Annotated in this window: 62 protein-coding genes and 5 pseudogenes (1 of these 67 cut by a window edge); 31 read left to right on the top strand and 36 right to left on the bottom strand. The window is 67.3% G+C overall.

The annotated features are described in order from the left end of the window. The 4 genes from ABZ833_RS41540 to ABZ833_RS41525 all read right to left on the bottom strand — a co-directional run. Positions 1-869: the 5' portion of a three-Cys-motif partner protein TcmP gene (locus ABZ833_RS41540; protein ID WP_361058475.1), read on the bottom strand. 238 nt of this gene lie to the left of the window's left edge; 869 of the gene's 1107 nt are visible here — the first part of the coding sequence; the start codon lies at positions 867-869; its stop codon lies off the left edge, out of view. A 305-nt stretch (positions 870-1174) separates the two neighbouring features. After that, on the bottom strand, positions 1175-2293 hold the full coding sequence (locus ABZ833_RS41535) for a pentapeptide repeat-containing protein (protein ID WP_361058473.1): 1119 nt from the start codon (positions 2291-2293) through the stop codon (positions 1175-1177). Positions 2294-2315: 22 nt separating this feature from the next. After that, the gene (locus ABZ833_RS41530) at positions 2316-2624 is read right to left on the bottom strand and encodes a hypothetical protein (RefSeq protein WP_361058471.1); all 309 of its coding nucleotides are present in this window, start codon (positions 2622-2624) and stop codon (positions 2316-2318) included. Continuing rightward, positions 2621-2920, bottom strand: coding sequence for a DUF6313 family protein (locus ABZ833_RS41525; RefSeq protein WP_361058469.1), 300 nt, complete (start codon positions 2918-2920; stop codon positions 2621-2623). The genes ABZ833_RS41530 and ABZ833_RS41525 overlap by 4 nt, the downstream gene beginning before the upstream one ends. A gap of 387 nt (positions 2921-3307) precedes the next feature. On the opposite strand from ABZ833_RS41525, the gene ABZ833_RS41520 reads away from it, so the two are divergent. The 3 genes from ABZ833_RS41520 (at position 3308) to ABZ833_RS41510 (ending at position 5621) form a co-directional block, all read left to right on the top strand. Next, a complete protein-coding gene (locus ABZ833_RS41520; RefSeq protein WP_361058467.1) occupies positions 3308-3448 on the top strand; it encodes a hypothetical protein in 141 nt (46 codons plus the stop codon). 101 nt (positions 3449-3549) lie between these two features. Beyond that, positions 3550-5226, top strand: a complete 1677-nt coding sequence (locus tag ABZ833_RS41515) for a hypothetical protein (protein WP_361058575.1) — start codon at positions 3550-3552, stop codon at positions 5224-5226. A gap of 188 nt (positions 5227-5414) precedes the next feature. Next, positions 5415-5621 carry a hypothetical protein gene (locus tag ABZ833_RS41510; protein WP_361058465.1) on the top strand — a complete coding sequence of 69 codons (207 nt, stop codon included), beginning with the start codon at positions 5415-5417 and terminating at the stop codon, positions 5619-5621. Positions 5622-5633: 12 nt separating this feature from the next. Here the strand turns inward: ABZ833_RS41510 and ABZ833_RS41505 are convergent, their stop codons facing one another. The 4 genes from ABZ833_RS41505 to ABZ833_RS41490 all read right to left on the bottom strand — a co-directional run bounded on the left by ABZ833_RS41505 (position 5634) and on the right by ABZ833_RS41490 (position 7527). Further along, complete coding sequence (locus ABZ833_RS41505; protein WP_361058463.1) at positions 5634-5936, bottom strand: hypothetical protein; 303 nt, start codon at positions 5934-5936, stop codon at positions 5634-5636. A gap of 19 nt (positions 5937-5955) precedes the next feature. Continuing rightward, positions 5956-6474 carry a hypothetical protein gene (locus tag ABZ833_RS41500; protein ID WP_361058462.1) on the bottom strand — a complete coding sequence of 173 codons (519 nt, stop codon included), beginning with the start codon at positions 6472-6474 and terminating at the stop codon, positions 5956-5958. A 167-nt stretch (positions 6475-6641) separates the two neighbouring features. Further along, positions 6642-6857 (bottom strand): hypothetical protein, encoded by a 216-nt coding sequence (locus tag ABZ833_RS41495; RefSeq protein ID WP_361058460.1) that lies wholly within the window; start codon positions 6855-6857, stop codon positions 6642-6644. Between the two features lie 220 nt (positions 6858-7077). Further along, positions 7078-7527 (bottom strand): hypothetical protein, encoded by a 450-nt coding sequence (locus ABZ833_RS41490; RefSeq protein ID WP_361058458.1) that lies wholly within the window; start codon positions 7525-7527, stop codon positions 7078-7080. Positions 7528-7564: 37 nt separating this feature from the next. Here ABZ833_RS41490 and ABZ833_RS41485 point away from each other — a divergent pair, with 37 nt between their 5' ends. Further along, on the top strand, positions 7565-7942 hold the full coding sequence (locus tag ABZ833_RS41485) for a hypothetical protein (RefSeq protein WP_361058456.1): 378 nt from the start codon (positions 7565-7567) through the stop codon (positions 7940-7942). Positions 7943-8506: 564 nt separating this feature from the next. Here the strand turns inward: ABZ833_RS41485 and ABZ833_RS41480 are convergent. The 3 genes and pseudogenes from ABZ833_RS41480 to ABZ833_RS41470 form a co-directional block, all read right to left on the bottom strand. Then, positions 8507-8752: pseudogene (locus ABZ833_RS41480) on the bottom strand (transposase); the annotation flags it as partial. Positions 8753-8876: 124 nt separating this feature from the next. Beyond that, positions 8877-9512 carry a DUF6461 domain-containing protein gene (locus tag ABZ833_RS41475; RefSeq protein ID WP_361058454.1) on the bottom strand — a complete coding sequence of 212 codons (636 nt, stop codon included), beginning with the start codon at positions 9510-9512 and terminating at the stop codon, positions 8877-8879. A gap of 84 nt (positions 9513-9596) precedes the next feature. Then, the gene (locus tag ABZ833_RS41470) at positions 9597-10538 is read right to left on the bottom strand and encodes a hypothetical protein (RefSeq protein ID WP_361058452.1); all 942 of its coding nucleotides are present in this window, start codon (positions 10536-10538) and stop codon (positions 9597-9599) included. Positions 10539-11369: 831 nt separating this feature from the next. Here ABZ833_RS41470 and ABZ833_RS41465 point away from each other — a divergent pair. After that, positions 11370-11905, top strand: a pseudogene (locus ABZ833_RS41465) (ATP-binding cassette domain-containing protein); the annotation flags it as partial. Positions 11906-12101: 196 nt separating this feature from the next. On the opposite strand, the gene ABZ833_RS41460 reads toward ABZ833_RS41465, so the two are convergent. From ABZ833_RS41460 to ABZ833_RS41425, 8 genes and pseudogenes are all read right to left on the bottom strand, one after another. Further along, positions 12102-12929, bottom strand: a complete 828-nt coding sequence (locus ABZ833_RS41460) for a hypothetical protein (protein ID WP_361058450.1) — start codon at positions 12927-12929, stop codon at positions 12102-12104. After that, positions 12926-13831 carry a helix-turn-helix domain-containing protein gene (locus tag ABZ833_RS41455; protein ID WP_361058573.1) on the bottom strand — a complete coding sequence of 302 codons (906 nt, stop codon included), beginning with the start codon at positions 13829-13831 and terminating at the stop codon, positions 12926-12928. The genes ABZ833_RS41460 and ABZ833_RS41455 overlap by 4 nt, the downstream gene beginning before the upstream one ends. Before the next feature lie 2 nt (positions 13832-13833). Continuing rightward, positions 13834-14049: a hypothetical protein gene (locus ABZ833_RS41450; RefSeq protein WP_361058448.1), complete on the bottom strand. Its 216-nt coding sequence runs from the start codon at positions 14047-14049 to the stop codon at positions 13834-13836. Between the two features lie 527 nt (positions 14050-14576). Beyond that, a complete protein-coding gene (locus ABZ833_RS41445; protein WP_361058446.1) occupies positions 14577-15392 on the bottom strand; it encodes a hypothetical protein in 816 nt (271 codons plus the stop codon). Between the two features lie 351 nt (positions 15393-15743). Further along, a pseudogene (locus ABZ833_RS41440) lies at positions 15744-15917 on the bottom strand (Tn3 family transposase); the annotation flags it as partial. Beyond that, positions 15917-16087, bottom strand: a pseudogene (locus tag ABZ833_RS41435) (DUF4158 domain-containing protein); the annotation flags it as partial. The pseudogenes ABZ833_RS41440 and ABZ833_RS41435, both read right to left, overlap by 1 nt. A gap of 1176 nt (positions 16088-17263) precedes the next feature. Next, positions 17264-17800, bottom strand: coding sequence for a hypothetical protein (locus ABZ833_RS41430; protein ID WP_361058444.1), 537 nt, complete (start codon positions 17798-17800; stop codon positions 17264-17266). Positions 17801-17808: 8 nt separating this feature from the next. Continuing rightward, complete coding sequence (locus ABZ833_RS41425) at positions 17809-18369, bottom strand: hypothetical protein (protein WP_361058571.1); 561 nt, start codon at positions 18367-18369, stop codon at positions 17809-17811. 176 nt (positions 18370-18545) lie between these two features. Here ABZ833_RS41425 and ABZ833_RS41420 point away from each other — a divergent pair, with 176 nt between their 5' ends. Then, entirely contained in the window at positions 18546-19112 is a 567-nt protein-coding gene (locus ABZ833_RS41420) for a hypothetical protein (RefSeq protein WP_361058442.1), read from the top strand. A 146-nt stretch (positions 19113-19258) separates the two neighbouring features. Next, positions 19259-19480 carry a hypothetical protein gene (locus ABZ833_RS41415; protein WP_361058440.1) on the top strand — a complete coding sequence of 74 codons (222 nt, stop codon included), beginning with the start codon at positions 19259-19261 and terminating at the stop codon, positions 19478-19480. Positions 19481-19560: 80 nt separating this feature from the next. On the opposite strand, the gene ABZ833_RS41410 is transcribed toward ABZ833_RS41415, so the two are convergent. After that, positions 19561-20217 (bottom strand): DUF4145 domain-containing protein, encoded by a 657-nt coding sequence (locus tag ABZ833_RS41410; RefSeq protein WP_361058438.1) that lies wholly within the window; start codon positions 20215-20217, stop codon positions 19561-19563. Between the two features lie 230 nt (positions 20218-20447). Here ABZ833_RS41410 and ABZ833_RS41405 point away from each other — a divergent pair, with 230 nt between their 5' ends. Continuing rightward, entirely contained in the window at positions 20448-20672 is a 225-nt protein-coding gene (locus tag ABZ833_RS41405; protein ID WP_361058436.1) for a DUF6207 family protein, read from the top strand. A 21-nt stretch (positions 20673-20693) separates the two neighbouring features. Here the strand turns inward: ABZ833_RS41405 and ABZ833_RS41400 are convergent, their stop codons facing one another. The 5 genes from ABZ833_RS41400 to ABZ833_RS41380 form a co-directional block, all read right to left on the bottom strand. After that, a complete protein-coding gene (locus tag ABZ833_RS41400; RefSeq protein ID WP_361058434.1) occupies positions 20694-21044 on the bottom strand; it encodes a hypothetical protein in 351 nt (116 codons plus the stop codon). 409 nt (positions 21045-21453) lie between these two features. Beyond that, positions 21454-22614 (bottom strand): helix-turn-helix domain-containing protein, encoded by a 1161-nt coding sequence (locus ABZ833_RS41395; RefSeq protein ID WP_361058432.1) that lies wholly within the window; start codon positions 22612-22614, stop codon positions 21454-21456. Positions 22615-23582: 968 nt separating this feature from the next. Further along, positions 23583-23762: a hypothetical protein gene (locus ABZ833_RS41390; protein WP_361058430.1), complete on the bottom strand. Its 180-nt coding sequence runs from the start codon at positions 23760-23762 to the stop codon at positions 23583-23585. Then, positions 23762-23986, bottom strand: a complete 225-nt coding sequence (locus tag ABZ833_RS41385; RefSeq protein ID WP_361058428.1) for a hypothetical protein — start codon at positions 23984-23986, stop codon at positions 23762-23764. The genes ABZ833_RS41390 and ABZ833_RS41385 overlap by 1 nt, the downstream gene beginning before the upstream one ends. Continuing rightward, entirely contained in the window at positions 23983-24183 is a 201-nt protein-coding gene (locus tag ABZ833_RS41380; RefSeq protein WP_361058426.1) for a hypothetical protein, read from the bottom strand. The genes ABZ833_RS41385 and ABZ833_RS41380 overlap by 4 nt, the downstream gene beginning before the upstream one ends. Before the next feature lie 255 nt (positions 24184-24438). Here ABZ833_RS41380 and ABZ833_RS41375 point away from each other — a divergent pair, with 255 nt between their 5' ends. Beyond that, positions 24439-24894 (top strand): hypothetical protein, encoded by a 456-nt coding sequence (locus ABZ833_RS41375; protein WP_361058424.1) that lies wholly within the window; start codon positions 24439-24441, stop codon positions 24892-24894. Between the two features lie 44 nt (positions 24895-24938). Continuing rightward, complete coding sequence (locus ABZ833_RS41370) at positions 24939-25280, top strand: hypothetical protein (RefSeq protein ID WP_361058584.1); 342 nt, start codon at positions 24939-24941, stop codon at positions 25278-25280. Positions 25281-25449: 169 nt separating this feature from the next. On the opposite strand, the gene ABZ833_RS41365 is transcribed toward ABZ833_RS41370, so the two are convergent. Next, complete coding sequence (locus tag ABZ833_RS41365; RefSeq protein WP_361058583.1) at positions 25450-25587, bottom strand: hypothetical protein; 138 nt, start codon at positions 25585-25587, stop codon at positions 25450-25452. A 422-nt stretch (positions 25588-26009) separates the two neighbouring features. Beyond that, positions 26010-26348: pseudogene (locus ABZ833_RS41360) on the bottom strand (ATP/GTP-binding protein); the annotation flags it as partial. Positions 26349-26597: 249 nt separating this feature from the next. Between ABZ833_RS41360 and ABZ833_RS41355 the strand changes: the two are divergent. Beyond that, positions 26598-26924 (top strand): hypothetical protein, encoded by a 327-nt coding sequence (locus tag ABZ833_RS41355; RefSeq protein WP_361058422.1) that lies wholly within the window; start codon positions 26598-26600, stop codon positions 26922-26924. 55 nt (positions 26925-26979) lie between these two features. On the opposite strand, the gene ABZ833_RS41350 is transcribed toward ABZ833_RS41355, so the two are convergent. From ABZ833_RS41350 to ABZ833_RS41335, 4 genes are all read right to left on the bottom strand, one after another. Next, positions 26980-27657, bottom strand: a complete 678-nt coding sequence (locus ABZ833_RS41350; protein WP_361058420.1) for a hypothetical protein — start codon at positions 27655-27657, stop codon at positions 26980-26982. After that, the gene (locus ABZ833_RS41345; RefSeq protein ID WP_361058418.1) at positions 27654-28022 is read right to left on the bottom strand and encodes a hypothetical protein; all 369 of its coding nucleotides are present in this window, start codon (positions 28020-28022) and stop codon (positions 27654-27656) included. The genes ABZ833_RS41350 and ABZ833_RS41345 overlap by 4 nt, the downstream gene beginning before the upstream one ends. Further along, entirely contained in the window at positions 28019-28444 is a 426-nt protein-coding gene (locus tag ABZ833_RS41340; protein ID WP_361058416.1) for a hypothetical protein, read from the bottom strand. The genes ABZ833_RS41345 and ABZ833_RS41340 overlap by 4 nt, the downstream gene beginning before the upstream one ends. Positions 28445-28606: 162 nt before the next feature. After that, positions 28607-28990: a hypothetical protein gene (locus tag ABZ833_RS41335; RefSeq protein WP_361058414.1), complete on the bottom strand. Its 384-nt coding sequence runs from the start codon at positions 28988-28990 to the stop codon at positions 28607-28609. Positions 28991-29343: 353 nt separating this feature from the next. Here ABZ833_RS41335 and ABZ833_RS41330 point away from each other — a divergent pair, with 353 nt between their 5' ends. From ABZ833_RS41330 to ABZ833_RS41300, 7 genes are all read left to right on the top strand, one after another. After that, entirely contained in the window at positions 29344-29511 is a 168-nt protein-coding gene (locus tag ABZ833_RS41330; RefSeq protein ID WP_361058412.1) for a hypothetical protein, read from the top strand. Continuing rightward, a complete protein-coding gene (locus ABZ833_RS41325; RefSeq protein ID WP_361058410.1) occupies positions 29508-29660 on the top strand; it encodes a hypothetical protein in 153 nt (50 codons plus the stop codon). The genes ABZ833_RS41330 and ABZ833_RS41325 overlap by 4 nt, the downstream gene beginning before the upstream one ends. A 675-nt stretch (positions 29661-30335) precedes the next feature. Next, the gene (locus ABZ833_RS41320; protein ID WP_361058408.1) at positions 30336-30983 is read left to right on the top strand and encodes an ankyrin repeat domain-containing protein; all 648 of its coding nucleotides are present in this window, start codon (positions 30336-30338) and stop codon (positions 30981-30983) included. A gap of 362 nt (positions 30984-31345) precedes the next feature. Further along, positions 31346-31576, top strand: coding sequence for a hypothetical protein (locus ABZ833_RS41315; protein WP_361058406.1), 231 nt, complete (start codon positions 31346-31348; stop codon positions 31574-31576). Next, positions 31566-31823, top strand: coding sequence for a hypothetical protein (locus tag ABZ833_RS41310; protein ID WP_361058404.1), 258 nt, complete (start codon positions 31566-31568; stop codon positions 31821-31823). Before ABZ833_RS41315 ends, ABZ833_RS41310 begins: the two co-directional genes overlap by 11 nt. Before the next feature lie 895 nt (positions 31824-32718). Beyond that, entirely contained in the window at positions 32719-33171 is a 453-nt protein-coding gene (locus ABZ833_RS41305) for a helix-turn-helix domain-containing protein (RefSeq protein WP_361058402.1), read from the top strand. Next, on the top strand, positions 33168-33479 hold the full coding sequence (locus ABZ833_RS41300; RefSeq protein ID WP_361058400.1) for a replication initiation protein, RepL2: 312 nt from the start codon (positions 33168-33170) through the stop codon (positions 33477-33479). The genes ABZ833_RS41305 and ABZ833_RS41300 overlap by 4 nt, the downstream gene beginning before the upstream one ends. A gap of 322 nt (positions 33480-33801) precedes the next feature. Here ABZ833_RS41300 and ABZ833_RS41295 read toward each other — a convergent pair whose 3' ends face one another. Continuing rightward, positions 33802-34824 (bottom strand): hypothetical protein, encoded by a 1023-nt coding sequence (locus ABZ833_RS41295; protein ID WP_361058398.1) that lies wholly within the window; start codon positions 34822-34824, stop codon positions 33802-33804. Positions 34825-36099: 1275 nt separating this feature from the next. Between ABZ833_RS41295 and ABZ833_RS41290 the strand changes: the two genes are divergently transcribed. Next, entirely contained in the window at positions 36100-36336 is a 237-nt protein-coding gene (locus ABZ833_RS41290; protein ID WP_361058396.1) for a hypothetical protein, read from the top strand. A 545-nt stretch (positions 36337-36881) separates the two neighbouring features. Beyond that, positions 36882-37835 (top strand): hypothetical protein, encoded by a 954-nt coding sequence (locus ABZ833_RS41285; protein WP_361058394.1) that lies wholly within the window; start codon positions 36882-36884, stop codon positions 37833-37835. Between the two features lie 299 nt (positions 37836-38134). On the opposite strand, the gene ABZ833_RS41280 is transcribed toward ABZ833_RS41285, so the two are convergent. Continuing rightward, positions 38135-38488 (bottom strand): hypothetical protein, encoded by a 354-nt coding sequence (locus ABZ833_RS41280; protein ID WP_361058392.1) that lies wholly within the window; start codon positions 38486-38488, stop codon positions 38135-38137. Between the two features lie 730 nt (positions 38489-39218). Between ABZ833_RS41280 and ABZ833_RS41275 the strand changes: the two genes are divergently transcribed. Then, on the top strand, positions 39219-42503 hold the full coding sequence (locus ABZ833_RS41275; RefSeq protein WP_361058390.1) for an RHS repeat-associated core domain-containing protein: 3285 nt from the start codon (positions 39219-39221) through the stop codon (positions 42501-42503). A gap of 823 nt (positions 42504-43326) precedes the next feature. On the opposite strand, the gene ABZ833_RS41270 is transcribed toward ABZ833_RS41275, so the two are convergent. Next, positions 43327-43647 (bottom strand): DUF4429 domain-containing protein, encoded by a 321-nt coding sequence (locus tag ABZ833_RS41270; RefSeq protein ID WP_361058388.1) that lies wholly within the window; start codon positions 43645-43647, stop codon positions 43327-43329. 204 nt (positions 43648-43851) lie between these two features. Here ABZ833_RS41270 and ABZ833_RS41265 point away from each other — a divergent pair, with 204 nt between their 5' ends. The 4 genes from ABZ833_RS41265 to ABZ833_RS41250 all read left to right on the top strand — a co-directional run bounded on the left by ABZ833_RS41265 (position 43852) and on the right by ABZ833_RS41250 (position 46566). Next, on the top strand, positions 43852-44187 hold the full coding sequence (locus ABZ833_RS41265; RefSeq protein ID WP_361058386.1) for a hypothetical protein: 336 nt from the start codon (positions 43852-43854) through the stop codon (positions 44185-44187). A gap of 338 nt (positions 44188-44525) precedes the next feature. Then, positions 44526-44747, top strand: coding sequence for a hypothetical protein (locus tag ABZ833_RS41260; RefSeq protein ID WP_361058384.1), 222 nt, complete (start codon positions 44526-44528; stop codon positions 44745-44747). A gap of 530 nt (positions 44748-45277) precedes the next feature. After that, positions 45278-46363 carry a replication-relaxation family protein gene (locus tag ABZ833_RS41255; RefSeq protein WP_361058382.1) on the top strand — a complete coding sequence of 362 codons (1086 nt, stop codon included), beginning with the start codon at positions 45278-45280 and terminating at the stop codon, positions 46361-46363. Positions 46364-46425: 62 nt separating this feature from the next. Further along, entirely contained in the window at positions 46426-46566 is a 141-nt protein-coding gene (locus ABZ833_RS41250; protein ID WP_361058380.1) for a hypothetical protein, read from the top strand. A gap of 12 nt (positions 46567-46578) precedes the next feature. On the opposite strand, the gene ABZ833_RS41245 is transcribed toward ABZ833_RS41250, so the two are convergent. Further along, positions 46579-47031, bottom strand: coding sequence for a hypothetical protein (locus ABZ833_RS41245; protein ID WP_361058378.1), 453 nt, complete (start codon positions 47029-47031; stop codon positions 46579-46581). An 87-nt stretch (positions 47032-47118) separates the two neighbouring features. Here ABZ833_RS41245 and ABZ833_RS41240 point away from each other — a divergent pair, with 87 nt between their 5' ends. From ABZ833_RS41240 to ABZ833_RS41215, 6 genes are all read left to right on the top strand, one after another. After that, entirely contained in the window at positions 47119-47982 is an 864-nt protein-coding gene (locus ABZ833_RS41240) for a hypothetical protein (protein WP_361058376.1), read from the top strand. 159 nt (positions 47983-48141) lie between these two features. Then, positions 48142-48432, top strand: a complete 291-nt coding sequence (locus ABZ833_RS41235; protein WP_361058374.1) for a hypothetical protein — start codon at positions 48142-48144, stop codon at positions 48430-48432. Between the two features lie 683 nt (positions 48433-49115). After that, positions 49116-50087 (top strand): hypothetical protein, encoded by a 972-nt coding sequence (locus tag ABZ833_RS41230; protein WP_361058372.1) that lies wholly within the window; start codon positions 49116-49118, stop codon positions 50085-50087. Further along, a complete protein-coding gene (locus ABZ833_RS41225) occupies positions 50084-50875 on the top strand; it encodes a hypothetical protein (protein WP_361058370.1) in 792 nt (263 codons plus the stop codon). Before ABZ833_RS41230 ends, ABZ833_RS41225 begins: the two co-directional genes overlap by 4 nt. Next, positions 50872-51423, top strand: coding sequence for a hypothetical protein (locus ABZ833_RS41220; RefSeq protein ID WP_361058368.1), 552 nt, complete (start codon positions 50872-50874; stop codon positions 51421-51423). Before ABZ833_RS41225 ends, ABZ833_RS41220 begins: the two co-directional genes overlap by 4 nt. A 623-nt stretch (positions 51424-52046) precedes the next feature. Next, positions 52047-53120, top strand: coding sequence for a DUF4238 domain-containing protein (locus ABZ833_RS41215; protein WP_361058366.1), 1074 nt, complete (start codon positions 52047-52049; stop codon positions 53118-53120). A 105-nt stretch (positions 53121-53225) separates the two neighbouring features. On the opposite strand, the gene ABZ833_RS41210 is transcribed toward ABZ833_RS41215, so the two are convergent. Beyond that, on the bottom strand, positions 53226-53741 hold the full coding sequence (locus tag ABZ833_RS41210; RefSeq protein ID WP_361058364.1) for a hypothetical protein: 516 nt from the start codon (positions 53739-53741) through the stop codon (positions 53226-53228). Positions 53742-54166 lie beyond the last annotated feature (425 nt).

The following is a 54166-nucleotide window of genomic DNA, read 5'->3' as shown; positions in this document are numbered from 1 at the left end:
CCGAGGGCGACAGCGTTGCGCACGCGGGGGTCCTTGAAGCTCATCCCGTCGCTCTTGTCGACGCTCCACATGGCTTCCTTCATGACCTCCACCCCCTTCTCGTGCCCGGTGCCGAAGACGAGGTACAGCGGCTGGCCGGTGTGGGGAACGACCTTGAACTGCAGGCGGAAGTTGAACCCGGCCCGGTGCAGGGCTTCTCGGTAGATCTCCAGCCAGGCCCGCCATTTCTTGTCGCTCTCCTCCACCTCAGCGGCGGGAGCCCAGAATGCGCGGCCGCCGAAGACGGCATCGAGAATGTCGGAGTTGAGATCCTCGCGACGGCTGAACCAGTTCGGGCCGAACGTAGCGATCACTTCGCTCGCCCGGTTGTGGGCGATGCGGCGCATCAGCTCCAGCGGCACGTTGACGCTGCCCCAACTGTCGAACACGCCCAGGATGGGCTGCCCCCAAGCGCCTAACTCGGTCAGGATCCGCTCGCTGTCCACACCGGCCTCGCCGCGGTGTACCTCCACCCGCACCGGCAGGTGTTCCAGCGGCCCGAAACGGTCATGGAGCTGTCCGAGCAGATACTCGTAGCGATCCCGGCGCTTTTCGATGAACACTAACTGGACCCGCTCACGGGACAGGTTCATCCGATCGACCGCCCCATGCGTCAGCAGTCGGTCCAGCGTGAACACCGGTGAGCCCTGTTCACCGCCCTCATAACGGCCCGGCCCCGCAAAGGCGTCTAAGAATGTGACCTTCGACCAGCTGCGCCCGGTCCCGGCGCTGGGCTGCAGCAAGATCGGCCACCATGCGTCGAAGTACCGTTTGTACAACCGGTGCTTAGCCTCGGTCGCTGCCTCCAGAGACCATAGAACGCCGCCCATCTGCCATCCCCCTCATGCAGCCACCCCACCTGACTGAACGTTGCAGGGATTGTCCGCTACGTGACCGAAGTGCACCAGAGCCCCTTTCGCCAACGAGCTGAGCGCGCATGGTCGGGAGAGGGTTTTCGGTGCGGGGTAGTGGTCGGCGATGCGTGTCCTGACTGGACACCAGCCTCGGATCGCGACGTTGACTGCTGGGGCTGGCTCTACTTGGTGGAGTGGGTGCTGGAGGCCATTGCCCGCCACTTCCGCAAGGGTGGCTTCGCCGAGCGGCCTCTGGCGAGGAAGCCGCGAAACCCAGCTCGTCACACCTGAGCTGTGCTCCTGTCCGGGTTGTGCCCGCCACGTACCTGGTAGACGCCCGGCTGCACCTCATCGGACTGCTCGGTGGCCACCGACACCAGGTTGGGGGGCCACCTTGTGAGGGAATCCCAAATCGCTCCTGCCGGCAGAAGCATGTCCTGCACACGTGTGAGCTGTGTGCCCTTCAGGTTCACTCCGGTCAAGTTCGTGCCGTACAGGTACGCCTCGGTCAAGTCCGCCTCGGTCAGGTCCGCGCCGGTCAGGTCCGCGCGGATCAAGTCCGCACTGGTCAGGTCCGCACTGGTGAGATTCGCTTCCCTCAGGCTCGCCTCCTGCAGGTCCGCGTACCTCAGGTTCGCTTCGGCCAGCAGTGCACTGCGCAGCTGCGAGCGGCGCAGGTAGGCCTCACTCAGGTCTGCGTGGTACAGGTCCACCCTGGTCAGGTTGGTGTGTTCCAGATCCGCCCTTGTCAGGTGCGCGTAGCGCAGGTTCGCACTGGTCAGGTCCGCGCGGGACAGGGTGGCGTGGCTCAGGTCCGAGCCGCTCAGGTCCGAGTCGATCAGGGTTGAGCGGGTCAGGTTCGCGTCGCGCAGGTTTGCCCCGGCCAGGCGCGCGCTGTCCAGGTTGGCGTAGTCCAGGATCGCCCTCTTCAGGTCCGTGCCGACCAGGTTCGCGGTGTGCAGGGTCGCGCAGTACAGGTTCGCCCCGGTCAGATTTGCGCTGCTCAAGTCCGTGCCGGGCAGGTTCGCGTAGTGAAGGTTCGCGCGGGTCAGGTTCGCCCCGGCCAGGCGCGCGCCGCCCAGGTCTGTGCCGGCCAGATTGGCGTCGCTCAGATCCGCGCCGGCCAGATTGGCGTCGCTCAGATCCGCGCCGGCCAGATTGGCGGCATGCAGACCCGCGCCGCTGAGATCCGCGTGGGTCAGCATGAGCTGGCGCGTGTCAGAGGACTGATCGCTGAGTTGAGCCGCTGGGAGGACCGGTTCCTGCGGCGTTTCGTCCGCATGCTCAGTGATGGCTGCCGCGGTTGCGGTGATGGCGTTACCGGTGGCGTCGGGGCAAGCGAGGTAGAGCAGCCCGCGCAGGCGGTCTGCGTGCTCGGCGCGTTGCGCGTCCGTCACCACGTCTCCAGGGTAGGCCGGTGGATTACAGCGGGGGTCGCTTTTGCTTGCGGCAGATGGGGCAGCGGTAGTTGCGCTGGGTGTTGACGGCGAGGAGGAAACCGATGGCTTCGTTTTCGGCCCGTCGCACGATGTCTGTGTCACCGAATTGCGGGGGTGCTGCCGGCCCCATGATGGACTCGATCAGGTAGGTGAAGTGCTTCTCCGCCCATTTCCAGTCCGGTTCAGGATTCGGCCCATCGCCGCGCCTTAAGGGGTGGCGAGCGCCGAAGGCGGTGACTGCGGCCTTGACGGTGTCGCTGCCCTGTTCGTACACCTCGTGAAGAGTGATCACTGGCCGCTCCCGGAGGGCGGGGGCGGGCCAGGAGGTTCGGACAAGCGGTGTAGTTCATCCAGGACGTCGCTCAGCTCGCGTGCATGGTGGGCTTGGATCTGCTCGGTGATGACGTATCCGGCGGCGGCTCCGATGATCGCGGGAACGGCGGCCCAGCCGGTCAGCGACAGTGGCCAGGCGCACCATTGCGGGCTGACGTCCGCGGGCGATGTGATGCCGGTCAGCACGGTGTATGCGTTGACCCAGCCGATCAGGAACCCGTTGAGTATGTACAGGGCACCACACGCCGTTAGCACGATGGCGCCCCGGCTGAGCAGCCAGTAGCCGAACCGGGGTAAGGCGTGGCGGTCGGCCCAGCGTGCCCGCAACCGTTGCCGTCGGCCAGGTGGCGGGGGCCCGCCGGGCGAGGGCTCAGGTGTAGAGGACACACCGCCCACAGTAGGGACTCGACATCCCCTCGGGCAGGTGAACGGACATCGGAGGTGCTGGTCACCGTTCACGTCGTCTGATGGTGTTCTGAACCCACACCGTGTCCGTCCCGCCGTTGGTCTGAGCCCGGCTGGTCCCTGGCGTCAGCGCAGGAGTTGGCTCGCGGCCCAGTGCGCGCATGCCGCAGGGCGGGATCGGAACCTCGAGGAGAAGCCCTGGACTGACACGAACGCGCCAGCGCCGACCACTAGCTGGTGGCCGACGACATCGACCGGTACGGCGAAACGTCGGCACGCTGCCTGTTCACCGGGGCGTTCGTCGCCCAGCTGCCCCCGGTGTGGATTTCACCATGCGAACTGGACCTCGGACGCTATCTGGATGCTGAACTAGGCTGATGGCACGATGAGTTGGACCAATCGGAGGGGTCTTTTTGCATCGTGACAGGCGGCAGATCCAGACGGCAGTGCTGGGCAGCGCGGACTCGGAGGAGCCGCTGATGCTGCCGTTGGAGGCGATCGAGCTGGACGCGTTTCGCCATCGGCACGAGCACCACACGTTCTGGTGCGGGCTGCTGCTGGGCGGCTGCGGCGGCCAGTTGACGACCAAGCTCTACACCGACCGGGTCTGCCACTTCGCCCATCACCCGGATCCGGACGGTCTGCCGCAGGTGTGCGGCCGCCACGCGAGGGGTGTGGCCAGCGCCGACCACCTGTACGTCAAGTCTGCGGCTGCCGCCTGGCTGCGCGGCCGGGGCGAGCAGCCGCGTTTCGACTACGCCCGGCCCGGCGGAGCGGCGATCGGCTCCGTGGTGGATATCCAGTGGCGCCGCGGCGGACTGCGCGTGCACCTGGATCAGGCAGTGACGCCGGAATGGGATGTGGGTACCGAGCCGGTCCTGGGCATGTCGGTGTCCGTGGACCGGGACACACTGATCCGCCGCTGGTACATCCACCGCATCCGCTTGGAAAGTGAAGGGACGGCCCGCCGGGTGCGCATCGGCACCGAGGCGTTCGCCCGGCCCACGGAGTGGTTCGCTCTGGACGAATGTGAGATGACGGAGCGCGGGCTCTCCACGCCGGCGGTCGAACGGATCATCCACGCCCACCGCACGCCGCCGCCGTCGCGGTGGACGACGGGCAAGGCCAAGAAAGCGCCGACTGCGCAGGTGCGTGCGCGGACCCTGATCCGTCGTCTTGCCGACGCCCGCAGGCTGGGATCGGTGGTGGTGGCGAGCCGGGTCTGCAGGGAGATAGCCGCGCTGAAGCTGACGGGGGTGGAGCAGGCCACCCAGGCCGAGCTGGCGGCCGCGGTGGAGGAGGCCGACCGCTGGCTGGAGGAGCAGGCCCGAGCGCGCCGCGCTCTCTTCTCCCGTCTGAACGATGCAGTGCACACGCAGAAGACCAAACAGGTCCGCGACCTCCTGGTCCGCGTCAACGCGACCGCCAGCCAGGGCCGCACGGAGGCTGAAGACGCCATCGTGGAGGCAGCCACCGACCACGTCGCCGCTCTCGTCCCCCGACGGCAGGCACAGGCCGCGCCGCGGCGCGAAACAGGCATCGGGTCGCGGGCCGCTCACCAGCGGGTCCGCAATATCCTCGACAACCTTCGCCGCCGTGACGTCCTGGTGATGACGGATGAGGTCCGCGACCTGGTGAAGGTTCTCCTCCAGGCGGCAGCCGAAGCCGGAACCCACGTGGCTGACAAAGAAGCGGGAGAAGTCGCCGGCTGGCAGGAGCGCGCAGGTCTCGCCACGTTCACCCCCGCTGGGGGAGTAGCCGCGGCGCGTGCGGCCGCCGCGCAGCGTATGAAGAACAAGCAGGAAGCCGCCGGGGAAAGGCCGAAGCAGAAGCGGTCACGGCCCGACCGGGTGGCACGCCGCTTCTGGATCCAGAACAAGTGCCCGCGCTGCCACGCTGGAAGGGGGAAGAACTGCGTCAACGACACCCGCTCCGGCACCGGTGAGGTACGGAAGGTGCCTCACGCTGAACGGGTGAAGCCGATCGTGGAGGAACGCAAGGGAAACGTCGGCAAGCGTCGGTTGCGGGCGACGGACATCACCTGCCCCGACTGCCGCAGGCCCCCCGGCTCCCCATGCGCGTCACCGAACGGCGGCGCGCACCGTTCCCGCGTAGAGCGGGCACAAGCACGCAACACGAAGAATGCCAGGCCGTGACACGGCAGCACCTTCGACCTGCAAACTCCCTGGCCGTGTGGGCCGCGCCTGGCGAACCCCCGCTGTCGTACGCGCCGTAAGGCGGACCCGTCCTTACCGTCCCTGACAGCGGCGGGAGCCCGCCCCACGACGCCATCCCCGGTGAACGCGAGGGCACCGCGCGCCAGTGGACCCAGGTGCGCAACGGCGTGGACGGCGTGATGGACCTGGTCCTGGAGCTCGCTGCCGACGAGGACCAAGCGCACCCGCGGACCAGGGAAGAAGCCGCGACCTGCCTGCTCAGCCAGCACTGCCCGCCCCACACCGACCCGACCTACAACGGTGTCCTGGAGCCGCTGTTCCGGCTGGCGGAGGAAGTGCCCTACGACATCAACCGGATCATCAGTCAGAGCTGAGGCCACGCCGGTTCAGGCCCGCGGCGGCGCCGCACCGGGCAGTCGGCTGGCGAAGTCCCCCCCCCACTGCTCGATGGTCCACACGGCGACGCTGGAGCGGTCGGTGGACATCCGAAGCCACACCTCGTCGCCGCCGGGCAGGAGCGCGACCTCCAGGTGCGCCTCGTCCCATGTGCCCACTGGGTACATCCACTCCAGGTCGTCGTTCGGCCAGGTCCGCATCGCCACCGTGCGCACGCTCAGTGCCACCGCGAACGCATCCAGCGCGCTCTTGGGGATCCGCACTTCGGCCGGCTCCCGCTCGATCCCTGCCACTCCAGGCCCCTGTCCTGCGTCAGTCCTGCGTGGTGCCCATGGAGTCGAAGGTCTCGCGCATCACCTGGTCGATGGTGCCCGGCTTGTCGACCAGGGAGTCGAAGAGGTCCGCGAGCAGCCACAGCACAAAGCCGTGGACCATGGCCTCCTTCGGCTCGATCTCCCCGAACCGGTCGCGCCAGGCCACGGTGTCCATGCCCATCGCGGCGGCCATGAGGACTCCGGTGGCCATCGGTACCTGCTCCGGGTCGGCCATCTCAAAGGTGGGCAGCTTGCGGATCACCGCGGGGATGAGGTCGTTCAGCGGATCGAGCTGCTCCCCGCCGCCGGGCGGCTCGCCGATCAGGTATCCGGTCAGGACGCCCACCAGGAACACCGTGCCCCGGGAGACCTCCTGCCGTCCGACAGAATCCATTGCGGCCTTCACCCGCTGCTGCGCCTCCTGGCGCTCCTTGGCGGGCGTCCGCTTCTCCAGGACCCGGTAGGTGTCCCATGCCGCACGGACCGCCTCATCCACCACCACGCCGTCGCTGCTCATGCAGGTGACGGTAGGCGAGGCGACGTGGTCCGCGAAGGCATTGGGAGCAACTGAGACTCCCGCATCCGGTGGGGACTTGTAAGGCTCACAGGACGTTTCCCCAGGTGGGCGGGGTGGCCTGTGAGGGTGTGAGGCAGGTGTGCGGAGTTGGAGCTCCGGCCCCTCATTCAGCGCCGGATGTGCATACGGATGTGCACGGTGCCGCCAGCGGCGAGGGCGCCGGTGCCGATTGCGATGACCGGCGCGAGGTACTCGGTTTTCCCGGTTGCCGCGAGGACCGCCACGGCGATGACCGTGGCGAGCAGGGTTAAGGCGATGATCCAGTTCAGGGCTGTTCGGGCGGGGCCGGTCCGAACGCGCCGCGAATGATCGAGCTGCGTCATGGAGCGTCTTCTCCTCATCGGGTTCGAGCAGTTGCTGGGGTGCCAGGGGCCCGGCGGCCTGCCCATCGAAGCCGGACCGGGGGCGCAGCGGCACCCTCGTGGCTTCCCGGAATCGGTCAAAGTGGCCAAAGATCCACAACGGGGCCGCCGGTCGGCCCATCGAATCCCGTGAGCGCCGACCGTGAACACCCACTACGGGGCGCGGACCCCGTCAAACCCGTCAAAGATCCACAACGGCGCCCGGCGAGCCGTGCTCCCGCACGCCCTGGTGGCGGCAGCCGTCGCGCAGGAGGGCGTCATGGGCACGGACGGCGAGGACCAGGAGCACGTCGTCGAACCGGCGCGCGCACTGCTCACCGCGGCCCGGGCCCGGGAGATGACGGCAGGGCTGCGCAGCGCGATGGACGACGTCCGGCGCTCCGTCGCCGTCCTGACCGCCCGGGTCCGAGCCGCACACGCGGCCCGGGTGTGGCTGCCGCTCGGCTACCGCACCTGGGAGGCGTACTGCGCAGCGGAGTTCGGCATCAGCCGCGCCCAGTCCTACCGGCTCCTGGACGTCGCCCGCGCCCTGGCCGCGATCCACGAAGCCGTCACCGCCGGCGCCGGGACGTCTCGCGTGCGAGACACCGGCCCGGCCGCCGCGGCTGCGCTCGACTACGGACTCTCCCAACGGGCCCTGATCGCCGTCTCCGGCCGCACGGACCCCGTTGCTGACCCTGATCACCCGCCGCCTCGCCACGCTCGCCCACAGCGGCCTCCAGGACATCGACGCCGCCGCGATGCGCGCCGTGGTCCGCCAGGCCATCCGCGACGTCCGCAACGCACCGCAACTGGCTCCCGTTGCACCGCCGACGGATCCGGCGCTTGCCGCGTTGCCCGCCGCCGTCGACCAGCTGCTCGCCAGCTCCCACGCGATGGGTGAGCTGATGCTCGAAGTCGCCCCCGCGTACCCCTCCGACACCGAGGCCGCCGAAGTCCTGGAGCTGCTGTGCGAGCAGATCGGCGAACCGCTGGACCACGGACTCGCAGCACGCCGCTACGCCCTGACCGGTGACCTCCGTGCCCTGTCCGGGACGGTGTTGTAACCGCTGCTGCTCGTGCTCATGGTCGTGGTTGCCGGGTGCAACACACGGCGTCAGGAAATGCGGCGCAGCATTTGCATGGGCCGGGCGGGATAAGGGTGCTGCTCGTGCAACGGGCCCACCCGCTGTGTGTGGATCCGGTGCGCGGCGGTGCCCTCGATGGCGAGGGGAGGGATCAGTGCGCGCGTGCGGGCAGGTGGATCACTGGTGCGGAGGGGTGGAGCAGTGAGCCGAGGCCAAAGGCTTCCGACAGCGTGGTGGGCACGTTCCGGGGGCTCGGTGGGATGTCGTTTCGCCTCCGGACGGCCACCGCCTCGGACACCACGATGATCCGGAAGTGAACAGCCACAGCAACCGCCGCCACGAGACTTCCCGGTCCCGCAGCCACACCACCGCACGCTCTCCAGCATCGACCACCCCCGGAAGACGCCCCCGAGAGCCCCGGAAACTGCCACTCAGCCCCGGCCGGACCTCAGACCGCCCCCGAAAACTGCAAGATCCCGCCTGATCGACTCGATCGGACGGGATCTCGGGAAGCCAACCTGAACGAACTCAAGAACTTCCCCGCCACACGTCGGCCTCGTTCCAATCCCGGAGTCTGCGCCAGCACGTCACCCCAGAACCGAAGCCGAGCTCCTGCGGCAGGTGCTCCCACTGGATCCCGGTGTGCGGCACGTACAAGATCCCGCACAGCACCTCCCGGTCAGGCAACGGCTTCCGCCCCAGGTATCGGAAGCGCCGCTCGCGCTGCGGCAGCAACGGCCCCAGGCGATCCCACAACTCATCGGGCACGATCCACGGCGCAGTCCCCACACCGAGCCGAACGCCCAACTCCCGTCCCGGACATGGCCAGCAGGCCAGGTCCACCTCATTGTGTTAGCCCTTGTCAGTCACCCACAGACCCATGACTGTGAACTGCTACCGTTTCGGTCAATAGTTAGTAGACTCCGGCGATCCGTATAGCTAGCAAGCGGCCAGCGTCCGCCTCTGCGGGTACGGCACAGTGCAGTTCTCGCTGAATTTTCCGAATCGCGTTTTCGTAAGCCTCTGAGCGTTCCCCATTTTCGATTACCTCCCGGTATCCGGTGAGCGCATCAAGAACTTCGGTTCGCTTCCCATAGTCATGCTCAGGAAAGAGCGGGTCAAAGGAGGAAAGGATCTCCTGGTTTTCCGCGTACGAGATCCATGCAGAGCTTGTCTCACTCAGTCTCAGAGAGAGGGCGACTGTGCTGCGTGAAACAGCTTCCAGTATTTCCTCTCCTGCGAGATAGGGGCCCTCGGATTCGATGATGAAGGACCAGTGGTCGTGGGCGCCAGCACGCAAAAGTGGACCACTATTATCGAGTACACCGCTAGTGTGCAGCTCATCCAGGTTCAGGTCTGGAAGGTCTTCCTCTTCAATGTCTTCCCCGAGCGCCTTAACAGCCTCCGCCTCGAGTCGATTCAAGAAGATCGGATGAATTTGGCCGCCTGCTACCCTGGCTAGAAGCTCGGCAGGAGAAACACCTTTCACGAAAAGAGCACAGTATCCGGTTTCGTAGAGTTGCGAGTTCGGGAATATGTCGGTGCTCACGGCGATACCTCATTTGATTAACTAACCGCTGAATGGTCTGGCACCACCGAATTACGGTGCCAGACCACACACTTCAGCGCCGGGCTAATTGTTGCCAGCGTCCACCCAGTATGCGTCGCCCTCTATGAGCCGCCACTCTGTTGTCTTTCTTCCAAGGTCGCCGCCTACGCCCTCATTCTGTACCTTCGGCATGCTGGCGCGGGCACACTTTGCGTCTGCGGGAGGCATCTTGCCTTGGTTGAGTCCAGGCCAGGTGAGGGACAGGTATTGCTTGCCGTCGATGGTCTGGGCGACAACAGAGTACTGCTGGCAGACCGCCCCAGAGGTGACCCCTAGACTCCTGCCGCTCTCCTTCGACTTTGCAAACGGCCACTCGTCACACTGAACTGGCGGGGGAGTGCTCGAGCTAGGTTTGAACGTACTGTCGCAGATGACATCGCGGTTCTTCTTTGCGGCAGCATCGTCCGCCTCTCGGTGCAGAGGCTTACCGTGGCCTTCCCATCCCGGGTGAGTTGCCATGCTTGCCTGGACCATACCGATGTACTGACGAGCTTCCTTGTACTTGTCACTCACCACGAAGGTGGGGGTGAACGCCGGTACGATACAACCCGCGTACTTGCTAACTTCGTTGTCGCACCGCACCACGTACTGGCCGCGGGCTGGCTCCCCGCCTTCTCCCCACTCCGTCGTACCGGAGCTTCCCCCGATGGTCACGGTCAGCGCGTAGCCAAGGAGGAAGGACTTGTTCTTCTGGTTCCCGGTCCAGGAGCGAGTCCATGTGCCGTCGATTGACCCACCGACAGTAATCGGTCGCGGAATTCCCCACGGCGCTGAATCCTGCTTACAGCTGGAGTCGAGCGAGCAAATCGCCTCCACCTTCACTGTCATGACACTTGCCGTGACGTCAGCAGCCTTGAGAGTAAAATTCATGTACTCGGAGAACTCGACGGATGAGTTCTTAGTGTCGATCTCCTGTTCGACGGTGCCGTAGGCTTTGCCCAAGATCATGCCCGTAGTGGTGTCCATCAGGACGATGACAACGCCGCGCCGCGAACAGATTGAGGTACGCGTCACGTAGGCTTGATTCTCTGCTTGATCTCCGCACCACACGACACTTTTCGCGGATGAGGATGACGGCCCTTCCCTCTTTGCCAGCTCCCGCGGGCTCTGCCATTCGAAACATACGGCTCGTTTTTGACCGGACTCTCTGAGGCGCTTCAGGCTGCGCTTTGTCTGAGCGCAGTTCGACTGCTCCGATGCTTTATCTGATTCAGGAAGAGCATGGAACTCGGATAATTCAGCGCGTATGTTCCGGGCTGAGGTCTCGCCGGTTTGTGATCCACCGACTGTTGCGGATATCGATCGCGTCGAAGGATTCGTATCAGCGCTGGCCGCGATAGGCGTCAGCAACGCAATGATCGACGCTGCAACCACCGCCAGAGATCTTCTACTTCTGGTGCGCAAAGCCCCCCCCAGGTTTTCGTGCGGACATACGCGTCCGCGTCGACGGCTCAGATAAACACGGCGTAATCACACCGTCAACGATCACTTCCGGACAGTGAGCGTTTTCAGACTGGCTACCGCTGGGGTGACGGCAGCGATGGCGCAACGCACAAGGCACCCGTGCCGTTGAGTGAGGTATTGGAAGTCTCAACTCATCAGCGCAGGTGCCTCGTTGGGCCCATATCCTGCCGCAGTCGACCTGCCGACCTACATCTCGGGGGTCCGGGCGGCGGAGCTGTGCGGCGTGCTAATGACCGACGTCCACTGGGAGAACGGCCAGTGGGCCGCTTCCTCGTACGCGGAAAGGGCTCCAAGGCGGCGACCTTGCCCGGCATATCGAGGACGACCGGCAGTTCCGGGGTGCACCGCGGCGACTTCACGCTGGGGCCCGTCGCACTGCAGATCGACCGGGCCGACCGCATCGCGATCACCGGCGCGAACGGCTCGGGCAAGTCGACGCTGCTGGCCGCGCTGCTCGGCCGCATCCCGCTGGACACCGGCCGTCAGGCGCTGGGCTCCGGCGTGGTGATCGGCGAGATCGGCCAGGCCCGCGAGCTGTTCCACGGCCCGATTCGCTGCTGGACGCCTTCTGCGCCGCCATACCCTCGATGGAGCCCGCCGAGGTGCGCACCCTGCTGGCCAAGTTCGGCCTGGACACCGAGCACGTGCTGCGCGACGCAACCACCCTCTCACCCGGCGAACGCACCCGTGCCGCGCTCGCCCTGCTCCAGGGCCGCGGGGTGAACCTGCTGGTGCTGGACGAGCCCACCAACCACCTCGACCTGCAGGCCATCGAGCAGCTGGAGTCCGCCCTGGACACCTACGACGGCACGCTCCTGCTTGTCTCCCACAACCGCCGCCTGCTGGAAGCCGTACGCGTCACCCGACGGCGCCGTCATCGACACCCCGGTGTGACACGCACCCAGGTCGGCCGCCAGACACGCTCTCCGACTGCCGCTGGCCTCACTTACCTGACGGCCAGCCGGGGGGCGCCTGGCCTCCGCTCCGTTGAAGCCGTGACCAACTGAGGTGAAGAGCAGAACTGGCGTCCGTCCAGGGGCGGGGAACGCGCCGTCCAGGTGAGGGTCATGACGACGCGCAGATGAGTTTGAGGTCCCAGTCGATGCGGCGCTGGGCGGAGCGGATGGCAGTGCCGCCGCGGTGGCGGGCGGGCAGGGGGTCTGGATCGGGGTGGAGGGCTGGGGAAGGGGTGGGGGTTGGTGCCCCGGGGGCGGTCAGGGAGCGGATCCGGGCGAGGAACTCGGGTTCCGGGAGGGGAAGTTCCAGGTCGTCGTCGACGAATTTGATGGTGGACACGACGTAGTCCATGACGGCGGCGATGACGGGCTGGCGGGCGCGGAAGCGGCGGTCGGGTCTGAGCCTGCGCAGGATTCGTAGCGTGGTGGGCAGGCTTGCGGGCTGGTCGATGACGGGGAGCCGGCCGGGCGCGGTGCGGACGTGTTCGTCGGGTTCGGCGGCGCCGGGGATCTGCTGCAGCCACCAGGCGGCGGCGGTTTCCTCGCCCTGTGAGCGGTGCTGGAGGGCGAGGCAGTAGGCGGCGGTGTGGTCGCCGCCCCCCGCGGCGAACTGCCACCAGAAGCGGGCGGCGTCGGGGGCGTGGCCGAGTTGGAGGAGGCAGCCCAGGACGCGGGCGGCCTCTGGCTCGGCGGGCAGGGTGTGGGTGAGGAAGCCGTGGCTGAGGGTGTCCAGGGCGGCGCGGGTGACGGCGGTTTCGCACAGGGTGCGCAGGTCTGCGCCGGCCTGGCGTCCCCGGTCGTCCCGTGCGTGGCGGCGGGCCGGCGCGTGGATCCAGGGAGCGGGCGCAGGGCTGTGGGGGCAGCGGGCTCCGGGAGCGGTGTGGGGGGAGTCGATGAGGCGGGCTCGGGCGAGAAGGTTATCGATGGGTGAGGTCACCGGGGTCCCTCCGGGGTGGAGCGGTTGGGGAACACGCAGTCGTTCAGGCTGCGTTTGGCATGGCGCTCGGTAGAGCGGACCACGCCGACGGACCGGCCCAGGACGGCGGCCACGTCGTGCTCGGGCAGGCCGCGCAGGTACATCAGCACGACCACGTCCAGCTGATCGGACGGCAGACGGCGCACCGCCTCGAACAGGTTCATGGACTCCGTTACCTGGTCGAACTCGCAGGCCGGGTCCTGGGCCTGGTGCACGGCGACGGAGTCGAAGGCGGCGTCCACCAGGGCGGGGTAGCCGCCCGGATGGGCCGTGCGTTCCAGGACGGTCTCGCGCAGCACCCGCCAGGCAAACTGCTCGGGGTTCTCGCTCGAGAGCGCCATGTCCCAGACGACGAACAGCAGGAAGAACGCGTCGTTGACGGTGCGCTGCGCGTACGCCGCATTGCGCAGGAAGGTATGGGCGTAGTCGAAGTAGGTGTCGCGGTACAGCTCCTGGAAGGCGCTGAAATGCACGGGCCGCTCGCTGTCCGGGTGCGGGAAGTCTTTGGCGACACAGCTGTTGATCCACACGGTGCGCTTGTTGAGCTCGAGCGCGGCCAGGACCCACAGGCCGCGCAGGACGACGACCGAGGTGTCGGGCAGGGCGAGGGCGGTCAGCAGGGCGCGCAGGCACTCCCAGCGGGGGTAGCGGCCCACGGCGCGCAGCAGTTCGCTGATCTTCGACCGGGACCAGCCCGTGCTGCGGCCGAGCTGGTCGAAGGTCATGCCGCTGGCCTGGTAGGACTCGCGCAGCGGCTCCAGCCAGGCCCGGTGGGCGTCACTCGCGTCAGGGTCGATGGGGCCCAGCTTGCGGCCCGGCCTGGCTGGCGCCGGGCCGCCCGGACCGGTCGGCGGCGTCGGCATGGTCACCGCTGGCGCTCCTCACCGTCGCGCAAGGCGGCGGCCGTGCGACGGGATTCGGTGTGCTGGGTGTAGGCCTGCAGGATCTGCTGGACGCCCAGGGCGATCGAGGGGATGAGGGTGATGACCGCGGCGGCGGTCTGTCCCAGCGCGGTCATCACCGCGCACAGGGCGACGAGTGACACGAGCGCCGTTACGACAACGGCAGTTCTGCCTGTCATGGGCTTCCTTCTGACTGCGGTTCCAAGTCCGTGGGCTGACTCCTCGGACGTTTGCCGCGTCCCCCAGGTCGAGAAGCCAGGCATCAGCATGGAACGCGGAAACCCGCGGCGAGGTGGCCATCGGTGATCCGGGAACAATGCGGGCGGATACTGGCGGGGCAGAACGGGCGATTTGGTGTCGCCTTTCGCGCGTTCGTGCGCGCCGTGGCCCGGAAAGGGCAATGTTCCCCGTTCCGCTTGCGCCGCCCTGGTGCCCCACGGCCCAATGGAGAGGGAAAGGGGAGCGCGTCACCCGCGCTCCGGCTGCAGGATCCCTGTCCGGGACACGGCCCCCTTGTTTGCCGCGAGGGGGCCCATCAGCCCCCCACGCGCGCGGGCCGCTGACGGGCAGACGCTCAGGTGCCCTGGCCCCGGTCACGCCACCGTCCGGTGAAGCGTCCTGGATGGCAGTGGTCCGCGGCTCCGTGGGCTGCGGACGGGCGCCTGACCCGCTGCCAGCTATTGGTCCGCTGGCCGCATCTGCGGGTTCAGCCTGAAGCGGGCAGGGACGCCAGCCTGTTCAGTTCGGTGCTGTACTTCATCAGCTCGGGTGAGACTAGGTCACCACCCTCGACGATCTCGCGCGCCGTGCGCGCCAGCTTCTTCACGCACTCTGGTGTCGTGGCGCCGGGGCCTTTACGCATGGCGTCCTCTGCCGCCTCGAGCACGGAATCCGAGCCCTGCGGGGTCATGAGGATCACCGGGTCGGTCGTGAGGCGGCTCTTGTCGTCCGCGGTGAGGGTAAGGGTGAAGCGGTAGACGTTCGGCAGGCCGCCGTCAACGAAGCTCTCAGGGCCCATGGTGAACCCGATGCGCTGGTTGTCGTGCGGCGGAACCTCGAACTTCAGCGGCCGCCTCAACGTGAACGGTGTGCTGCGCCCATCAGGGACCTTGATGTCGTACCGGGCCTGGATCGACGAGCCGCCCCCGCCGTAGGGGCAACCCAGCTTCGTGACCGCGCTGATCACGAACTCCGCCTGCGTCACCAGCACTTTGTTGTCGGATGGGTTGCGCAGGGCGATCGACAGCATCGAGGACTCCCAGCGCTCAACGACCCCGTGCGGCTCACCCGCATAGGTCCAGTCGGCCGCGATGTCCTTCTCCCGGGCAACGTCCACGTCGGACAGCTTCAGCTTCGGCTCGGGAGGCGGCGGCTGGCACCCGGGGAAGAATCCGAACACCAGGCCCAGAACCGCGACGAGGATCGCAACAACACCTCCCGCCAAAGAGATCACCGCCTGCGGTTTCTCCAGGAACGCCTTGTCCCGGTCATCTGCTGGCCCCTCGCCCTGCTGACCTCGCATCGTGCCTCCGTCGTGTCACCGGCAAGATCAGCATTCACGACAGGCTCACGCGCTCAGGCGCGCCGCCCTGCGGCCCGACTGGCTCGGATGCCGCTCCGTGGTGTCGCAGCGGTCGGTCAGCGAAGAGCTCCACCGATGGCCCGCGGCCGCGGAGCGTACATCTGGCTCTGACCATGCAGAGATCACGTCACGGGGTGCGTGACTGCGCTGGAACAGGCCCGCTCGGCAGGCAAGTTCACTCCGGTCCATGACGCGTGGTGGGCGGCGGCCTGCAAGGCCCACGGCGACCGGGACGGCACCCGGGCGTTGATCGAGCAGGACGTCGTGCTCGCGCTCCTCGGCGGGCAGGGCCCGCAACTCCTCGACTGCGGCGTCGAGATAGCGGGTCGTCCACAGTACGGCGGCATTCAGCACGAAACCGAGCGCGCCGAGCTGGTCCTCCTGGCCCGTCTTGTACGCCTGCATGATCTGCCCGCGCTTGCCGTGGCAGATGTCCCGGGCGAGCTTGTGGCGGGACTCCTGCACGGCACGTCCAGCGGCTCGTCCACCAGAAACCGGCCGACATACCGGACGGTGCACATCTGCATTGCGAACCCCAGCTGATGCGCCGTCGTACGGCGCAACGCGATCAGGTCCCGGTCCACGTCGTCCAGGAAGAAGAATCGCTCCAGCTCCGGCCGCGTCGGCTCCTCCACGAACCGTCCGTACGCCGCCGCTTGCTTCGCCTGCCTGCTCCTACGGGCCGGATGCTACGAAGGAGCCCAGTTCTGGTGGCAGTTCTCCGCCGGTGCCGGCAACGCAGTGGCCGCACAGTGCCTGAACCTCTACCACCTCAGCCGCGGCGTAGTACGCGACGCCCACTTCTGGGCACACCAGGCCCTCACCCGCTCCGACCCGCCCACCCTGCGCGCCCCCACACCCGGCAGCCGGCCACGGCGTCGAGCGAAACCCGTCTTCCCCAGCGGCTGCGGGACGCCGTACGCCGCCTGAAGGTCGACGCCTTGGAAGAGTTCGGCATGGGACGCGTCCCCCGCCCCGATTCCCAACTCGCCGACCAGGTCGAAGAACTCGCCGACGTCCTGTAGATACGCAAACGCCCCGGCTGGACGGAGGGAGGCCAGCCGGGGCCGTAGGACAAGGCGAAGAGGTCGGCCGCCTCTCGGCGAATGGGACGATACGACCGAGGGGGACGACAGGGCTCCCCGCCGCCCTCCACCTCGCGGTCATGTAGGAACTGTCAGGCGGGCCAAAGGAGAAGCCACATCTACTGACCGCAACCGTACGGGTCTGCTGGAGGTCAGGACGGCCTGAGCGGATGACGCAGACCATCACACAAGCATAGGGTGGATCATGCTCGCATTCATATTGTCGGTCGTCGTTCTGCTCTTCGTCGGCGGCTGCGCTTGCGTCTTCTGGGCAGCGCGGGGCGACGCTCCTCGTTGGGCACGTGGTGTGGCCCAGGCGACGTTGTTCGTAAGCGATCTGGCGCGCAGCTCAAGCCGGGGTTCCCGCTCGCAGCGTGGGAGCTCGGGCGAGTAGGCGCTGTCCAGCGGACCGGCGGACGGCGTGGTGGAAGGCGAGTTCGAGCAGGACCTTGATGGCGGTGAGTCCGGCGAGTTCGGCCTCGGTGCGCAGCAGGTGAGCGTGTCGGGAAACGAGCGATTCCGGCACTGTGCGGCGTCTCAATCGGTGCCCACGCGGGGATCAAGGCGGAGCCGCGGGAGGAGCCTTGGCGACAGCCGCCGGCCGAGGGCGACCGCTGTACGTACATCGCCCAGTGGGTGGCGGTGAAGACCCGGTGGGGCCTGTCCGTCGACCCGAGCGAGGAGGCCGCCTCGCCGAGAACGTCACGCGCTGCGCGAACGTACCGGTCAAGGTCCAGCTCGCTCGCTAGGCGACCTCCTGCACCAGCTCTCGGGCGTCGCGAGCATCACCAGCGCGTTGAAGACTTCCTCGCGGTAGAGGTGGCGTCGCTCAGGGATGTCAGGGCGCCGTTCGACCTTCTGCTGCCACAGCGACTCCTGCGCGGAGACGAGCTGTGCCTCGGCACGTTGGAGGGTGGGCAGGCCACGCCCAGCGAAGTGCACCCCGACCATCGCCAGCAAGGACATCAGGAGCAGGCTGCCGCAGATCAGGTCGCCCAGTACGAACCGCCCCGGGTCGCCTGTGTTGAGCGTGGCGATGCCCGTGCCGATGACGGCCGTGAGTAAGGACAACCAGCTGACGGCCGCCCCGGCCCGCCAGATGCGGTCCAGCCGCCGACGCCGGGCCAGCTCCTCCTGCGCGTCGATGACGAGGTTGGTGGTCACCACGAAGATCCGTTCGTCGGCGTCCCGCTTGCGGGCACTGATCAGTTCCTCCGCGTCCCCGATTCGGCGGGGCGCGTCGTCGTCGAAGTCCCGTGCCACGGGCGGGGTCAGCGGGCGAACGCTTCGGTCAGGCGCACGCTGTAACCGTCCTCTTCCATCAGCACGACGGTGACGCCGAACGGGTCGGGGTGGTCCAGCTCGATGGGAGTGAAGGAGAAGTTCACCGCGGCCTGGATCGGCGGCACCAGTTCGCCACTGGGCTGTGACGCGGGGACTGGCCTCCAGTCGGGGGCGACCGATGCCCAGCCCTCGGGGCTGCGCGCCAGGAGCTGCTCGCTGTAGGGGAACCGGTGCAACACGTGCCCGCCCTGGGTGGCGAGCACCATGTTCAGGCACGGCGCCGGGCCGACGATGGGCAGCTCGCAGGCGGTGGCGACATCATGGGTCTCCCAGGCGAGGACGACCTCGTCCGCACCAGCGGCTGCGGCGATGTTCGCGAGCTCCGCGATCCCGGTGAGTGCGTCCTGGCCGACCCTGAGAGGACGGACCCAGATCAGCCCGACCAGCTCGCCGCGCACCAGGGGCATCATGAGCGGGCGCGGCACCGTGCCCTCGCCCAACCCGGCGGTGTACGCGCTCTTCACCACGCCGACCAGTCCGTCCCACATCCGTGCTTCCACGGAAGCCCCCTCCGTCTACCGATCCGATCACCGCACCCTGCCACGGGGGTTGAGGCCGTGTCAGCGGGATGATCAGCCAGCTCCTCAACGCCGGCTCCTGGTCAGGGGCAGCCGGTACAAAGGCCGTCTGTCCGACGACACCCACATCGGTGGAGACTCGTTCGATGGACGCAGGTGTAGCCGCCGTACTCGGCGCGGCAGTTGGGGCAGTTGGGACCGGGTTAGCAGCCCTGGCCAGCGGTTGGCTGGGAGCCCGGAACGTACAGCAGCAGATCATCGCGCAGCACATTCAGGCAGATCATCAGCGGCTTTTCGAGCACGCCCGAGAGCGTCGAGAGCCGCGAAGCCAGGCGTATGCCGAACTCGTCACCCAGACCCAGACCGTCGGCAATCTAATCAGCTCGATGAACAGCTCTGGGGACTACACCCCGGAGAAGGTCCGCGCCGCCCTTGAGGAGATCACCAAGACTCTCCGGGCCCGTGCTCGCGTCATGGTTGAAGGCCCCCTCGAGGTCGCAGTCAGCACCGAATACCTGATCGAAACCATGTGCGACTTCAGCGACCGGCTGAGGAGTCTGGCCTCCATGCCCGGAGGTCCCCCAGAACTCCAAGCAATCCCCCGGGAGGCGCTGATCGAGCAATGCAGCGAAGAACTCAATTCACTCGCGGAAGGTCTGGAGGCGTTCGTGGAAGCCGCCCGACAGGCACTGGACGCCGACGGCGTGACCTAGTGCCGAATCCGGCAACGCCGACCGCTGCCGTGAGCGCCACAGGTTCGCGTCGTCGTAGCCGGGCAACGGCTGTGCCGACCAGGGGAGAAGCCCTGCTTCTGTGTAAGCGATCCGAAGCTCAGGCGCTTTCCGGCGATACTCGCCAGATGAGCGATGAGAGCCGCGAACCGAACGTCACCTACAGCGCCCCGGTCGGGTCGGTCGACCTGAACGCGTTCAAGCAAGACGGCACCTCGCATGAGATCTGGCCCTGCAACGACTGCCTGCCCTGGCACGCCGAAGTCGTGCGCGTCGACGGCGAGGTCCTCCTCAGAGAGTGGCACGCCGTCGACTGCGAGCAGTTCCAGCGCCTCGTCTTTGACGACTGATCACCTGCGCTTGCTGGTCACACACGTGCCGGAGAGGGATCCAGCGCTCGGGACAGGCACTGGGCCAGGGTTCGTGTCGACTACTTGGAGTTGCGTCCTTCGCGGGCCTGGCGGCTCTGTTTGAGTTTCAGTACCTTGGCCGGCGCCTGATAGACCTCCTGCAAGATCTCATCCATCAGGCTGACGATCGCCTGCGCGTCCTCCGGAGGCATGGGTTCCTCTCCCAGATCGCCATGCGCGATCTCGTTTCCGCCCTCGCGGATCTCATGAGCCAACTCTCGGGTGAACTCCCGGATCAGATTCTGCTTCGCCAGCTCGTCGATCTTGGCGACGAGAGGGCCCTTGACGACTCCCTTGTCCTTCGCTGTAGCCTCGACAACTGCGCGAGCCAGGGCAACGGCCCCGCGGTAGGCCTGAATGGACAGGCACGCATGTGCCTCACTTGCCGTGCTTGCGATTTGCTCAGGCACGTCAGGGAACGCAGGGCGGTTTACCTTGGCGGGCAACCACTCCAGCTTCATCTCGATCAGCCGCCTGGTGACCTCCGTTCCCACCGAGGAGGGCCTGTCCACCAGGCCGACGCCAATCGACAGAGCCCGACACTCCTCACTGGCGCACCGGAACGCCTGCGCGTACGGCACCGCATTGCCGTACTCCCGTCCCGGCATCCTGGACGGATCTCCAACAGGGGTCATGTGAGTCAGGCGGCCACACCAGCCGCACGTAGTGCTTGCCATGCGGAGACGGTACGGTGCCGGGCCTCGCCGGGTGCGGGAAATTCGATCAGGCGGGCTCGCCGTGGTGCTTCAGCGCGGAGCGGGCCTTCATGTGCTCCTGGGCGTCCCCCTCGGCAGCGGGTCCAGCGCTCTGCGCGGCGTCGGCCACGAGGCTTTCCTGGACGTCCCCGGACGGGTGAATCCGCCAGCATGCGCGAACTCCCAGGGCCGGTCCGGGCGTCGGTGCGGGCATGACCCCGCGCCCCGTGTATCTGAACCATCCCGGCCTGGCTCGCATTACCGTGGCGGCTGCGGACGAGCAGACTGCTCTGGCCGTAGCCCACCGGCTCATCGACCGTCACAACCTCACCGGCGCCTCCGCGCCCTACCGGGTGCCTGGTGAGGACGGCGTCCATGTGTGCATGTACGGGGACGCAGCGCCGCTGCCCGCCGATTCCCAGACGACCAGCGAGTGACGGGGCTTCGTGCGGAGCGCGCTAGGCGGCCGTCTCTTCCGAGTTGGTCGGCGCCTCGTGGGCGTGCTTGAGCTTCATGCGTGCCGTGACCAGATCCGGGCCAGAGAGGGTCTCCCAGTACGCGTGCTCCACGATCACCGCGGCGAGCTCGAGTTCCCGGGCGCGGAGGCGGTCCCATTCCTGCTGTTGCTCCGGCGTGTATCCGGGCGAATCCGGTCGCTGGCGAGGGCGCCACAGGTTCGCGTCGTCGTAGCCGGGAAGCGGCTGCGCCGACCAGGGCAGGCGCGCTGCGAGGGCTCTGAGCTCGGTCTGCGTCTGCGCCAGTTCCAGCTGCGCTGCAAGGAGGTCGGAAGGAAAGTCGGGATCTGCCACAGCCCAGAATGATATGGGAGTTCGAATCTGTTGCCGCGCGGCCACGCCGCCGGGCAGGGTTCAGGGTTCTGGAACAAACGGGCTTGGTTCGACGTTCATCTGCATGTGGCTGCGGAGGGGACAGTGTCCCCGGGCCCACACATAGCCCATGGGGACGATCGTTCGGCTGAAGCCCCATGGAGCCACTCGCCGAGAGGCGACCGCCCTCCGCGTGCCACCACCTTCCGCCCCGGCTGGTCTCCCCCGTCCAGCCGGGGCTTCGTCATGGCTGAACACGGACGCCGTCGGCGTCCAGCGAAGCGCAGAGCTGGCGCCGCAACGGAACCGGGCGGCGCCGCGGACCTCGGTGTGCTCGCCGAGGCGGACCAGAGGCGTGTCCAGACCGACTGACGAGGCGGGCGGCCGGTTGCTATGTGGTGCGGGCCAGGAGCCGGGCTTTTGCGCGCTGGCGGGAGTCGGAGTCGTTGAAGGCGCTGCCGAAGGAGACCAGGAGATTGTTGACCTTCTGGTCGGTATGGGGCGGTGCGGCGGGGGTGGTCGTCTGTTGGTGCCTCTCCCACAGGGGGCGGAAGTAGGCGGGTTCGCCGTCCAGGGCCTGGACGAGCAGCTGGACGTCGGGCCATTCGGCGTTGTGGCTGCCCTCGAGGAGGGCGTTGATGGTGTGGGAGTCCAGGAGGCCTCCGCTGGCGGTGGCCAGGTCCTGGGGTGCGGGGCGGTCTGCCAGCGCGTACATGGTGCGCAGTGCGGCGTGGAGATCGCTGTCCTCGGGTGCGGATGCGTTTTGTCGGACGTGTTCGCTGTGCCAGACCTGGCGCAGTACCTGGGCGTCGGCTCCGAGCGCGGAGCCGAGCTTCTCGGTGAGGCGCCAGGTGGGGAAGCGTTCGCCGCTCAGGACGCGGCTGAGGTAGGACGCGGAGCAGTTGACGCGCAGTCCCAGCTGGCGCAGGGGGATGCCGCTGACGCGCTGGAGCTGGGACAGGACCGGGGCGAGCCGGTTGGCGGCGCGCTGTGAGCGCAGGGCCGGGGCCGGGGGCATCGTGTCCTCCTGGTCGTTGGAGGGGGCGGCGGGTTGTTCGGCCGGGGGCGGGGCGGTGGGCGTCGCGGGGGTGATGTAGCGGGCGAGCTGCTGCTCGACATGGCGTTCGTGGTAGACGCGGCGGGCGGTCTCGGGGCTCATGTGCAGGAGGCGGCCGAGCAGTTGCCAGGGGGTGCCGGTGGCGCGGGCTCGGGCGATGAGGCCGGCGGTGAGGGCTTCCATGCGTTCGCGCAACTGGTTGGCGATGTCGACCAGTTCAAAGGCTGCGACATCGTCGCCTGCCATGAGGCGGACCAGGTGGCGCATGTCGTCCTGTCCGTCCAGGGCGAGTTCGCGCAGTTCCTCGTGGAGGTCGGTGAGGCGGGGCGGGCCGGTGGCCGAGGCGCCCCCGCTCTTCTTGGCGCGCTCGCGCTTGCGGTAGTCGGCCTGGCGGCAGGCTTGGCCGCAGAAGGTCGCCTTGCGGCCGCGCTGTTTGAGAGGGAAGGGCGTGCCGCAGTACGGGCACGTGGACCACGGTTCGCTGGTCCGGTTCACGGTGAGGGGTCCTTTTTTTGAGCCCCGGGTGGCAGGGGGTCTGCCTCCGGGGAAGCGAAAAGGGGACGGCAATTCCGTCACGCCAGCGGTGGGATCCAACCGTTTCGTCGGGAACCAGTGCGCCGGGAATGCCGGGGGCGGCGTGCGGGCCGCCCCCGGCGTCGGTGTCAGGCTGTGCGCGGCCCGGGGGTGACGAAATTCCACGCCAGGCGGCCCAGGAGAGCCAGAGCGGCGGCACCGGCGGACAGTGCCCATTCCGTCGGAGTCGTCGCGTGAGGCGATGAGATCATCACGATCGGGACCGCCGGAATGGCCACGTACTCGATGTGAACTACCCGTACGTGACGTTGGGGAATTTCGTCACGCCTGTTATCGTCGGGACCGCGGAAGGGCCTCCTACGTGGGGGTTTTGATCCGAGAGGATCAGGGGAGAACTTCACTGTTGCTCCTTTTGATCTTGCGTTTCAGTGAATGGCGTGGGTCCCGGATACGGGTGTGCAAGACCCCCGGGACTCACGCTGTGCTGACCTTAGCTTTACGCAGGGTGGGCCGCCAAACAGTAGTGCGTTGAGCATTTAACCGCCCAAACCCTTCAAAAACGGAAGCCCAATACCGGACATTCGCCGTCAAAAATGGCGTGTTCGTTTATGCAAGGGGCGTAGATTTCCGCGAGAATTCCTTATACCGCTCCCGGGTAATGCTGGTTCTGGTATGGGCGCATTCGGTGCGGCATTCAGTGCCGCGCTCACAGGGGCCGGAAATTCGGTGCTCGCTCGCATGTTCCCCATCGGTCACGTGCGCCTGCTGGGCACTGCGTGCCGCACGGGCCATTGCAGACACGTGACCCACATCACAACCATGACCGGCCAGTAGGCCGTACCCTCCCCGGCCAGGCCCACGGTCGAAGGCACCGTCAGTGAGCGGCTACGTGTGACGGCGGCCGTGCCGGACGGTACCGGCCGCGGCTCCTACCGCCCGCCCGCACGCTCGATGAGCCAGTCCGGAGCCGGCGGCCGGGCCTGCTCGCCGCGGATCCGCTCGGTCTCTCGCCGTTCCTCGTCCGCGATCCAGGCGCGGGTGCGTGCCAGATCGCGTTCCTGCACCCGTTCCAGGAAGCGGAGCACGTCGATGCGCCGGATCTCGGTCATCAGCTGAGCCGGTAGTCCCGCCAGCCGGTGCCGCGGGCCCGCACGACGGCCCCGGCCTGTTCGAGGCGGCGCAGCTGGTAGAGCACGGAGGAGGGGCTGGACAGTCCGACGGCGCGGCCGATCTCCCGGACGCTGGGAGCCTCACCCCGGTCGAGGATGTGGGCGCGGATGCAGGACAGGACTGCTTGCTGCCGGTCGGTGACGTCCCACGAGCGCCGGGTCATGACCGTTCCTCGGTGCGGCGGCGAAGGTCGGCCAGCTGGGCGCGCGGCACCTCTTGGACAAGGCGGCGCGACAGGCCGATGAGCCGTCGGCGCAGGACGGTGTTGCTGGTGGCGGGGGCTTGGGCGAGAGCGTTGTAGGTGCGGGTCCAGTCGCGCTGGGTCTGCACGATGTCGGGGGTGTGTTCTGTGTGCACCATGCCCTCAGTAGAGCATGTGTTCGATTTCTGGTGCGAGTCAGATGACCTGATCGCCGCTCTGGCCCCTAGCCCCTTCTTGCGGGCGGAGGCGCAAGGGGGGCTCGCCGCCGGCTAGCGCCTGTTCGCAGGATGGCCTGAATGATCATATTTCGATTGACCGTGCACAGAGTGACATGGTCCGATCACGTTCGGTTTCGAAGCCGAGGCCGATCACGCCTCCCATGACCACGGAGGCAAACCACAGAGGGGGACTCTTTGCTCGGCAACACATCCCGCAACGCCCAGGCGGCGCTTTGCGCCAGCGTCGTCGCGTCGGCTCTGCTCATTCCCACAGCTGGATCCGCGGCGGCTTCTTCGAGCAGGCCGACCGTGACGGTCAACGCCGTTAATCCCAACACGGCCTGCAGGAGCCACGGTAGGAACTACGTCGTGCGCACGTACTTCCGTGGTCCTAACAAGTACACCCTGCGCTGCGGCACCGGCTCGTGGGGCTGGAAGCACATCAAGGCGGGTCACGGCTGGAACAACACGATGAACAAGAAGATCAGTGCCGCCATATGGTCCGGCAAGTGGAACGGGGGCGGGTACTCGACCTGGAGCGCTTCCTGCCCGACTCGCGAGACATTCCGTACCAAGATCGGAACGCCCGCCGGTAGCAACGACCTGCGGACCGCCTACAAGTACACGGGCCGCGCCGCCGCCAGTTGCTAGCGGCTAACGTGGGCTGCTGGCAGACGAGATGAGAGGTGCATTCGGTGGCTCACACGCCGGCTGAGGGCGTCCTGGCTCGCTCCTACACCTCCGATGATGGCGCGACCCGGTTCAGTGTCACCGACTTGACGGTAGACCACCAACCGGACCGTAGCCTCACGCTGACCTACCGGCTCATCATCGAGCGGAAGGATCACGCCGACGAGTGCTGGGTGCTCACACTGCCATGGAGTGACAGATCCTTTGTAGACGTGTTCACCTCGCCTGCCCCTGATCCTGAGCGTCTTCGCCAGCTGGTTGAGCTGGTGCGAGGCCTCTTGGAAGAGTGGTGGGACACCAAGGGCTACAACCGCCACTTCGCGAAGATGGGACGCCGGTGTACCTGAGCTGCCTCTCCAGGCAGTAGGTGAGACCCCCGGCGCGACGGAGGACCGATCACATCGCCCGCTGTCTGTCCCACTGTCATGGCGCATACGCAAAAAGGCGGCCCTCGCTGCCCGGTCCGAGACCGGGTGGCGAGGGCCGTTTCGTACTCCCCCTTGCGTCGGCGCAGCTCTATGAAGCTCCGTTGTGGTGGCGTCGGGTGGTGACCACGGTGCGCCAGCGATTTCGGGTGGTGTCCGGGGCGTCGAGCCAGGACGCGGAGGAGGGGGCGGGCAGGGGCAGGGCGGCCATGAAGGCGGCGATGTCCACGTATACGGGTACTCGCCGCTGGCGGTGAGGGTGCGCAGCTGCTCCAGGCCCGCGTCGGTCAGTTCGCCGCGGACGGCGTGGTGGAAGGCGACGGCGAGTTCGAGCAGGACCTGGATGGCGGTGAGTCCGGCGAGTTCGGCTTCGGTGCGCAGCAGGTGTGCGCGGTCGTCGAACTGGGTGGTTGTGGTGCCGGCGTCGCGGATGAGTGCGGCGATCTGCACGGTCAGGGACGTGGCGCGCAGGTCGAGGCCACTCAGGTACTGCCGGGCGAGGTCGATCTCGTCATCGGCGCCGACGGGGTCGGTGAAGGCCACGGCCAGGGCGCGGTGGGCCTGGCCGTGGGCGCGTTCCCCGGCGACACCGTGCTGTTCGGCCTCGCTGCGGGCAGCCTCGTACGCGGCGGCCGCGCCGGTCATGTCGCCCTGGGGCCACAACACGTCACCGCGGACCCGGTGGTGGCGGCCCTTCCAGCCCAGACTCTGGGCGGCCTCGAAGGCGGTGGGGAAGTCACCGCTGATGCGGGCAAGGTGGGCCAGACCGCGGCGGGCAGCGGTGGCGAGGCGGCCGCCACCGTCGGCGACCAGCTGCATGCCGTGCCGAGATTCTGCCGTGCGGCCGAGGTCGCGCTGCGCCTTGGCCTGGTAGTACACCGCCATCTCGGAGAGCTCGGTGGGCAGCAGCCCGGTGTCGATGACCGCCTGGAGCCGGTCGACAGTGCGTTCGCGGTGTTCGTGCTGGCGCCGGGCCAGCGTGCTCAGCACTTCGACCAGGGCGTCGGCCGGGCTGTCCAGCTCTCGCTCGCCGCCGGCGGGCGGAACGAGCGGCTCCCAGACGGAGTCGCCGACGTACTGCCACGCGGCGGCAGTGAGCCAGTCCAGGTCGAGACGGACCAAGAGCAGTTGGAAAGCCTGCTCAACCGCGCTGTGCGGCTGTGGCTGGAGCAAGACGATCTCTCAGCGCAGTCGGGAGACGGTTCGGACTAGGACCCGCCTCAGGTTTCGAGAGTTCTCGTGCCTGGCCGACTCGACCGGACCGTGGAGACCCGGCCCGGAGACGAGTCCGCCCGCGAGCTCCTGGTCCACCGAGGCGACTACCACCCCGTGGTCAATAGCTGGCTGGCGCAGGCCTTCGCCAACCGCTCCAGCCACTACGCCGACCCGACCACGCGCACGGCCGCCGTCGACTCGCTGCCCGACCGGGCGCGCACCCACGCCGCCCCGCTCGCCTGCACCGGCGCCCCGGCCGCCGACGGCGAGCCTGGCGGCGGGGGTCGCGTCGATGAGCTGGGCACTGTCCGTGCTGCCCATGTCCGTCTCCACGTGCTGGGCGAGGGCTGAGACGATTAGGGGGATAGGCGGACCCTGCTACGGACGGGGCCCGCCGTCGCGCTTGTCAGACCGCGATGAACAGTTGGGGCAGCTCCGTCAGCTTGTCGACGGTCTCTTGGTACTGCTCTGCGGGAATTAGATCGATCAGTTTGGCGGCAGTGGCCCCTGTTGTTGCTGAAGGCGCAATGTCCAAGCTCACCAGGGCGTCCCGGAAGGTTTCGACCAGCGGGGGATCAACCGGGTTTCCTCGTCTCCAGTTCTCCTGCGTACCGGCGGAGATCTTGCCTTCGTACATCATGGTGCCGACGAGAAAGCGTCCTGCCTGGTAGAAGGTCCAACCGCCAGGCACCTTTTCGCCGAGTCGCAGGGTGTCAGGGTACTCGGGGGCACCCCACGGGGCGTGGGCGGTTCCTTCTATGATCCTGGCCGCGACGTACATATCGGCCAGAGGGTGTGAGTGATAGCCAGCGTGAGGCATCTGCACGGCAGAGCGGCGAAGTTCGTCGCCTTTCTGCCAGACGACGTGCAGATGCTCGGGGGCATCTGCGCACTTGTCTGGGTGGTAGTTGACGATGCCCCACGGCCCACCGAGGAGGGTGCCGTCTTCTGCAATGAGGGGCTCTTCCTTCAGCTGCCGGAACACGGCGAGGGTGACCTGCTTGCCCTTGATCGTGAGGGTCTTGACCTCGACGGAGGCCGTGGTGATCGTCGCGTTCTGGGCGGTGAGCTGCTTGCCCGTCATTGGGTCTCCTGGGCGAGGCGGGGCAGGGTGAGCTGCTGGGGGTGGGTGCGGATGCCGTCGTCGGCCGGGAGGGGCTTGGTGGCATTGTGGGCGAGCTGGCGGGCGAAGAAGTCGAGTTCTTCGGAGAGCTGCATCCAGCCGTCGGCGTCGGGGTACGCCTGAGCGAACCATTGGTCGAAAGCGGCGTCGCAGTGTCCCTCGTGGGTGACGTGGATGGGGGTTCCGCGGCGCGGCCCAGGGGCGCCGGCTGTGCTTCCCCACACGTTGTTGCCGCGTTCGATGACCTGTTCGCGGCAGGTGTCACAGACGAAGATTGTGCAGACGAGTGCGTCGGGTGGGCCCGACACCCCGATGTATTCGATCACTGTGTCTTCTGGCCCTGTCGCGGCGTCCGCGTCTCGGTTCCGGGGGCGATGAGGCCGTCGAAGTTGCTCACTCCGGTGGCGTCGTCGCACAGGCCGGTGGTGTCGGTGTCGACGGGGGTGAGAGTGCCGTTGCTGTGGACGGTCCAGGCCACCAGCGGGTCCACGGTGGACGTGCCGTCCGGGTGCTTGTACCGAGCACTCCACCCGCCCCCAGGGATGGCGGCGACAACGGGGTGCCCACCTTCCGAGAGCCCGGTGAAGGTGCGGCCGTTGTTCGCCGGGACAAGTCGACCGGTGTGCTCATCAACAATGAGCGCTTGGCCCTCGTCGTCCCAGGCGATGACAGGCTTGCTTCTGAAGACTGTGCGGCCGTCCTCTTCCTGCTTGTAATGCGCTTCGTAGGGGTGTTGTGCTGGGATCACTACGTCTCCTGGGCGGATTGGCACTGGTCTGTGGTGTGACGGTACGACCGGGGCAGTCTGTCCGTCCCGGGGTTTGTCAGGTCAGCAGATGGTGCGGCCGTCGCGCTGCTGCCTCGTCGAGGAGCGCTCACGCTTTCAGCCCGATGACGACCGGGAACGCGGTCAGGTCTGCTGCTCGAGCCGCACGACGGCCCGATACATGAGCGACAGGCCGGCCTCGACGATCTCTTCGAAAGTCTCCGGGGCCGGTGTGCGGCGCAGCTGGGGCCAAGGCGAGAAGATCCCGAGCTGCCAGGCCGCGGTGCCGTCCTCGCTGATGTCGGTGCACACGTCGACGCCATCCGGCTTGAGCACGTACACCCAGTCGGCGAGGACCGCGTCGGTGCGGTCGCCGTGGCAATAGCAGATGAAAGGCTGGTAGCCGATGCTGCTGCGGTTGTTGTCCCAGCCGGTGTCGACACTGCACGCGCACCTGGACCGCCGCGACGAAGCCGCGGCCGACGACGGCGGCCGCCGTGAAGCGGAGCTCGCGGAGTGGCGGCGCATCGTGCAGCTGCTCGCCGCGACCGGCGGCCCGTACGCCCCGGACGCCGACGCCGTCGCCCAGGAGGAGCTGGCCGGAGACCGGCGCCGCAAGGAAGTCGAGCAGCAGGGCCGCCAGGAGCAGCAGCGGGTAGCCGCACGGGCCGACGAACTGGCGGGCCTGGCCGGGGCCGGCCGACTCGATCGGACTGTCGCGAGCCGCCCCGGGGCGAAGCCGCCCGTGAACTGCTGGCCGACCACGGCGACTATCGCGCCGGTGCGGCGACGACTGGCTCGCCCGCACCCTCGCCGACCACTCCGGCCACTACGCCGCCCTCGATGCCCGGACGGCCCGCCTTCGCCTGCTGCCCGTCCCGGTGCGCGCCCGCGCCGCGCTGCTCGCCGCCCTCGCCCGCACCGGCGCCCCGGCCGTCGACAGTGACCTCGAGTTCGTCAGCCGCCTCGCCCAGGCCGACCCCGCCGCCACGACCGCGCTCGCCGCATGGCTCGACACCGCGGCCGCGGTGAAGGACGGCACGCCATGAGCGCGGCGGAGGAGGTGGTGGTGGCCACCTGGCGCGAGCACAGCGCGGTCGGCCACCACTACGAGAACCTGCTCGCCGACGCGCGGGTCCTCGCCTGGACCGAGCCGCCCTTCCGCGAGACGCTCCCCCCCCGGCGACGACGACCCTGACTACAACCCGATCTGCTCGTGCCCGCGCGTCCCGAAGCAGTTCTGCATGGCGTGCGCCGACTGCGCCGCCTGCGGGCAGTGCACCGGACCGCACGTCTGGCCGCCGCCCCGGAACTGATCACCGAGAGCAAACCCCCAGACCCTCAGCACTCCTGTGAGGCGGCTGAGGGTCTGGGGTCAGAAATGGGCCTGTTGTCCTGTATGCCTGTGAGATAGGATCGATGTTTTCCCAGGTGGACGCGTTTCTGAGAGGCGACCTGTAACCGTGTGACATGGGAGGTCACCGACACCTGCCACGCTCACCGTGCGTCACATGGCGGGTGTAACGCGCCCTGTCGCGCCGACTGTCACGCCCGCCGTGCCACCCGCGATAGCACCCGCCGAATGTCCGCATTGAACCCTTTACGAGTGCCGGAAGGGCCCCCGCGCCCGATCCGGCGTGACAGCGTGATACCCCTGCCCGGCGACCGGACCTCGCCATCACTCCCCGTCCCCGCTGTCCCGTGCCATCGAACCTGGATCGGTGCCACTGACATTGGACGACCGGTGGTTCCGTGACAGCGAAGTTGGACAGCACCGGAATCCGCTGTCCGGGTCCCCTCCGCGATGGCAGGCGGATTGGACTGTGGGCGCCCGGGGGCTCCCTCGGGGTCGGAGGACTGGGACGATCGAGGCATGGACACTGCGGATCAACTGGTGCGGTCGGCGGGCGACGGCGACGTGATCGAGGTGGCACGGCTGCTGGAGCAGGGTGCCGTGGTGGATGCGCCGGGTCGTGGCGGGCGTACGGCGCTGGACCTGGCGGCGGAGCAGGGGCACGCCGATGTCGTGCGCCAACTGGTCGGAGCGGGCGCCGACCTGGGGCAGCAGGCGGGTGAGTATCAGGATGTAACGCCTCTGTGCCTGGCGGCGAGCCGTGGGCACACGGCGGTTGCCGGGGTTCTTCTCGATGCCGGTGCCCGCACCGGCGCCCAGGGTCGGCTGGGTTACGTACCGCTGGTGCTGGCAGCCACCGCCAGCGATGAGGGGCACCCGGAAACGGTGGACCTGCTGCTGGACCGCGGGGCGGACATCAACGCGCTGATGAAGCACAGAACCGCCCTGGACTGGGCGGTCCGGTTCGGACAGGAAGAGATGGTGCACCGCCTGCTCGGCCGCGGCGCCGGCCTCTCGGTTGGCACTCTGGCCGCCGCGCGCGAGCACCTCGGACATCATCCGGAGCATCGGCGGAAGGCTGAGCGCATCGCTGCGTTCCTCCTTGCCGTGGATGTCGCGCCCCGCACAAACCAGCAGCCCGGGACGGAAGCTAGGGATCTGGCGTAGCCGACGGCTCAGCATCCCAACGGCGCTCTGAGCGGGGGCTTCAGCACGGCTCAACTCGCTGCCTTGAGACCACCGGTCGTCCAACTTCAGTGGCACACGATCCAGGTTCGACGGCACGGGACACCCGCACCGCGGCCGGGCTCACCGACGCGGGACTCAGCTCGCCGAACGAACCTGGGTCCCGCTTTAGCCACTGGGGCCTGGGTCTGACTGTTTTCCCAGGTGGACACGCTCACCTGGGTCCTGAGTCCACCTGGGTCCGGGATCTGCGTCATCGGGCGGGTTTCGTCTGTACGCAGACCGGTGCCGCGCCCCGGCGATACCGTGATGACACACGCCAGATGACGCCCCAGGAGCCCTCGATGAGCCAGGAGCCTGCCGCCGCACACGACCGCCAGCCGCTCGACGAATCCGCAGCCGAATCGGTCCGCAGGTACGCGGCCGAGCAGCGCGCGCGGGTCGATGCCCTCGCCTCCGTCCTGGAGGACATCGCCGAAAACGGCTACCCCTCGCCAGAATCCGGCGTGCTGTGGGAGACCGCCCGAGACACCCATCTCGCCCGTCTCGCCGACGGGGAGCCCCGTGTCGCCTGAGCACGGTGCGCGGCGTTCCCAGGTCATCCTGGTGGAGCCCGCGCTCACCCAGCTGGCCAAGCTCAACGCGAGCGAGACTCACCGCCTGGACCGCGTAATCGTCGCCATCAGCGTCAACCCGGAGATCGGCACCGAAGTGCCGGGAACCTTGCTGCGCGACTATGTAGACGAGATCGACAGGGTCCGCGTGATCTACTACGTGACCGCTTTGCGGACGATCACGATCGTGGCCTACGTCGAAGCCTGACCGCGGCAGTGAATGGTGCCACGGACCCGCATGGGCCCGGGGCACCGCTGTGTCTGGTGCTCTGTTGCTGCTGTGGGCGGTTGGGGATGCCAGAGAGCGATGACACTCGAAGCCAAGGACGCACAGTAGCTGCAGTCTTTCTGGAGCCAGGAAGCCTAGCTGCCGCTCTCCACGCCCAAGGGTCGGTACACCCTCGGCCCGAGGGGCCTCCGGTGCCCCGACGGGGGCTGCACCTTCACGCGCGGCCCAAGCTGGCACGTGGTTGCCAAGAGCAACGTGGCTGGGACCGGGATGGGTTGATGGAGGCACACGTGGCGGGTGGTCATTCGGCTGCAGCGGTACTTGGCGTGTTTTCACTGGCTGAGGAGGGAGCGGCGGATTTCAGTGGATCGTCGACCGGAAGCACTCGGCTACGGAAGTCAACGCCCCCTGAGGGGCAGCTGCCCTACGGGTTGCGCGGCTGCTCGACTGAGGACGAGGCCCGGTAGCTGACGCCGAATAGACAGCGTGTCCTACTACTAAAGAGAGAGCCGCCCCCAATCGTCGCCTGACCTGCAGGAACAGTGCTTTCCATCAAGATCTGACGATCTGGCACCCAGTCCCCACAGACTCCCACCCGGTTTGCAGGAGCAGGGCAGCCAGTTCTGGAAACAGCTGTGCCCGGGTTCCAAGAACCGTGACCACGTTCTTAGGACATGACCTGATGAACGTCACGTTCATCAGCAGCCGCCTGTTCCAGGGATGGCAGACCATCCAGGCCATCGATGCAAGGTCAGGCGACACGCCCTGGAAGCGGAGTTGATGAACTCAGCGCTCATGTACGTTAAGTTCATCTGGTCGGCCTCAGAGCCGCCCCTCATGCACGTAGAGACAACGCCCATCCATGGAGGGCCCGTTGGGAGCAGTACGCAGACTGGTTGATGCCGACACCGGCGAAGCAGTCCCCTACGCGCCCTACGCCTTCTCCGGCGGCCACACCCAGGTAGACAAGGCCCGCGTGGAGGCGATTACCGAGAGCAAGGAGTTCACCCCGAGCCAGAAGTTCCTGGTTCTGTGGTGGATCGGGGTCTCTCCTGAGGGCATGGCACCGCTCCGAGCGACCGGCGCCGACATCGCCAAGCGCGTCGGTATGACCGCCGATGCCGTCGGGAAGATCAACCGCAAGCTGGTCAAACGGCGCATCCTGATCGAGCGCGGACGCATCGGCAACTACAGGCTCTACCGGATCAGCCCGTACATTGCCTTTCACGGCACCGGAGTCGAGCAGCGGGAGGCGATCAAGTCATGCAACCCGCCGGAGATCCCCGGATTCCAGAACATGACCCCTTCGCGGTGGGAGGCCCAGTGAACAACGACGAGAAGCAGAAGCTCCTTGACGTCCTCCATCGCACCTCGGGCATGACCGCGAACCAGCGCCTGGTCGTCATGCTCTACGCCATGCACCCCACCGACCGCGCCGGCGCCGTCATCGAGACCGGCGCCAACCTGGCCAAGCTCGTCGGCATGTCGCCGACCGTGTTCTCGCGCACCAGGCGGCAAGTCGTGGAAGCCGGCTGGCTCGAGGAATCAGAGCGGCTCGCCCACATCAGCTACTACCGCCTCAGCCAGAAGAGCACCGGCGAGCACGTCGTCGTTCCCCTGCGCCGGGCAACCTGAACGGTGCCGCAAAGCCGTACTCATGTACGTGAGGTCAATGAGCACCGCTCCTGAGAGCGGTGCTCATTGACCTCACGTACATGAGCGTCCTGTGAACGTGGCTGCTAGCGCACGGTCGGACTGTCAGTGCCCGCCCGCACTCTGCCGCCAAGCACTGCGACAGGAGGGGCAATGTGGTCCGCAACGGCATCCAGGTTCATGCTCGTACCGCTACGCCGACGAACAGTCGTGATCTTGGGACCTCACCGCAGGGCATACCAGCTTCGCCTCGACGGCGCAGCGCTCTCAGAGATGGGTTCTCAAGCGGGGCGCGTGTACGAGATCAGTCGCGCCGACGGCTCGGTGCCGCGTCCAAAAGGTCCAGTACTCGCTCCGGGGCATGAAGCAGGCCGGCGTGCGTCGCGAACAGGCACGCATGTGCGAGATGGCCGCTGTCTCCTCCTGCGTGGGCCGAGCCGATCGCTCGTGTGAAGTCATCGGCGACCTTCGGGTTCACCTCGGGGAGGAAGTACGCGACGAGGGTGGCTTCGAGTTCCTGAGTGAGGTTGTAGGCGAGGTCCTGCCGTTCCTCGGGCGCCGCGGGTTCCTTGTCTTTGCGCTCAAGGTTTTCGATGAGGGCAAGAACCTCGGAGGGCAGGTCGTCATCAGGGCTGAGGGCGCCAGGGACCGGGATGGTCTGGATGGCGGTGATGACGTGCGGACAGACGGCCAGGGAAATGCACCCTGCAGCCTCCCATACGTTGAGGTAACGGACGGCGTCGAGTCCGAGGTCCGTCAGCTCGGTGATGCTGATGTCCGCTGCTCGCTCGTCGTTCTCATCGTGAAAGCCAGAGTTGACCCGGTCAGGCGCGATGTTGATGCGCACACGATGAAGGTAGAAGGCCGAGTGCTCGTCGCCCTGGTCCCGCATGCGCCTGTACATGTTCTCGATGGCCGCTTCGAAGGTGCCGAGGTGGAGCGCCTTGTCGAGGTGAACCCGCAGGAAGCGCTCGGGATCATCCATCAGCGAGCGAGCGGGGCTGGTCGAGAACCCGTCCCGCACGTTGCGTTCATAGTCAGGGCTCGGCCAGTTTTCATAGGTACTGGTGAGGTACCAGATGAGCTTGTTGAGCATGCGGTCGTCGAGCGCAGGGTCGTCCTGGTCGCGGAGGCCAACGGCCAGCGGTCCGAAGTGAATCGAAGCCTTGCAGAGATCGCATTCCATGCGCGCGCTGGCCTCGTTGTCGAGCCGGAGGTAATCAGCACCGCTCAGGGGCGAGGTTTGGCCACAATCGTCGCAGCGCATGCGGAAGTCGTAGCCGAAGGTGATCGGCCGTTCGATGAGGCCAGCTTTGGCGTCTCGCACAACAGCACGCTACGTGCAGCTACGGAGTCGATGGACGAGTGAGGGGAGGGAAGCCGCGTGTCGATGGCTGAGCGCGAGTGCCTCGCGCTCAGGGTTCTGGAGGCTGAGGACATCCGGCCGAAGCCAGGGGGAGCGTGGCGCCCGGATGCGGTTGTCCAACAACGGATCGGTTCATGAACGCGGTGGCGTCGCCTTTCCACCAGCTCGACCTGCACCTTGACGCAGGCGACTTGTGCATGGTGTTCAAGACCAAGGGCTACAAGGCGACCGAAGAGAAGACCGCAGAGTTCGCGGAGCAGAAGAAAAAGGGCAACCTGCTCCACGCGGGCGGAACGTTCAGTGGACACCGTCCAGGCCAAGAAGCTCTGCACGCCGCTGACGCTGTACACCCTCGTCCACGAGGCGGTCTCGGGTCGTCAGCCTCGACTTCGAGTACCTCCTCGGCGAGTTCGCGAGCAAGTTCGTCGACTTCACCGAGTTCCTGATGAGCATGGGCGCCATCGAGGACGTCATGGACGACTACGTGCGGAAGCTCTTCCTGGAGGCACACGGGGATGAAGGTGGGCTGGGCTGAGACGCCGACTACAGCCCCTACCAGGGCGGTTGTCGAGGCCTACGGCCAATGAGGCAGACGGAGAAGCGCGGTTGGTCCAAGGGCGAACCCGTACGGCACCGCCAAAAGATGAGTGAAGTGCATCACAGCGGAGAAGGCGTGCTGGCGGCCGACTTGCGCCTGCGGCGTGAGGGTGACAGCTCTCTGAACTGCGAAAACACTGATGAAGCGGTCTCGGCATGGAGCGCAACAACCACGCTACACAAACCCCGGAAAAGCGTTCCCCCCGCTAGGCCCTGAGGGAGCGCTGAGACGCCCGACCGCACCTTGAGTGCCCCCTGGTTGTCGCGCCTGCTGCGTAGGCTTGCTCTCGACCAACAACGCGGTGAGACACAGGCAACACGGTCCCGATCGACGCCAGCCGGTTACGACCAAGTCCCACCACTCGCGCCAACGGGATGTTGAGGGTCAGCCACACAGTCGGAAGCCGTTCTCGCCTCTGGAGGCAAAACCAGTGGCCCCCCGCGCCAACGGGGGGCCACTACACAGTCGGACGGTCCTCCGCCAAGCGTGCTCCTGCCAGAAGCCGACACTTAGATTGGATGAGCCATCGCTACCGAAGTCGAGACTAAGGGACTCCTCCCCCCAAAAGCACGCCAGGACGAAGACCGGTCCACTCCCTGCCGGTACCAGCCCCACGTGATGATCTACGGGGGCGCCCGATGATGCTGACGCTCGTAGTTGGCCTCATGCTGGGCGGCGCCGTGGCCTATGCGGCATACAAGGACCAGAAACTGGGCGCTGCTCTAGCCATCGGTGCGGCCGTGGTGGGCCTGTTCTACATCGTCATCGAGAAGGACCCGTCTGCCGCGTCGCCGCAGCAGACCGTCCCTCCCTTTGCGCCGGCGTCGACATCCACACCGACCCAGACCCCGCCAGGTCAGCCGACGCCGCCGTAGGCACCTGTTGAAGGCCCGCTACACGCTGGGGCGGGCCTTCAAGATGCATGGAACCCATCGCGGTCGGCAGCATCCGGGCCGTTCCCTCGGCTGTCGCCCGCGTCTCGTCATCAGTTGACCGAGCTGCGGGGACGGGACCGCCGGGCGCCTTCAGCCTGTCATCTGCACCAGCAACCATGAACGGCGCGCCTTCTCCGGTGAGTCGTCAGTACCTGGGCGGTCGTGCGCGGCGATGCGCGCGGTGAGTGCTGGCTCTACTCCATCGCGCAGTTGCTGCAGGGTCGACATCGAGGGGGATGACTGCGTCTCGCCCGTTCGAGGGAAGCGGCGGCTCGTCGCTTCGGCCGGTGCTGCCGCGCCGGTTAACATCCTGCCCGGCTAGTGACGTACTGCCGATCACCGCCCGCTTCTGGAGCCACGCCGCCGGATGCGGAGGTCAAGGTCCTTCGGGGCCCGTCCCTTCCCGTTCTTGCGTTCCGTCGTGTCCACGGCAGTCGTACGAGCCGGTCCCGGGGGCGTGGCCCGGCTCGGCAGAGGAGTACGTCATGCCGAAGAACCAGTCCACCGCCGCGCAGACTGCCCGCCGGGCGAGCCGGAGCGGGGGCAAGTACACCGAAGCCCTGCGCAGCGCGACGTCCAGCAGCGATACGCCGCACGCACCGCACGTCCTGCGGTTCCTGGCGGAGCGCTCGGGGAACCTCTACCACCTGGTCGGCGGTATCGCGGCGGCCTGGGCGCACAGCGGACAGCGGGTCTTGCTCCTGGAGGAAGCCGAGGAGCGCTGGTTCGTGGACGGCATGCGTCGCAGCCGGGGCCGCCGCAAGAAGATCGAGCTGGCCGCTCAGCCGGAGCCGACGACCAGCACTCTGTGGGCCTCGCCGAACAGCCCCGGCGTTCTGGTGCACCACACCTGCATGTGGGAGGTCCGTCACCCCTCACGGGAGAGCGACCGGGGCTGGCCCCGGAGGGACCGCAGTCCGCTCGAGGCAGCGATGGCCGACGCCCTTGGCGCCTACGACGTGATCGTCCTCCTGCCGCGGTACTGGTCCTACCCCGACCGGGAGAGCGCGACCGCGCATGTGGTTCTCGGTGAGATCGACGTCTTCCCGCACACCGACTGCCGGACTGTGCTCCCCGGATTCGGCGGAGAAGAGGAAGGCGTCCCCTTGAGCCCCGAGCAGAGCGCCGCGGTTCTGCGAGAGCGCTGCCTGGGCTTCCTCTTCGGATCCCCGCATCTCCCCATCGCGCTCGACGGAGTGATCTGGCAGTCGAACTGGAAGCTGCCCGTCGACGCGGACTACCTGGCGGGCATCGACCGGGACATGAGCCGCGTCGGGCTGCGCCCCCTTGGCTGGACGACCTGCGAGCGCTGGCCCGCTCCGCACCGGCAGCTGCCCGAGCTCGCGCAGATGCAGGACTTCAACTTCGTGTCGCAGTACCAGCTCATCGCGAAGCGCCTGCGCTTGGCGCTGGACGCCCGCCCGGTCGGCAAGAACTGACCAAGAGGGCTGGTTCTGGCTTCGTACACGGCAAGCAGCAGCGTTTCGACAGCAGTTCGGGCGGCACCACGACCGGCGGCGCCGCCTGGATGTGCACGACTGCGGGAGGGGCGCGGACGCTCGGGAAGCAGGGGTCGTGACACGAGCGTCCGCGGCCCGCGGTGTACTGAGGACAAAAGCGCTGACAACCCATCTTGCAACCTCGGAATGGAGGTTCTCCTGTGGTTGACGGCCGGGATCTTCCCGGCGAGTTCGCCGGGGTGGGACGGTGCGGTGTCCAGCTGCGCCGGTCAGGCTGCTCATCGTGCCGCGTTGTGCAGGTGCTGGACCATCCAGAACTCCTCGACCCGTGCGCCGTCCCCGGTCATCGCCGTGACCAAGGAGCTGAGGATGTCCGGGAGCCCGTCCGCCTGGGTGGGCAGATGGGCAGCGACGCACTGGGCGAGGGCACCGAAGACGATGGCCTGGCGGAAGACGAGGTGGAAGGGGCGTTCCCACTCGGGTTCGACGTCTTCCGGCTCGCCGATCAGCAGCGCGCGGGCCCGGGGGAGCGCTTGGTCGTGTGCGGCAGTGCTCTCACTGGGGAGACCGGCAACGCTGGCGCCTGGAAGACGAACTCCCCGCGCTGTTCCGCGAGATCTCCTACCGCGCACACACCGAGGACGAGCGACGACAGGCCCAGCAGCGTAAAGAGGAGGAGACACGCCAACAATGGCTGACCGCGATGCGGCAGGCCCGCATCGCCCTGCTGGAAGAACACCGGCTGAAAGCCCTGCGCACACAGGTGCAGGCCTGGCAGGAAGCCACCGCCATCCGCGCGCCTACTGCGACGCGATCGAGGACCACCACGTCACCTCCGGCGCGGCCGAAGCGGCCATTTCATGGACCGCCTGGGCCCGGGCCTACGCCGATCGCATCGACCCCCTGCCCCGAAACCCCGGTCTACCGGACCCTGCGACGATCACACCAGAGGGCCTGCGCCCCTACCTGCGGGGCTGGAGCCCGTACGAGCCCAAGCGGGCATGACGGAGTTCAGTGGGGCCGCTGGATGAGGCTGCGCGCCTGATTCAGGCCGAAGTCCGCCTGTGAGCACTCTTGGCTGGTCGTGGTGCCGCAGCGTGGCTGCGGCGTTTGGTTGGCGGGCCACTTGTCGCTTTCGCACGTTTGAACGGGGCTCAAATAGTGGGCAACCCACGTGAACGGCCTGTGCGATTACTGTGCGTGGCTGATTAGTTGACCTTTGTTCACCCAGTGGCCGTGGGGGCTGCTGGGGTGCATTCCTGAGGGAGAAGCATGTCTTCACGCACCACAGGAACACCGCACAGACGCAAAAGGATTCGCGTAAGACGCACTGCCCTGGCGGCATCGGTCGCTGCGGCGCTGATGGCTGGAGTGATACCCGCGGCCTTCGCCCAGGGCGATCCCGTGGGACCGTCCTCGGCCTGGGGCAAGGACGGTGCCCAGGCGCAGATGCCGCCGGTCAAGGTCGGTAAGACCAAAGCGCCCGCCTCCGTCAGTGAGCGCGAGCCGACGCCCGAACTCGCACGATGGCGCGCCGAGCAGAAGGATCGCGCGCATGCTGCCACGGGGCAGGCGAAGCGCAGCGCGAAGGCCCTGGAAGCCGTGGTGCCCAAGGGGCAGGGGCAGGTGCCCTGGCACCGGATCTCCGATGTCCGGGTGACGGACTCTCTGGTGGCGCGCGTCAATTACTCGACCGGCAACCTCATGCTCGCCGCCACGGACTTCCAGGTCGCCGGAGTTGGCCAGTCCCTGCAGCTCACGCGCACCTACAACTCTCTCGATGCCCCGTGGGGGAAGGTTTCACAGCGCTGGTGGCAGGGCTACGAGCGCTATCTGCAGGTAGAGACCGACAAGGTGGTGCTCTACGACGCCACGGGAGGCTCGGTTTCCTTCCCCAAGAAGGCAGACGGCACGTTCACCACACCCGAGGGCTACCGCCTGGATCTGAAGAAAACGTCCAGCGGTGAGTACACGGTGACCGAGCGCGGCTCGGGCGCGAAGGACACCTACAGCGCCTCGGGGACTCTGCTGAAGGTGGGTGACCGCAATGGCGGCAGCATCAGGGTTGAGCAGCACAACAACGGTACTGAGGCCACCGGCTTCAAGCTCACCGAGTCCCGCTCGGGCCGCTTCATCGACCTGACGAAGACTGACGCCTCGCAGTGGCAGGCCAAGGACAACAGTGGTCGCACGGTCGTCTACGACCTCAATGCGGCCGGGGATCTGTCCAAGACGACCGACGCGGAGGGCAAGGCCACCGACTTCGGGTATGACACGGACCGCCGTCTGACGAAGATCACCACCCCGGAAGGCCGGGTAACCGTCTTCACCTACGACGGTCACAACCGTGTGAGGTCGATGAAGCGGGCCACGGCCTTCGACGGATCCGGTGAGACCGGCCCCACCTACCTCTACGACTATTCGGCCGATGCTCCGAACAAGGCGGGTACCACTACCGTCACGGACCCCGTGGGCGACACCACGACTTACACCTACGCTGCCGACGGCGAGATCACCAAGGTCACCGACGCCCTGGGACGAGCCCGAGACCGTACCTACGACGCCAACCGCAACGTGGCAACTGCCGCCGACGGTATGGGCGTGGGCGGCTCGCCCGGCAACGTCACCGCGTACGGATGGGACGCCCGCTCGAATCCGACCTCGTCAAAGCTGCCGACCGGGGCGACCTCCGCACTCTCCGGCTACCAGACCATCGCCGGTGCGGACGTGCCAGGAAAGCTCACCACCGCTGACGGCGTGTCGGTCAGCTACAGCTACGACAGCGCCGGCAACACCAAGAAGGAGACGGTCTCCGGGACCGAGGGCGGCAGCCGCTCCTTCTCCTACAACCCGGCCACCCCCACCTGCGGGGGCTTCGAGGGCCAGCGGTGCGAGGTGAAGGACGCCAACGAGAACGCCACCAAGTTCTCCTACGACGCCAAGGGCAATCTGGCCAAGGCAACCCCGCCGGGGCCCCTGGGCGCGACCAGCTACACCTACGACAGTCTGGGCCGTGCGGAGACCTCCACCGATGGTCGCGGCATCAAGACGGTCTACGTCTATGACAACCGGGACAGGATCACGAAGGTCTCCAGCACGAATGCGACCGTGTCCTACGCCTATGACGGGGACGGGAACCTCAAGCAACGCTCCGACGCCACCGGCATCACGAAGTATGACTTCGACCCGCTGAGCCGGGAGACGATCCGCACCCTGCAGGACGGCTCCCAGACCGTGCTCACCTATACGGCCGACGGAAACGTCGAGACATACAAGGACCCCTCCGGAACTGTCCGCTACACCTACAACAAGACCAACAAGCTGGAGTCGCTAACCGATCCCTTCGGCCAGAAGACCGGCTACGAGTACAACGGCAACGACGCCCGTACTAAAATCAGTTACCCGGGCGGCACGGTCCAGTCCATCAGCCGCGACAAATCCAACCGGGCCGAGGCCATCAAGGCCACCTCGCCCAAGGGCACCCTGATGGACCTCACCTACAGCTACGCCTACACCAGCGGCAGTACCACCAAGGACGGCACGAAGATCCGCACCCGGACCGACGCCGCCTCAGGGCTGAAGCGCACCTACGACTATGACTCCGCCGGGCGCCTGACCTTCACCAAGGAGACCAAGGGCACGGCGACCAACAACAGCTGGCTCTACTGCTACGACAAGGCCGGCAACCTCACCTCCCAGGGCACCGCGGCCGGCTGCCCGGGCGGCACCACCTACACCTACAACGCCGCCTCCCAGATCACCGGCAAGAACGGCTCGAGCGCGAACTGGTCCTACGACCAGGCCGGCAACGAGACAGCTGCCGCCCCGACGGCGGACACGACCCGCACGGCCGGCGCGTGGAGCGACTTCTCCCAGCAGACCTCCCTCACCCAGGGCGGGACCACCTACACGGGCCGCTACGCCAGCACCGACAACTCCGAGCGCACCCAGTTCGGCAGCACGGCCTTCCACCACGGCCCGCTCGGCCTGTCCTCCCAGACCGCCGGCGGAGTGGACACGAACTTCACCCGCGAGGCCGGCGGAACCCTCAACTCGTTCCGCACCCAGGACAAGACGTACTACTACCTCGCGGACTCGCTCGGAACGATTGAGGCCGTGGTGAACGCGGACGGCGAAAAGGTCAACACCTACACCTACAGCCCCCGCGGCGTCACCAACGCCACCGAGAAGGTCCCCCAGCCCTACCGCTTCGCCAGCGGCTACCAGGACCCCACCGGCCTCTACCACTACAAGGCCCGCTTCTACGACCCGAACGTCGGCCGCTTCACCCAGCCCGACCCCTCGGGCCTCGAGGCCAACCCGTACCTGTACGCCTCCGGCGACCCCACCAACATCATCGACCCGACCGGCCTGTTCGGTTGGGGAGATGCCCTCGAGATCGTTGGGGGCGCGGTCGGGGGTGTAGCCGGTGTCGCCTCCGTGGCTGTGTTCTGCGGCGCCACGGCCGGTGTGGGCTGTGTCGTGGCCGGCGCTGTCGTCGGCGGGCTGGGCGCCGCGTCAGGCGCATCGATCGGCTCAGCGGTGGGAGGCGGTAGCCCCGAGGAACGGAAGGACGCTTTCTACGGCGGGTTCCTCGGAGGGGGGATAGCCCCACTCAAGTGGGGCATGGGAAGGTACCTGCCCTAGTCCTGGGAACCATGAGCCGCTGACCACCGGGGGCACCGCCTAGCGCGGTGCCCCCACCACCATGACGTTTCAAAAGGCGGATGAAGACATGGCGACCCAGTATTCCCGCAAGAGGGGCGCGGCCACCGGAGCAGCGGTGGGTGCCCTGTTCGGTGTGGGACAAAGACTCCTCGATATGAGCTTCGACTGGAGCATCCCGGTAGCTGCGGCCATCGGCGCCCTGGCCGGTGCCATGGCCGGCGCCGTATTCCCCCAAGTCTCCCGTCCTATCAGACCGTCGCGGCGTGAGTGAAGGCCGGCGCCCATGCAGTGAGGAGCTTGCATCGAGAACCCCCAGCGACGTACGGATCCGCCAAGCAGCGCGCAGGGGGATCCAGAGGCGGCTGGTCTTGTTCGGTGCCCTGTGGGTGGGGTTCCCGGTGCTCACGTGGTGCCTCGTGCGGGTCGTGGCTGCCAGCCAGGGCCTGGTCGTCTATGGCTTCTTAATGTCGGCATGGTGGCCCGCGACCTTCAGCGGACAGACCTGGAAATCCCGCGCGCGGATACAGGAGTTGCTCCCCGAGGGCGACCAACCATTGGTGGTGATTGCGGCCCGCAGCACCAGCGGACCAGCGGACCAGCGGCAAGCCGCGCTCTGCAGGGGTGCTTCTTGGTCCTGACCGAGTGTCGCCTGATCGTTTTCGCGTACAACCACCTCCTCGACAATCCCGACCGGCATCCTGTGCGAGGCGGACCGAGAAGCCGATTCCGTCGGCCTGAGCGACGGTCGCGTCCTCACTGTGACGACACCCGCGTGAGCTCGCGTAGGACAGCTTCTGACTGGTCAGGGTAGTGCTTGCTCGATGGCTGCGATCAGTTTGGCTGCGGCGTCGTTGCTGCGGTGTGGGATGGACAGGCTGTGGGGATCGGATTGTGGGGGACGTCCGCCCGTGACGAGGCTTCGGGATTCCTCAGCCGGGGATGAGCCGGGCAGGACGAATTGGACGTAGCCGTGGAAAAGACGGGTGGCGGGCTTGAGCCGCGTCCCGGATACGTCTTTGGCCCGTAGCCGGAACTCCCGCGCAGTCTTGCCGATTTCCTTCTTCGTGATGGTGATCCATTCGCCGTCGAAGGTGATGGATCCCTGCACGCCTTTAACGTCCATGCCGCCCCCTGAAGCTGATCGCAGGTGGCTATGCCAGCACGATTCAAGAGGTCCAACAAGGGTGTGAGGCTGCGGCGTGGCCGTAGGGAGCGGACCCAGCCGCGCCGCACCATGTGACGGTCGTGGCTGTGGCAGCCACGTGGATGCGCATACGGAAGAACCGAGCGCGCCGTACCCGCCGACCACCGCGACCTCGAGGTCGCGGTGGTCGCGCCCCACGGAGTCGACCACTCCGGCCGGGACGCCGCGCTCACCCGGGCGCAGAAGGCCGCCGCTGTCCACGACCACCAGCAGGCCGCGATGCCCGAAGAGCACCTGGAGGGCCGTACGACGGACGCGGCGACCTGGCTACGGACCCCAGAGAGCCTGGACCGCCTGGCCGCCTTCACCCGCGAGGCCGAAGCTCGCCGCCGCGACGTACAGGACCACGCTGACCGGGCCGCGCCCCCGACTACCCGGCCCGATGCCGCGCACCGCCCGGGGCACGAGCAGCATCGACACGATGGCGGTCCCGGCCCTGCACCGGGCGCGCGTCCGTGAAGGCCCGCCACGCCGTCCACTTCTGGGTGCGCACGATGCACCGCACCGTGCGCACCCGGTGCGCGCACCGACGATGTCGTGCACTCTGCGGTGCCCACCCTGATGCGCACGGAGGCGATGCTGCGCACTCCCGGCCGCGCGCGGCGCACCGCACGATGCGCACCTTGGTGCGTGCGACGGTGGCCTCCACTTCCGGTGCACCGCACTCGGTGCGCACACGGAACGTGCCCACATCGGATGCCGGGCACCTGGTGCGCACCCCTTGTCCAGCTCCGCTACCCCGCGCCCAGGGCGCCGCTCTCGCAGAAAAGCAACCCTTGTCCAGGTGCGAGTTTTCGATGTTTCCCCTTGACCACGTCCGCTACCGCTCCGGAGACGGCCTGCACTGGCCCGCGATGCGCGGCATCGCAGGGGAGACCTCTCCCTTGCACCTGGTCACGGTGCGTGGTCTCGATGCGGGTGCGCACGGTGCGGTGCACCCGGCATCGGGTGCGCGCCATCGGGCGGAGCGCCCGGCATCGAACCCGGTGGAGGTCACCGTGGTGCGCACCGCGCGGTGAACGACGTCGTCGGTGCGCGCGGTGCGGGACATCGTGCGCATCCGGTGCGCGGCCTCCACCGTGGTGCGCACCGGTGGGCGGGGGAGTGCGCTACATCGCGTACAACCCATCGCACCGGTGCGTCGGCAGGCTCGCGGATCGGGTCCGGCCTCAGCGGCGTCGCGATCGGCCAGCTGATCGGCCCTGATCGGCATGTGATTGACAGCGATCGGCCCACGCAGCCGATCAGAGTCAATCGCGATCTGATCGCAGAACCGATGCTGAGCTGCGCAGACCGATGGAGCCGATCAAAAGGGCCACCCCCCTCATCGAGCACCAGGAGCACGTCGTCGCACCGCTGTGGTTCCGGTCACGGACAAACTGATCGGACAAGGGGTGGCGACAGGACGTAACGGACAGCAGTGGCGGTGGCGAACAGACCGCGGACAAGGGGTGGGCTCGCACGGTGGCCCCGGCTCGTACGCCGCACGCGTGCGGGCCGGACCTGCCACCGTCCCGGCCTGTTGCAGCCGGAGAATGCTGAGACAGCGATGAACACCGCACCCACCCCGAGTACTCCGCACCGCCCGGCGGACACCGCCGCGACAGCGGGCCCCGCTGCGAGCCCTGCGGCAAGCCCCGCTCCCAGCCCCGCAGCCGTTGGCGACCGCCTGAGCGTTGTCCCTGATCAGACCGCCCACCCGGCCGGTCCGGACGATTGCAACTCCTCTTCTCCTTGTACTGATGCACCAGGAGAAGCGTCCCGGGCCCGCAAGGCCGCGGCGGCGAAAGCGGGCGCGGAGATCCGCGGCGAGGCCCTCCTCTGCCTCGCCCAGCTGCGCCTGGCCACGCCCCGACAACTCAAGGCGCTCCTGCTGCCGCACCAGCAGGACACCGACCACGTCCGCCGCGCGCTGCGCAACCTGCTCGCCGAATCCCCAGCGCTGGTCGGCCGCACCCACCGCGCGCAGCAGAGCTACTGGCACTGCACCCCGGCGGGCCTGGCCGAAGCCGCCGCCTCCGGCGAACTTCCCCCGCGCGCCGGCCGGGCCACCGGGCAGCGCGCCGCGGCGAAGACGGGTCTGCGCGAGCACGGCCTCGCCCTGGTCGACACCGTCATCGCCTTCCAGAAGGCGCAGGCAGCCGAGTTGGGCGACTGGCAGGTGGAAGTCGCCCACCCCACCCCGGCCGGGAACCTCGTGCCCGATGGCGTCGTGCTCCTCACCAACGGCACGAGCGCGTTCGTGGAGATCGACCGGACGATGTCGTACGCCCGGCTGATCGCCAAGCTGGAGCGCTACGACGCCTACCGCGGCGCGCCGGCGTCCGGGCGCGGCAACGCTGCCCGAGCTCCGCGCAGCCACTGGCAGGAGACGTACGCGGGGCCATTCCTGGAGCGTCCCTTCCCGCCGGTGCTGTTCGTCTTCGCGCCCGCGCCGCGCCGCGCGGCGCCGACGACCCGCGAGACCGAATTCCACGAGCAGGCCAGCGGCTTGTCGAACGTGGGCTACCGGATCACCGTGGCGACCACGGCCCTGCCCCTGCTGACCAAGCACGGGGCGGGCAAGGCGGTGTGGCGAGTCGTCGGTCGGGGCGAGGATCGCCTCGTGCTCGGCAGGCTGCCGAAGGCGCGGTGAGTACGAGGGGCCCGACCGCATCCGGCCGGGCCCGTCCTTCGTCCGTGAGTATTTACCGCCTGGTGGACAGCATCACCCAGCTCACGCAGGAGCAGCGCGCCGCCTTCCGGCCGGCGGCCAGCCGCTACCCTCACATGTCCATCGACGGCGCGACGATCAAGTGGGAGCCGATCGCGTCGATTCCTCTGACAGCCGGTCGCTGAACCAGGAGCTGATCATTGAAGGCCGAGCTCCCGCCGGATGTGGGGGAGTGCATCCAGACAATCCTGGAGGCCAGCCGATGGCAGGCGCAGGTGGTAAGTGGCCGTAGACGCCCCCATGCTCTCCGGTAGCCCACCAGCCACCTCTAGTGGTGCGGCCTGCGCGTACAGCGGATCAGACACTTCCAGGGACAGTTCTGTGATGTAGGCGCTTTGGCCACCGCTGTTGCGGAGCTTGATGTCCAGGGCCACGGGGACCCGCCCTGGCATTTCCATGACCTCGGCAAGCCGCTGTCGGGTGGCGTCCTCTTCCTCGTCGCCGGAGTGCGCATGAGCATCCGGATACAGCACTGCGAGGTCGACCACCTCCACCCGGGCCTTCACTGCCACTCGTGCGCGTAGCGCTGCCCATGCGCCGATCAGGGCGCCCAACAGGCCCGCTCCGGAACCGATGAGGACTTCCATCATGGGTCGCACCGTAGCCCGCACGGACTTCCCGGCGTCACCTACTGCCGCGACATCGCCGACATCCACGACCAGCTCATCGAGCTCGGCATGGAAGGCCGCAGGCGGGTGCGCCTCGCCGACAAACTCGGCATCAACGCCCGCCCGGACGCCATCGGCCCGCGGCTGCTGATCCTCCTCGAAGAGGTCAACGCCACCATGAAGCAGCTGGCGAGCTACTGGGAGAGGACCCGCGAGTCGGGCGATCCGAAGGTCCCGGCCGTCGACGCTCTCAACGAGATCCTCTACATGGGCCGCCAGGTCCGCATGCACGTCCTTCTGGTCGCCCAGTCCGCGACCGCCCGCGCCCTGGGCGGCCCGGAGGTCCGCGAGCAGTTCGCCACGAGGATTCTGGCCCGCTACAGCCTCAACGCCTGGCGCATGCTCGCCCCCGAGGTCCACCCCGCGCCGAAGTCCACGAAGCACCCGGGCCGTGCCCAGGTCGTCATCGGCGGTTCCGCCAGCGAGACGCAGGTGCTGTTCTTCACCGATGCCGAAGCCCGCGAGTGGGCCACCACCGGCGAGGGGATCACCGGCAAGGAGCACGGTGTTGTCCCGGCCCGACCGAGCCCGGTGCAGCTGCAGAAGCCGCCCGCGCCTGCCAGCTCGCCCGCCGATTTCCTGAACGATGCGTGGAGCCTCACCCGCCTGGACGACAGCGCGGCCAGTGCCGCGGCGACGTCGGTGAACCCGGCTCCGGTCGACGACGACCAGAGGGTGGGGCTGCGCGAAGCCCAACAGCACCACCTGCCGGACATCACAGTCGCTGCGTTGTGCTACGCCCGCGCCAATGACCGCACCTTCCCCGGCTCGGTCGACAAGCGTGGCGCCGAACTCCTCTACCGCGTCGGCGACCTCAAGAAGCGGGCCCGCAATCGGCCCCGTGCCGTCTCTGGCACCACCGACCTCGACTGACCGCGCTTCGTTGGGACTCTCCACGGGCCCGGGGGAGTAGCCATGACATCCCCAGGGCCCGGCTCTATGGAGTCACCCGATCCAACGACCCCGCCACCTCAAGGTCACGAGACCGGAGCAGAGGCAACACCACGGAGGCTCTCCTGTAGATCTGGTGTCATGAAGCTCAGCGATCTCAGACCGCTGATGACCCGCCGTCGCGCCGGTGGCCTCAGCTACAGCTACGACCAGTTCCGTGCCGATCCGGCGTTGGCCGCTCTGTCGTGGCCGGACGACGTCCTCGAGCAGTTCCGCTTCGACCACGGCGATAACGCCGCCTTCGGCAACGACTACGGCGGCATCGACCTGCGCGACATCACCTGGCGGCTGGAGACAATCCCGGCCGCGGACTTCCACACCATGCCGACCGGAGCGTCCGACGCCGGCTGCATCGAGGACTATTCTGAGTGACGACATGGCGTCCTATCGGCGCCTGAAGGCGCCCGAAAATTGTCCGGTAGTTGGGCCGGGTTCGGGGCCGTGGATGAGGTCGCGCTCCGGCTGAAGGAGCGTTGCGCCCGGCAATCCCCGCCGCGAGGTGGCCGACACACGCCGCGGGGCCGTGCACGAATCCGGCGGCTGGATCAAGAGGAGCAGTTGTGCCCCGCGGCCGAGCAGCAGAAGGCCGAGCGGGAAGCATGCTGTCTGCGTCAGCTGCGCCACGGAGTTCACCGACGAACGGTGGAAGGCGACTGAGCACGCCGGGTGGACGCCACACGGGATGCCCGCCGGTACTTGTGCGACGTCTGAAGGCAGCAGACCGCTGAGCGCCATCCGACCGGGTCGCGCTGGAGCACCAGGAGCTGGACCAGGTCGTGCCCGAGATCCCTAGACCGAGGGTGGTTAGCTCTCGCGTTCTCGCACTTGAGGCAAGAATGCCGCCATGGCCCGCCTTTCAGCCGACACTCTTTCGGGCGAAGGAACATCGGATCTGAATCATCAACTACCAACGTCAGCGAGGGAATTGGTGTTCGGAGAGACGTTCCTTCTTCTTCTTACGATTAGGCCGCTCCGGGGAACGAATCCGCGTGATGCGCCTTTATGTAGGCCATTTGAGGGATGCGCTGTCGGTGGCGCCCTTTAGCTTCAGGGCCATGAACTTCTCGGATGAGCCAGACCTCACCACGCACAATCCCGCCGTGACTGATGAAGAGAATGCTGATGCGGAGTGGGAGCGCCTAAATCTTGGCGAGGCCGAGGGGCTGGCGGCGGTGTGTGCGGCACGGCTCGCCAAGGGCGACTTGATCCTGGAGGAGGTGCCGATGGCGCGGCACAGTCAGACGCAGACTGTTCGCAGCCAGTTGGAGGAAGTCGCACGGAAACGCAACCTCAGCCTGGCTGCAGCGGACCAGTACCGGCGCGTGGCTGCCTGGTACACCCCCGACCGTCGCACCGCGATCTCGGCCACCGGCGTCGCCGTCTCCTACACGTTGCTGCGCGAAGTGGCCCTTCATACGCACGGGGGATCCGAGAGCGCCGAGGAACGCTTCGACACTCTGATCGCGGCTCTGAGCCAAGCCGCGGTAGGGGGAGCTCCATACCTGTCCGGCCAGGACTACCTGCGCCAGCACGGTCTGCTCCCGGCGCAGCGGGAAGCCGCTGACGTCTTGAAGAGCATCGGAGACGACCCCATCGTTCGGGCAGCCGTCGTCGATGCCGTGCGTGCCGATCCAGACGTCGTCGACTCCGTGCTGCGCACGCTGGCCGAGGACCCCACCGGCCCTGAGCGGTTCTTTGAGGAATTGGCCGCTGAAGGAGGCCTCGATGCCCTGCGCGGTGCCTCAACCGCTCTGCGCAAAGCCAAGACCGAGGCCCAGGGATGCGAGGAGCGGTCCTTCGGCCCAGATGAAGCCCCCTCGCCAGTCGAGACGGTCTTGACCTTGGTCCTGAGGGCCATGAAGGCGCTCGAAAAGCCCCTGGACCTTGATCCGCAGCAGATCGTGCAGATCCTGCCGCCGGAGCAGCTTGCCGCTCTGAATCGGCTGTGCGGCTCGGTGTCGCACTGGCATGAACTTCTGCTCGCCGCCGAGCGAGCAGCAACCCACAAGGAAGGAAAAGCAGCATGACCGCCTACCACGTCATCTCCCACAAGGGCTCCGACCTCGTCGGCCCGTCTGACTACGAGCGCGAAGAACAGGGCGTGGCACTCGTCCTGTTCCAGGACGTGTCTGACGCCTTCGCCATGCACCCCAACAATCAGGCTGGTGTGGTCGGGTACCTGATGACGAAGATGCCGAGAATCGGCGCCAAGGACGCCCCCTACGCCCGCATCGAACAACAGCGCTACCTCACCGGCCTGTACCGCGCGTTCAAGGCCGCCTACGCGGCCCACGCCCGCGACCAGCACGGCCCCAAGCTGCCCCCGCACAGGGTCAGCCAGCCGCAGCCACTGCCGGAAAAGCTCATCCCCGGCCAGCGCGTGGAAATGGTCGACCCTGACACCGGCGAACTGAAGATCGTCATCGTCCCCGAGACTGCCACGCCCGGCGATCAACCGAAGACCGACCTCATCGCGGTAGCCCTCAACGCCGCACGCACCTACTGCTTCGAACAGCTGCAGCGATACGAGCGCCAGCTGGCGACACTCGAGAACGACAGCGACATCGTCGAGGAGGCGAAGCGCCGGGCAAAGGACCACCGGGACACCATCAGGACGATCAACCGCGACTCCGTGCAACTGCGGAACTTCTACGACGTTCTTGAACTCGTGGCCCAGAACAAGGAGAAGTACACCGAGGGCACCAGCGTGGAGGACATCGTGATCGGCGAGAAGATCGACCTCGCGAGCCATGCCTTGAACCGGAAGAAGCTCCGCGAATTCCTGGACCGCTTCGGCTTCGGGAAGGCCGCGTGACCACTTCCCAACCCTTCGCGCTGGTCCACACGCCGGTCCACACCCTTCAGGAACGTAAACAGTGGACCCTGTCCTACCAGCGGATCGTCGGCAGCACCCGATCTGAGATCCGCACGGCCGACGGCCGCAGGCGTCTGGACCTACTTGCCCGCGACGGCACCAAGTGTGAGTTCCAGCAATCCAAAGAGACCGTACCCAACACCCACGGCAAGGAACTCGCGCACGCCTCAGGCCTGCTGTGGGTCTTCTGCACGATCAACCAGCACGACAGAGGCGACCTGCTCCTGACCACACGCCACGGAGCCCGGGTCACCTTTGAGTGGAAGCGCCCCTGGAAGCTGATCGCATCCTGCAACGGCAGGGTTCTGCTCGACCTCGGCCGTAGTGCACAAGTCGGTGACCACGTCCTGCTTGAGCTCGATCACTTCGCAATCGAGCCCGGGCGAGCCACCGGTACCGGAGTGCTCCGCGACGCCCAGGAGTTCTGTTACTGGATGAGGGATGGCAGTCCCTTGCTCCCGTACGCCTGGGCGTCACGCGCGGCCTGAACACCTCCATGTGCACATGTTCGGCAGCCGCAGTCACGCGGCTGCCGAACACCCAAGCCAGCCTCAACGGATATCACGATCCGCGCGCAATGCCCGCCCGACATCTCGGCCGACATTGCGCCAAGCTGAGCTCCCACCAGCCGACGGGCAGGACCGGAGCCCGAATTGCGCAGGGGTCCCATGGCCACAACGCCGAAACGCGCAGCAGCCCATCCACCCAAGGACACGCTTGCCATTCCTCACCCTGCCCGAAGGCACGAACCGGCAGAATCCCAGTTGGCCAACGGCCCATACGTCTCCGCGACCCTCACTCAGATCGCTCTGGCTGCCGGGCAGGCCGGCATGGCCCTCCCCGAACATCCCACGCCTCAGCAGCTCCTTGCCCACTTGCGGGTCGCAGAGCATGACAGCGTTGGCTACCGCCGACACCTACTGGGCTATACCGCGGCCAACTTGGACGCAGCTCTCTGGGTCGGTACGGAAGGCGACGAGGGCTGTGCCCGGCTAGCCGCTGCACTGGACTACATCACCCGAGCGAAAGATCAGCCGTAGCCGAGGACAGCCGTGGCTGGTGTGGAGGACCGTGCGCCAGTGGGCACGGGCATCAGGAGCATGACCAGGCCGTGAGGGAGCAACTGTCGGGCGCGTCACGGGAAACTCCGTGGTTGCTCAGTGCCGGGCCGCTTACGCTGGGTGATGTGTCTGCACCGAAGCTTCATCACTATGTGCCTCAGAGCTATTTGGCACGGTTCGGTCGAGACGACATGGTCAGGGTGAGGCGTCGGTGCCCGCCGAAGACACACCTCGCCAACGTCAAGAACGTCGCAGCCGAGACCGGCTTCTACACGATCACGGACGACAACGGCATGCCTTCCACGGCCATCGAGCACGAGCTCAGTGGCCTGGAAGGGCAAGGCCTCGCGGCCCTGCGCCGGATAGACGAGACGGGAATGCCTCCGATCGTCGGCAACGACGACCGTGAGCTGCTCTGCCTCTACCTGGCTGTGCAGATGGCCCGGACTCCACGGAAGCGCACCGGCGCGCTCTTCGGGCGCAACGTCACCGCCTACGCGAACGGCCGGGACGTCGACCTGGCGCTGATGACCGAGTACCTCACACGCGAGCATCTCGGCCACCCGCCACGGGCAGCCGAAGCCCAGGGGGCCTGGGATTACTACCACGGCACGCGAGAGATGAACGGCGGCAACGACCCCACCCACGACGAAGCGGTCACCGCGACACTCAGCTCCGTCCAGGTGTGTATCCCGCAGTACCGTGCTCGGCATTGGCGGCTCGAGACCTGCCGTAAGCCGATCTTCCTCACCTCCGACGCGCCCCTCGTACTCTGGCGCCCGGATGCTCCGAGTGACGCCTACCGCGGGTTCGGCCTGGAGGGAGCTCACGAGATCAGGTTCCCGGTCAGCCCCACGGCCCAGCTCGTCCTCGTCCCTGGCCAAGGCACATCCGCGGAAGAGGTCAAGCTCAGCCGAGTGATCAACTGCAACCAGGACCTCACGGACACCTGCGAGCAGGTGGTCGTCGGACACCCGGACCGGCATGCTGCGCTCGACAGGGTCCAGCTGACCAAGCGAGGGCCCACGCTGCGCTTCAACACGGGCCCCGGCATCCAGAAGAACCCGGATGGCACGGAAGAGCCGATGGGCGACATCCTGCACATGTACACAACCCGCCGCTGAGACCAGACAGCAGTGGGCCGAGCAGAAGTCCTGCTCGGCCCACTGCTGTGCCTGCGCGCTATGTTCCGGAGCCCGACGCGTCGGCCGGCGGCGGACGCCTCGCCACTAGATGCCGCTGACGGAGTCGGCCTCGAGCAGCCTGATCAAGGGGCGCTGGGCTGCCAGCTTCTGTTCCTTTGTCATCCCGGCCCACCACGTCCGGGCCGCTTGGACCACGTCTTGAGCGAACTCGTCCACCATCAAGTAGAGAGTTTCGTTCACTTGGTTCCGGTGCCAACTGATTTGCCGAGGGCCCGGCGTGAGGAAGGTGAAGTCCTTCAGGATCTTCCGGGCACGCTGCCCCTCAATATCGGTTGAGCCGCCATGGAGTAGTGCACACCGCAACGCGTAGCAGTCATGGGCCGACAAGAAGGTGTGCGGCTGGGGAGGGAAGCCGATGTTCCTCGTGTAGGTGGGAACAAGGTGCTTCTCGACCCATGCTCGGTACTCGCGACCCCCAGTTTGGTTTCCCGGTTGATCCGCCTGAGCGCAGATGTCCGGCAGAGTCAGGCTCAGCGTCAGAGCGGCGTACCAGTTGCGTTCGGCTACTGCCTGCTCCAGAGAATCGAAGAACTCTTCCATCCATGCCCCTTGGGTTCGCTAATCAGGCCCCTAACGACCTGGTGCCAGGTCGTTAGGACTCAACCCTATTTCTCCTCGAACTCTGGATGTCTTGGACCGTTCCTCGCACGCGGCAGAAGAGGCAGCGGGGCGGAGGCGGGATCGGTGTGGCTCACCCGTTCCAGACTAAAGCTGCATCTTACTTTGAAGCATGCCCTCAGGCTCGAACCCCCACGCACCGCAGCACCTCCCGCTGTAGCGGGCCTTGACGGTTCTGGAGGCGAAGCCGGAAGGGCCGTTGGGTGGGGGACGAAGCGGACCCACTGGGCCGGAGCGCAGCGAAGGCCTGCGCTCCGGGAGCGCAGCGGACGGAGTGTCACCCGCCCTGCGCAGCAGGGCGGGTGAGCGTGGGGCGCAGCCCCACGCCAGCGCTCCCGCGGAGCGGG

The organism is Streptomyces sp. NPDC047525, from assembly GCF_040643025.1.
In the GTDB taxonomy this organism is placed as follows: domain Bacteria; phylum Actinomycetota; class Actinomycetes; order Streptomycetales; family Streptomycetaceae; genus Streptomyces; species Streptomyces durmitorensis.
Note: the sequence above shows the minus strand (reverse complement) of the source record. Positions and strands in the feature narration are given on the sequence as shown.

What these genes read in the sequence shown, in the direction of transcription:
- ABZ833_RS41335 (WP_361058414.1), bottom strand. Translation starts at nt 28,990, where the DNA reads ATGCGCCGCCACTCCGCGAGCTCCGCTTCACGGCGGCCGCCGTCGTCG.
- ABZ833_RS41495 (WP_361058460.1), bottom strand. Translation starts at nt 6,857, where the DNA reads ATGACGCAGCTCGATCATTCGCGGCGCGTTCGGACCGGCCCCGCCCGA.
- ABZ833_RS41380 (WP_361058426.1), bottom strand. Translation starts at nt 24,183, where the DNA reads ATGGTGCACACAGAACACACCCCCGACATCGTGCAGACCCAGCGCGAC.
- ABZ833_RS41225 (WP_361058370.1), top strand. Translation starts at nt 50,084, where the DNA reads ATGACCGCCTACCACGTCATCTCCCACAAGGGCTCCGACCTCGTCGGC.
- ABZ833_RS41290 (WP_361058396.1), top strand. Translation starts at nt 36,100, where the DNA reads ATGATGCTGACGCTCGTAGTTGGCCTCATGCTGGGCGGCGCCGTGGCC.
- ABZ833_RS41245 (WP_361058378.1), bottom strand. Translation starts at nt 47,031, where the DNA reads ATGATGGAAGTCCTCATCGGTTCCGGAGCGGGCCTGTTGGGCGCCCTG.
- ABZ833_RS41285 (WP_361058394.1), top strand. Translation starts at nt 36,882, where the DNA reads ATGCCGAAGAACCAGTCCACCGCCGCGCAGACTGCCCGCCGGGCGAGC.
- ABZ833_RS41420 (WP_361058442.1), top strand. Translation starts at nt 18,546, where the DNA reads ATGGACGCAGGTGTAGCCGCCGTACTCGGCGCGGCAGTTGGGGCAGTT.
- ABZ833_RS41445 (WP_361058446.1), bottom strand. Translation starts at nt 15,392, where the DNA reads ATGCGAGGTCAGCAGGGCGAGGGGCCAGCAGATGACCGGGACAAGGCG.
- ABZ833_RS41470 (WP_361058452.1), bottom strand. Translation starts at nt 10,538, where the DNA reads ATGGACACCACTACGGGCATGATCTTGGGCAAAGCCTACGGCACCGTC.
- ABZ833_RS41415 (WP_361058440.1), top strand. Translation starts at nt 19,259, where the DNA reads ATGAGCGATGAGAGCCGCGAACCGAACGTCACCTACAGCGCCCCGGTC.
- ABZ833_RS41230 (WP_361058372.1), top strand. Translation starts at nt 49,116, where the DNA reads ATGAACTTCTCGGATGAGCCAGACCTCACCACGCACAATCCCGCCGTG.
- ABZ833_RS41260 (WP_361058384.1), top strand. Translation starts at nt 44,526, where the DNA reads ATGTTTCCCCTTGACCACGTCCGCTACCGCTCCGGAGACGGCCTGCAC.
- ABZ833_RS41275 (WP_361058390.1), top strand. Translation starts at nt 39,219, where the DNA reads ATGGCTGGAGTGATACCCGCGGCCTTCGCCCAGGGCGATCCCGTGGGA.
- ABZ833_RS41240 (WP_361058376.1), top strand. Translation starts at nt 47,119, where the DNA reads ATGGAAGGCCGCAGGCGGGTGCGCCTCGCCGACAAACTCGGCATCAAC.
- ABZ833_RS41455 (WP_361058573.1), bottom strand. Translation starts at nt 13,831, where the DNA reads ATGCCGACGCCGCCGACCGGTCCGGGCGGCCCGGCGCCAGCCAGGCCG.
- ABZ833_RS41325 (WP_361058410.1), top strand. Translation starts at nt 29,508, where the DNA reads ATGAGCGCGGCGGAGGAGGTGGTGGTGGCCACCTGGCGCGAGCACAGC.
- ABZ833_RS41235 (WP_361058374.1), top strand. Translation starts at nt 48,142, where the DNA reads ATGAAGCTCAGCGATCTCAGACCGCTGATGACCCGCCGTCGCGCCGGT.
- ABZ833_RS41500 (WP_361058462.1), bottom strand. Translation starts at nt 6,474, where the DNA reads ATGAGCAGCGACGGCGTGGTGGTGGATGAGGCGGTCCGTGCGGCATGG.
- ABZ833_RS41320 (WP_361058408.1), top strand. Translation starts at nt 30,336, where the DNA reads ATGGACACTGCGGATCAACTGGTGCGGTCGGCGGGCGACGGCGACGTG.
- ABZ833_RS41255 (WP_361058382.1), top strand. Translation starts at nt 45,278, where the DNA reads ATGAACACCGCACCCACCCCGAGTACTCCGCACCGCCCGGCGGACACC.
- ABZ833_RS41385 (WP_361058428.1), bottom strand. Translation starts at nt 23,986, where the DNA reads ATGACCCGGCGCTCGTGGGACGTCACCGACCGGCAGCAAGCAGTCCTG.
- ABZ833_RS41450 (WP_361058448.1), bottom strand. Translation starts at nt 14,049, where the DNA reads ATGACAGGCAGAACTGCCGTTGTCGTAACGGCGCTCGTGTCACTCGTC.
- ABZ833_RS41410 (WP_361058438.1), bottom strand. Translation starts at nt 20,217, where the DNA reads ATGGCAAGCACTACGTGCGGCTGGTGTGGCCGCCTGACTCACATGACC.
- ABZ833_RS41515 (WP_361058575.1), top strand. Translation starts at nt 3,550, where the DNA reads ATGCTGCCGTTGGAGGCGATCGAGCTGGACGCGTTTCGCCATCGGCAC.
- ABZ833_RS41390 (WP_361058430.1), bottom strand. Translation starts at nt 23,762, where the DNA reads ATGACCGAGATCCGGCGCATCGACGTGCTCCGCTTCCTGGAACGGGTG.
- ABZ833_RS41405 (WP_361058436.1), top strand. Translation starts at nt 20,448, where the DNA reads ATGACCCCGCGCCCCGTGTATCTGAACCATCCCGGCCTGGCTCGCATT.
- ABZ833_RS41210 (WP_361058364.1), bottom strand. Translation starts at nt 53,741, where the DNA reads ATGGAAGAGTTCTTCGATTCTCTGGAGCAGGCAGTAGCCGAACGCAAC.
- ABZ833_RS41315 (WP_361058406.1), top strand. Translation starts at nt 31,346, where the DNA reads ATGAGCCAGGAGCCTGCCGCCGCACACGACCGCCAGCCGCTCGACGAA.
- ABZ833_RS41270 (WP_361058388.1), bottom strand. Translation starts at nt 43,647, where the DNA reads ATGGACGTTAAAGGCGTGCAGGGATCCATCACCTTCGACGGCGAATGG.
- ABZ833_RS41425 (WP_361058571.1), bottom strand. Translation starts at nt 18,369, where the DNA reads ATGTGGGACGGACTGGTCGGCGTGGTGAAGAGCGCGTACACCGCCGGG.
- ABZ833_RS41350 (WP_361058420.1), bottom strand. Translation starts at nt 27,657, where the DNA reads ATGACGGGCAAGCAGCTCACCGCCCAGAACGCGACGATCACCACGGCC.